The sequence below is a fragment of the Tumebacillus algifaecis genome (assembly GCF_002243515.1).
Lineage (GTDB): Bacteria > Bacillota > Bacilli > Tumebacillales > Tumebacillaceae > Tumebacillus_A > Tumebacillus_A algifaecis.
Genome location: NZ_CP022657.1, coordinates 1701029 through 1756504 on the forward strand (window position 1 = coordinate 1701029; position 55476 = coordinate 1756504).

A 55476-nucleotide genomic window follows, 5' to 3' on the forward strand; every position below is an offset into this window, starting at 1 on the left:
GCTGTGGTTGGTGTGCCGGATGCGAACTACGGCGAAAAAGTCCGCGCTTACGTGGCGTTGAAGCAAGAAGGCTCCACAGAGGAAGAACTGATCGAGCACTGCCAAGCGGCCCTCACCGCTTATAAAGTGCCGAAAGAAGTGATCGTCCTCGAAGAATTGCCGAAGAACACGACTGGAAAAATCCTGCGTCGTGAACTGAGGAAACATGAAAGCAACACCGTTTCCTAAACGCAAACAAAACAAACAAACCCCGGAGCGATCCGGGGTTTTTGCTGCTGTAAGTGGTGACAGCGCAGTGGAGAATTGCTTGGTGAAGCGCTGACGTTAGAAGAAAATTTTATACTCCGCATATCCGTAGTCACGCGTGTGCGTAATCGGGCGTGGCTTCAATCCCTCAGAGTTCTGAACATCCCTGATCAAGGTGGCGAGAAATTCGGTGGAGTCGGGGGAGGTGGCGATCTCTTCGGGGGTGAGCCAGTCGATAGTCAGGAGTTCACGTTCACAGCGGGTCTCGCTGCCTCCGATGAGATGCGCGCGGAAGACGAGCAGGGTGTCGTGTTTGCCCTGGCGCAACACACCTGTGCGGACGGCGACAACTGCTGACGGCTCGACGAGCAAGCCGGTCTCCTCTCGCACTTCCCGCACGACCGCCGCATCGACCGTCTCATCGGCATTGACGAAGCCGCTGGGCAGCGTCCAGAGCCCTTTGGTCGCGCTGTACGATTTTTTCACGACGAGGCATCTGCCTTCGTCATTGACGACCAAGCCCGATACGGCGAGCCAGATGTTGCCGCGTTTATCGGCCATACTTGATCACCCCTTCTTACGACCGTTCGGGATCGAGCAGGTCTACCAGCTCCTCTAAGCCTTGAAACAGGCGTTGCGAAGGCCGACAGTACAATCCTTCTTCCAGCACGTACACGCGGCCGTTCTGCACCGCTGGGATGGCGGTATAGCCTTCGCGCTCGGTGATCATCGTCGTTTTCACTTTGTCTGCGTGCACGCCGCACCAGACGGCGAACATGTAGTCAGGTGCGCGCTCGATCACTTCTTCGTGTTCCGCCGTGTACGAATCGCCCGGTTTGTCGCCAAACAAATTGATGCCGCCCGCAAGGTCGGAGATCGGGGTCAGCCAGTTGGCGTTTGCAGGCGTAAAGATCGGGCGTGGCCACCACTCCCAATAGAGCTTCGGCGCCGCCTGCTTGATCGAGCGCGCTTTTTCTTGGATGCGCTCGACTTTGCTCTGTAGCTCGGCTACGAGTTGCTGTGCTCGCTCTGGCACGCCGCACGCTGCGCCTAGCGTCCGAATATCGCCGTAGATGTCGTCGATCGTCTTCGGATTGAGTACCAGATACGGGATGTTCAGCTCTTGCAGCCGATCCACATTTTTCTCCATGCCAGGCACGGAGAGCGAAGCGATGACAAGGTCGGGTTGCAACTCTTGCAGCCGCTCCATGTTGATATTCAGGTCAGGTCCGAGCTTGGGCAGGTCTTTAACTTTTTCGGCCGGCCAGTCCGAATAGTCATCGACACCGACGACCTGATCGAACAGGCCGAGCGCGTCAAGCAATTCGGTGTTGCTGGGACAGATGGAAACGATGCGCAGTTTGGTCATGGCTGGTTGCTCCTCTCTTGACCAAATGATACAATGAGACTTGCAATCTGTGTAGATGAGGTGTGAATGTTATGGCGATGTTTGTCGTATTGATGCTCTTGTTTTTGATCGCGTCGTTTGGCATTTCCTTTATTATGGATATGTTTACGAAAAAATTTCCGTGGACATCGACCGTGATCGCAGTCGCCCTCGTTGGCTACTACCTGATCTCCCGCGGTTTTGATGTTGGCGGCGGTGAGATCCTGCTCTGCGTTGGTGTGATCGGCGGAGCGCTCGCAGCCTCGCTGACGATCCGCACGCTGGTCACCCGCGGCTTTAAAATGTTCGGCGCATAAGCAACAAAAATCCTGAGTGGTTGACCCACTCAGGATTTTTGTTTGGCTCGAACTACTTCGCGTAGCGTGCAGTAGATTCGTCGAGCAGACGCTGAGCGGTTTCAACGCCTTCCCAGCCGTCGATTTGTACTTGTTTGTTCTCGAGGTCTTTGTAGACTTGGAAGAAGTGCGAGATTTCCTTGAGTACGTGCGGAGCCACGTCGTCGAGGGTATGTACGTTTGCAAAGCGCGGGTCTTGAGTCGGAACTGCCAGCAGTTTCTCGTCTTTGCCTTTGTCGTCCGTCATGATCAGTACGCCGACTACGCGGGACTCGATAACGCAGCCCGGGAAAGTCGGGAAGCTGGTCACAACGAGAATGTCGAGCGGGTCGCCATCTTCTGCCAAGGTGTTGTCAATGTAGCCGTATTCGGTCGGGTAGTGCATCGGGGAAAACAGCACGCGGTCCAGCATAAAGCGGTTGTTTTCTTTGTCGTATTCATACTTATTCTGGGAACCGGTCGGGATTTCGATAAAAGCGTTGACGATCATTGCCATGCTTACGTACCTCCTGCTTTTCCATGTATTTTCAGGTTATGGTTATCGAATGACGAAACCATTCCAATTATAGCAAGTGCGGACGAACCTGACAACGTGACAAGCTTCTTAGAGTGATTATTCGTCATTTTTGCAGACGGATGGCGCATAAAGTGGGATTATGGAAGGTGGAAGAAAAGGCCAATCTGTGATATACTGAAGTTTGAAAAATTATAATCTGGGAGGTGGATTCCTGACGTACGTGTACGTATTGTCAGGAGCCTAACTTTGGAAGACCCTTTTAGCGGCAGTATTTCTTTGTTTGAGTTTCTGTTTATCATCTTTCTGGTGTTGCTGAACGGATTCTTTGTGGCGGCAGAGTTCGCGATGGTAAAGGTACGTTCAACCCGCCTAGAGCAGTTGGTAATGGAAGGAAACAAACGGGCGAAATTTGCACAACAGATCACCGACAAACTTGACGCTTACCTGTCAGCGACACAGCTTGGGATCACGATCGCTTCACTCGCCCTCGGGTGGGTGGGGGAACGCACCCTGTCGAAGCTGTTTGTGGTCTGGTTTGACAGCTTTGGCCTGAGCGATGCGATGCTGCATACCGTGTCAGCCATCATCTCTTTTTCGATCATCACCTTCTTGCACATCGTCCTCGGTGAATTGGCACCGAAGTCGCTGGCGATCCAGCGAGCGGAGGGGACTGCACTTTGGACATCAGGTCCGTTGATCTTCTTCTACAAGTTGATGTATCCGTTCATCTGGATGCTCAACGGTACAGCCAACGCCTTTTTGCGGGTGATCGGCATTCGTCCGGCTTCCGACGCAGAGCTAGCCCACAACGAAGAAGAACTGCGCATGCTCGTGACGCAAAGTCATGAGAGCGGTGTGATCGACGAAACAGAACGCACACTTTTTGACAATATATTTGATTTCTCCAATCGCGTCGCCCGCGAGATCATGGTGCCGCGAACAGACATGAGCTGTCTGTATATCAATCGTTCGTTCAAGGACAATTTGGAAAAAGCGGATTCGGAGAAGCACACGCGCTTCCCGCTCATTCTAGAAGATAAAGACAACATCGTAGGCATCGTGCACATCAAAGATCTCTACGCGGTGGCGCTGAGCGGACGCGATGATATCTCCTTGCAGACGATCGCCCGCAAGCCGGTCACCGTACCGGAGTCAATGCCGATCAAGGACGTGCTGAAAATCTTGCAGAAGAACCGCTCTGAGTTGGCGATCGTCATCGACGAATACGGCGGCACGGCGGGGATCGTGACCACCGAGGACATTCTCGAAGAGTTGGTCGGCGAGATCCAGGACGAATTTGACGAAGAACGACCGTTCATCGAAGAGCAGAACGACCACGTGTCGATCGATGCGCGCATGTTGATCGATGAGGTCAACGAGTATTTCCATCTGCACATCGAATCGGAAGAGGTGGATACGATCGGCGGTTTTATCTACGCGCAGTTCCAGACTCCGTTTGTCGGCGGGAAAGTCACGATCGACAACTTCCATTTCACGATCACGGAGATGGACTCCTTGCGGGTGACGCGACTTGCCGTCCGTCGCTTACAATCGGTGGATGAAGAGGATTTGCAGTTCGCGTAAACGGATGGTCACGAAGAAAAAGCCTGGGCGTATGCTCAGGCTTTTTCTGTAATACACTACAGGAAGTAATAGGTAGGTTTGGAGGAAAAGGACTTTCGTCGCCTTTGCTGTGCATAAAGTGAAAAAGCATATCTTTGCGTGTGCTGAAATCACGCAGGTGCTGGGGAAGATTGACGTGCTCGGTCAGGAAATCTATAATCCTTAGTAGTAGAATCAAGACGGTTCCTGTCACAGATTCGGAAATGAGGGGAGGGCTGCGCTATGATCAAGACCTATTATTATAACCATGATGAAGGTAAGATGTACCATGATGTCGATTTGACGCGCAAAGCCGAACTGTTGCAGGATACGAGAAATCTGTTGTGGATCGACCTGTATAACTGCACAGCAGAGGAACTCAAATATGTAGGCAACATCTTTGACTTCCATCCCTTGGCGATCGAGGACTGTCTGCATGACAGCCCCCGTTCGAAAGTTGACCGCTATGAAGATGATGAGGATCAATATTATTTCTTCGTTTTTCATGCGCTGCGCTACGATGAGGAAAAAGAAATTGAAATTACGACCGAAGAACTGAACATCTTTTTGGGCAAGAATTACTTGGTGACGATTCACAAAAAACCATTGCAAACGATCGGGCGCATCGCGGCCACGTCGCTGCGCAGCTATCATTATATGAACCGCGGACCTGACTTTTTGCTGTATTCGATGGTCGATGGGATCACCGACGAATATTTTCCGATTTTGGAACGCATCTCGGCGCGGATTGATGAACTGGAAGATGAGATTTATGTCGAGCCGGTGCATGAGATCACGGAGGAGTTCTTGGCTCTGAAACGCAATATCGTCCTGATCAGACGGGTGATCCAGCCGCAAAAGCGGATTTTTGCCAATGTGAACGGGCGCTACTCATTTGAGATTGACGAAGAGAACATTCCCTATTATATCGACTTGGTGGACCATCTGGAGCGCATTTCGGACGGTGTGGAGTCGTATCGCGACTTGATCTCCGGTGCGCTGGAAACCTATTATTCGCTCGTCTCTTCCCGCACCAATGACACGATCCGCATGCTGACGGTCATTTCGACGGTCATGCTGCCGCTGACCTTTATCACCGGATTTTTCGGGATGAATGTGCCGATGCCGTTTAGCGATTCGTACGTCGCCACGGTGACTATTTTCTTAGGCTTGATGGGGATGACCTATTGGATGTTAAAGCTGTTTCGCAAGCGTAGATGGATTTAGTGCAGACAATACGAAAGCCCCTGTTCCCGAGGTGATCATTGGGAACAGGGGCTTCTGTGTGCTTACTTGTTGTTCTTGTCGATCAGCAACTCGCCACCGAAACCGTATTCGTCTGCTTTCATGTCTTTGATGAAGACATGGACGCGGTCTTGCGGGATGCCTGCTACTTCGGCTACCGCATCGGAGATGCGCTTGGTGAGTTCGCGCTTTTGCTCCAGTGTGCGGCCTTCCATCCATTCGATATGTACAAACGGCATGAGGACGCCTCCTTTTGTCAATGTTATTTTGTCTATTATACACCTGTCAGGGAGGGCACGCACCCAATTTAGACGGGCTTGGGTGATTGTCCTGAGCAAAAGGTACAGGTGATGAGTAGGATGAAGTATCAACCGAAAAGGAGGAATTTCGATGTCTGGAAACGTTGCAACTGCAGGATACGGTATGTATAGCAGTTTCACTCGCTGGGCGATCGTGTTCCTGATTATTTTCGTGCTGTTTATTCTGATCGTACCAGGGATGTGCTAAGCTGGTTTTCATCAAATGGAAGAGCCGAGAGGGACGCCTCTCGGTTCTTTTGTTAGAAGGGAGGGGAGGGTGTGCAAAAGCGTGCTCGAAAGCAAGGGACGGTCAAGCAAAAGCCGATTCGAGCGGCGCGGTCGCCGAAGCTGAAGTCGTTGGTGCTGGACGAAGGTGTGCGGCAGATGATTCGCGAGGAAGCGGTGAAACTGAAGCTTTCCGAAGAGGAGTATCTACGGCTAATGCTTCATTTTTCTGAAGTGCTGCGTACGACGATGCTGCCTGCCGGGGTGCTGGACGGTGGATTTTTGACGATGATCTTGCAAAATCCGATGGTGCTGGATATGTTGAAGGGCATGATTGGCAACATGCTCAATGGGGTGATGAACAAGAGCAAGTCGGTCAGCACGGATGCAGGAAATACGTTACCTGATGGTGGGAACGTGCCTGGCGGACGGCGCGGGATCTATCCGGCACCGATGCCCCCGTATTCGCAGTCACCTGCACCCCCTTATGGACCACAGACCATGCGGTCACCACAAGCATTCAATGGCCCCGGATTCGGAGGTATGCCAGGGAGAGCTGGCGGCCCAGGCTTCGGAGGCCCACAAGGATATGGTGGCCCACAAGGGTACGGAGGTCCGCAAGGGTACGGAGGCCCACAAGGGTACGGAGGTCCGCAAGGGTACGGAGGCCCGCAGGGGTACGGAGGTCCGCAGGGGAACGGTGGCTTTCAGGGAAGTGGAGGCTTGCCAAGGAATCGAGGTCAGCAACGGAACGGAGTTCAACAAGGGCAAGGCACTCCACAAGGGGACGAATCGCCAGGGAATGAAGATTCGGAAGGTAACGGCAGTCCACCAGAGCAAGAAGGGCTGTCAGGTAATGGAAGCCAGCAAGGGCAGGATGCTACATCCGGGAACGAAAGTCCGCAAGGGCAGGATGGTACATCTGGGAACGGAAGTCCGCAAGAGCAGGGTGGCCCAACAGGGAAAGGAAGCCAGCAAGGGCAGGATGGCCCAACAGGGCAAGGAAGTCTACCAAGGCATGGTGGACCTCCAGGATATGGAGGGCCGCAGGGACCAAGCGGATTGGGCCGTGGAGGTGTGCCGAACTATGGTGGCGGTTCCGGGATGTGGGGGATGCCGCCGGGACGGTCGCAGGCTGTGGAAGGTCCGGAGCTGGAACGAGAGCCAGCTAAGGAGAGCAAACAGGACGATCAAGAATTGCTCGATTCTTTGGCCCGGATGGTCGGCCAGTATTTGCAAAAATAGAAGCAACGGCGGTCCGAGCGGGCCGCCGTTTTTTTAGATGCGGAAGATTGGACCCTTGGTGAGCTGTGGCAAGTTTACCGTTTGCGGGTTCACATCTGCCTGATGGGTAAGGCCGATCTGCAGAGCTCCGCTTAAGTTTTCGATTCTGATTCGGTCAAAATTAAACTCGATCTTATCAACCAGCAACGTTTTAGCAGCCAGCATCAAGCGAATTTGCTGATTCTCGCGCTCCAATTCCTCCACGCGCCGCCGCAGGTAAAAGTTTTCTTGGAGGAGTTGTTCCATTCACCGTGACCTCCTTTTGGTGCATCGTATGGCGAAGGGCGGCAAAGCGTGACAAGTGCCTATTTTTTAGGGTGAAAAAATTTGATTTGAGTATGTCATATATCGAATTCTGAGCGTATAATGTGATATACTTAATGCAGGGATGAACGAATTTAGTGGAGGGGATTTCTGGTATGCAGGAATATTGGTCTCGTAAACGTGATGAAATGATGTCATATGTGCAAGATTGTGAGCAACGTTTTGGAATGTCCAGTTCCGATTTTGTTAGCTACTATCGCGAACTTGAGTCCCATGGAACGGAAGAAGAGTATGACTGGTATGTGTGCTTGAATTTTTTGAATGCATAATGAAACCGATTTCACAGCGTTGAACATACAGGGCGTGCCATTTTGGCACGCCCCCTTTTTATACGAATGATTGGGCAGAACCTCATACACGCATGATCGTGTTGGGCATGGTGAAAAGCGATCACACGATCATTTCGCAACTGCTACTTTTTCGATGACTTCGGTAACGAATAAGGTGGAATGGTCGAGCAGATGGACCAGTTCGGCAGTGTCGAAAAGCTTGACGACTGGGCGAAGTGGCAGCCCTTTAGGGACGGCGATCACTTTGCCTTCTTGTCCGTTGTTCAGTCGTACGGATGTGCCGACCGGGTAAGGCGCGATATTGCGCACGAAGGCGGTGATGATCTTTTGGTCGTATGCAGTGTATTCCGACATGATTTTCTCCAGTGCATAATGCGGCAATATACGCGTGCCGTCTTCTTCATTGGTCAGATGGTCATAGAGGTTGGCGAGCGCGCAAATCTGAGCGTATTCGTGGACAGCGTCGCCTTTTAAATTGCGTGGGAAGCCAGCCCCGTCGATGCGCTCATGGTGCTGAACGGCGATGGAAGCTGACAGCGTGTGGATGATCGGGTAGCGGCGCAACAGGTTGAATCCTTCCATCGGGTGGTCGAGCGGATTTTTGGCGGTCGCATAGCCGATGTCGTGCAAAAGCGACCCGATGGCGATCTGTTTTACACGCAGCATATCATAGTCAAGCCCAAGCGCTGTCAAGGTGGCGAGGATGCAAACGTTGACCGAATGCGAGTAACGATAGGACCCGGTCGCGCGAACGTCGGTAAATTGCACCATGCAGCCGCGGTTGGCGATCAGGTCGTCGGTGATCTGATTGGCGACGCGGATCAGTTCGTCAATATTAAGCGGGCGACGATTCTCTGCTAAATCGAACGCCTTTTGCACGATGCGGGCCGCCCCTTGACGTACCACATCGGAAACAGGATCGATGTCTTCGATCGTGCCTAAAAATTCATCTTCTACATAGACGGACAGGATACCAAAAGATTCTAAGCGATTCTTGTAAGCCAATTTGACCGAGGCGCCACGGTTGAGCAGAATCGATTGGTCGGGTGCGTAGATCGGACGTGCAATCTTATGGACTTCAGAGAGTTCAAATAATGGAATTAGTTTCACGAGCAATATCCTCCGAAAGTAGTATCGCGGGAATCTAAGTTACAACTATTTTACTATACTTCGTAGGGATTTTGAACCATATATTTTAACTTTCATTATTTTCACTGACTTCAAATTTGTATTTTTTTATAGATAGGCATGGGTACGACCGGGTCAAAGTTGCCATAGTCTAGGAGAGAGTCGGAGAAAGGAGGGGGAGTCGGTGGACGGGTTGACGTTTCGCCAAGCGGACCGTGCAGATGTGTTAGAGCTGGCGGAACTGTTTACGAAGCGCAAGAGCAAGGAGCGCGTCTCACGGATGATCAACCGCTTTGAACAGGAACCGGACGGCTGGTACGTCGCGGAGCAGAATGGAAAGATTCTCGGTTGCTGTCAGGCGGTGTTTCCGCGTCCTAAGGACTGCTGGCTCCAGTGGATGCGCATTGCTCCGAAAGCGCAAGGCAGTGGGATCGGCGGGGCTTTTACCGATTATGTGGATCAGCAGGTCAAAGAGCTAGGGGCCGAGGTGGTGCGTTTAAACACACTGCCGAGCAACGGGCGCGTGCACGCGATGATGGGAGGCGCGCGCGGCTATACGGAGTGGGCACGATGGACGAGATGGTCCCACTTGCCTCGCAAGCCAGCCGCTCAGCTGACCCGCTTGCGTGCAGTTTCGCACACGGTTGACGTGTCACGGGTGTTACATTGGTTGGGGGGGCAGGTCGGCTATCGAGCATCGTTTGAAGCGGTGACCTGTCCTCATGATTTTCGGAAAACGGTCTCGCTCGATCGTGCCCTGCTCCAAGAGTTGCTCGGCAAACGAAGACGTGGAGGCTGTGTGATCGCAGAGCGGCACGGTCAGATCGAGGCGGTTGCCTTGTATGCGGTGCGAACGCAGGAACTGCGCGTGCTACAACTGGTCGCTTCGACAACCGCAGGCGGGCTGGCCGCCGCTGCCGGAGCTGTGCGGGAAGCGAAGCCTGTCGAACGCGTCTCCATCCAACTAGCCGGTGCTTCTGATGAACTGGTTCGAGCGATTCAACGATCGTTTACCGGACGAAATCGGAGGAAGCATCAGTTTTACGTATTTGGTAAGCATCTGTAGCAAACAAAAACCGCTTGGCGTGGGCCAGGCGGTTTTTAGTCATAGGGCTCTGGGAGGGAAAGGTCTTTGGCCGATTGGCGCAGTAAGACGTGTAAGATCCGCTTTTCGTCCTCCTTTTGAAAACAGGCCAGTTCGGTGTTAGTATAGCGACGGATACACAGATCCGCGTGGTGTTCCAGCGTTCCTTCTTGCAGCAGCGCCAATGTGAAAGCTGTATCGGCCAGCAGGAAGCCTTCGCCAGGATAGTCGGTCGGATAGCCGATCCGCTTTAAGAGTTTGGCTGGGAGCAACGGTGGGGCGAGGCGGTGCTCCCTTTTTAGATGGTTGAGCAAGCGGCGCATGGAGCGAGTCATGATGCTCGGGAGCGCTTTGGTGATTCGATCACCCTGTGGAGAGCTTTCCCACAGTTCCAAATTGCCAAAAACGGCAGCGGTATGTGGCGGTGCCAGGGCCAGCTTTTTCTCCATCAGAGCGATCTCATCTCGTTCGAAACGGTCTCCTGCTTGTAGCACGAGGACGTGACGGCTGGAAATGTGCGGCAGGGCAAGGTTGACGAGGCGGGATTTGCCGCAAGGGAAGTCCGGTTTGAGGTGTCGCAGAGCAAAGCGTTCGGGCCAATGTTTCAGCGGGAGTTGCCCCGGTTCATAGTGTGGGTCGTCGGTCAACAATATGCAATCGAGGGTAACATGTTGCTGACGCCTGATGCTTTGCAATGATTTTTTGAGCAGTGTATCGTCTTGTCCATAGAGTAAAACGGTCGTGGTCGGCAGGAGATCTTTGGCCCTGGAGCGAAGTGTGGATAGATCGGCAGTAGGGTTTCGTCTCATCGGAACCTCCTGTGCTGGTTCAATTGGTTATACTATATGTGGAAAAAGGGACAGACGGTAACCCTGTCAACCGCCTGAAGTTGATGGCGCTTTACACGAGATTGGAGTTTTGCAGATGACTCATGATCACCCGATGGAGTATTTGCTGTTTTTCAAATATGTGAACGAAGTGGATTATTTTGAAGCGCATGAAGTATTGGAAGGCTATTGGCACAGCGATCGGATCGATTTTTATAAGGGCTTGATCCAACTCGCAGTCGGGCTCTATCACTTGAATGCAGGCAACATCGCTGGCTTTCGGCAACTGTTCACTCGCGCAAGGGAACTCTTGACACCGTATGCGCCGGAGTATCGGGCGTTGAATGTGCAGCGCGTACTCGACTATTTGGATGATTGTTTGATCCATGTGCCGAATGTTGTCGAGATGGAACGGGAGGAGGTCCGAGCGCTCGCTGTCCAGCCGATTCAGCTGTGGTTGGAGGATGGGACGGCGATTCCTGAGCAGGTGCCGCCAGAGTTCTTGGAGCGAGATGAAGAGGATGAGTAAGGTAAAAGTTCTTCCGCACAACAAGACGGTGGAAGTGCGCGACGGAGTGCTTTTCCTAGCGGCTGTTCGAGCGGCGAAGGCCGCTTTGCCGAGCAAGTGCGGCGGACGCGGAGCCTGTGGAACGTGCAAGTTGCAGGTGGAGTCCGATGGGGCGCTCGATACGCTTAGCATCTCGGAGTCGCGGATGCTATCGGTTCAACAGGTCAAGGCGGGATACCGCCTCGGCTGTCAGGTCAAAGTCAAAGGCGATGCGGTGGTGACGCTGCCAGAAGACCCGTTGCGTCGGGTGATTCGATTGCAGTTGGAGGCGGCTCGCTCCGCTGCTGAACCGAGTGGGGAACAAGGGGAATGATGTAAAAAAGGCACTCCGAAAGCAGGAGTGCCTTTTTTATTCGGGCTGTTTTTCGGTGGTGGCTGCCACGGGGGAGACCGTTTCGCGGGTGCGCAAGAGGAGTCGCGCAGGCAGGCGCGAGATCAGTCGATTCATGATCAGATCGGCAAGTTTGACAACGCCCCATGCAAAAAGCATCCCAGCGATCACGTCGATGACCCAGTGAATTTTCAAATACATCGTGGAGAAGATGATCAGCGTGCAGTAGATGGTCATCGTCCAGCGGAAAAAGCGAGACGACTCGCGGCGGGCGAGCAAAAGCATCGCAAAGGCCATCGAGGTATGCATGCTAGGAAAGCAGTTTTGCACCCAGTTTAAGGTCTCCGCTTCGGTCGTGTAATGGCGGTACCACGGGTCGAGCATGTCAGGGATGCCATAGACGTACCAAACTTCCTGCAACAGAATCGTATTGTAGAACGGTAGGATCAGCGGGACTTGGAGGACAAATCCGGCAAAAGCGTAATGGAGCATCTTTTTGACATCTTTGGTGAAGAAACTACGGATCATACAGGCCCAGAAGGACAAGGTGAATCCATACCAGTAGATCCAGCCGATCAATTTGACCAGCCATTCGGGCTGATAGAACCAAAGGAAGCTCGCATCGTTAAACGGGATCGAGGCGAACAGGTCGTTCCATTTGAAATAGTGGTGGACATTACCCGTCTGCCAAGAGACGATGCTGTGCCAGAAGGAGCCAGCGTAGTTGTACATCACAAAGGGAAAGAGCAGAGCCAGAAAACCGATCGGCAGGAATTTTTGCCACGTGATGTCAGTTTGGTCTTTTTTCACGCCGTACAAGGTGAGTAAGATCAGCGCAACGCAGCCAGCGCCCCAGTTTTGAACGCTGATGATCCCGTAGAGGACAAGACCTGTCGCTGCGATCAGCAACGCCCAGAGCCATTTTTGCTTGGTCACGTGCAGGGCCTCCTAAAATCTGTTAAGTGATAACATGAGCTCGTAAGCAAGTACAAATTATAACATAGATTGATCGTAAAAGACCCGCCGTTTGTAGTCGATCTTGCGGCGGAGGACGCGGAGTGACTTGCACTGAGCGCTGTCATTCACGCCCTGACTCCAAGGGATGGCAAGGATATAAACACGCTTCTGGCGAGAGATAAGAAAGGGAAGCTGTCATTGAACAGCTTCCCTTAGCACCGAAGAAGTCGCGTCCGGGTGTCAGGCCTCAACGGGTGACAGTGCGGCGGCAGCTTCTTCTTGGAAATTTTCTTTGTATTGCAGTTGGTACAGGTTGTAGTACATGCCGCCTTGGGCGAGCAGAGCTTGGTGGTTGCCCATTTCGCGAATCGTGCCCTTGTGCATGACGATGATCTTATCGGCATTTTGGATCGTGGACAGGCGGTGGGCGACCACGATAGTCGTGCGGTCTTTGGTTAATTTTTGCAGAGCGTCTTGGATCAGGCTTTCCGTCTCGGTGTCGATGTTGGCCGTCGCTTCATCGAGGACGAGGATGGTCGGATCGAACGCCAAGGCGCGGGCAAAGGCGACCAGTTGGCGTTCCCCAGCGGAGAAGGTGGCGCCGCGTTCCAAGACCGGCTCATCTAATTTCCCGGGTAATTTGTTGATCAATTTGTCGGCGTTGACAAAGCGTACCGACTCTTCGATGCGCTGATCGGTGATCGATGGTTCTTGCAGGCGGATGTTGTCGCGAATCGTGCCTGTGAACAGAAAGACGTCTTGGAGCACGACGGAGATCGCGCGGCGCAGTTCCTCTTTTCGGACTTCTTTGATGTTCACGCCGTCGATCAGGATCTCGCCTTTTTGGATGTCGTAGAAGCGCGAGAGCAGATTGAGGATCGAGCTTTTACCAGCTCCGGTCGCACCGACGAAGGCGATCGTCTCGCCTGGCTCAATCGTGAAGGATACGTCGCGCAGTACCCAGTTTTCACCGCTGTACGCAAACCAGACGTTTTTGAATTCGACGCGGCCTTTGATGTTGACGAAAGGCTTGGGATGCGCTGGGTTTTTGATCGAGTCGTCCGTATCGAGCAATTGGAACAGACGCTCCGACGAGGCCATTGCCGATTGCAGGATGTTGTATTTCTCCGACAGATCGTTGATCGGCTGGAAGAATTGTTGGGTGTAGTTGATGAACATGTACAGCACACCGATCTGCAGGGCGTTGTCGAGCACTTTGCCGCCGCCATACCAGATCAGGATCGCCAGCGCTAACTGTGCGAACAGTTCCATCGACGGACGGAAAATCGCGAAGGTGCGCAATTCCTGCCAACTCGCTTTGAAGTAGTCGTTGTTGGTCTGTTCGAACTCTTTGTGCATCCGATTCTCGCGGCGGAAAATTTGGATGATCCGCATTCCGGAGATGTTTTCGGCCAGTGTCGCATTGATCTGTGCCAGTTTGACGCGCGTATCGCGGAAGGCGCGGCGGGCATAGTGGCGGTAGATTTGCGAGATGATGATCACAAATGGCACACAGGCCATCGAAATCATCGCCAGCTTCACGTTGGTCTGGAACATGATCACGATGATACCGAGCAGGATAAAGACGTCTTTGAACAGCGTGACCAACATGTTCGAGTACATCTCGTTCAACGCTTCGGTGTCGTTCATCACGCGGGTGACCAGCCGTCCGACCGGGTTGCGGTCAAAAAAGGCGAGGGACAGCTTCTGCAGATGGGAGAACAGTTGCTGACGGATGTTGAAGATGATCCGCTGCCCGGTCCATTGCAGGATGATTGTCTGCAGATAGTTGAGCACAAAAGAGCCAAGGATCAAGGCGAGATAGATCATGCCGATCGAGACCAGTGCGCTCACTTCAGTCTCTTGAAACACTTCGACTTCCGTTTGGGTCATCGGCAGTTGTTCAGTTGCCGCCCCAGGCTGATTTTCCACGATCATCACATACTGATCTTGATCGGTATTTTCGATGTGATAGCGCGCACGGTCTTGAGGAGGTGTTGCAAACGCGCTTTCCCGCACCAGCACTTGACCGCGGAAGGTATAGTGCTGATCTTTAGTGAGTTCCTCGTCTGACGCCGTGACGAACGTCGTGTTGAACACGTTCATATGGTCGTCGATCGCAACTTTGATTAAATAGGGACGGGCCAGATCGGATACGGTGATCAAAAGGAGCATGATGATCGAAAGCAGCATCCAGTATTTATACGGTTTTACATACCCGAGGAGGCGACGCATCAGCCGACCGTCATAGGATTTCTCTAACTTTTCTTCTTCATGGATGTTCGACATGCTGTCACCCCCTAGTCGTTCGCTGCGATTTGGTCTTCGAGTAGTTGCTTCTGATAGAGTTCATGGTAGAGGCCGCCAAGCTCCAACAAACTGTCATGCGAACCGCGTTCGATGATCTGCCCATCGTCGAGGACGAGAATTTCGTCCGCGTCTTTGATCGTCGAGATACGGTGAGCGATGATCAGCGAGGTGCGGGCTTGCATGATCTGTTTCAAACGCAGCAAAATTTCCTCTTCGGTATGCGTGTCAACAGCGGACAAGCTGTCGTCAAGAATCAGGATTTTCGGATTCTTGATCACGGCGCGGGCGATGGAGACGCGCTGTTTCTGACCGCCGGACAGCGTTACGCCGCGCTCGCCGAGCATCGTGTCATACCCTTCTTCAAAATCGACGATGTTGCCGTGCACTTGTGCAAGAGATGCGGCCGCCTCCACCTGCTCTTGGGTGTAGCCTTGCTCAGACCCGGAGAAGGCGATGTTGTCGCGGATCGTCTTGGAGAACAGGAAGTTCTCTTGCGGCACATAGCCGATGTTTTCGCGAATCGTCGCCAGTGGTACGCGGTTGATGTCCACACCGTCCAGATACAGGGCGCCTGGAGGCGTATTGTACAAGCGGAGCAGTAGATTCATAAGGGTCGATTTGCCAGATCCGGTGCGACCGATGATCGCGACCGTCTTGCCAGCTTCGACGCGGATGTTGATGTCTTTTAAGACTGGCTTTTCTGCGCCTGGGTAGGTGAAGGTGAGATTTTTGAACTCGATGTTGCCGGACAGATCGTCTTTGTCGGCCACCTCTTCACCGTCGAAGATCTCAGGCAGAGTGTGCAGGACTTCGTTGATGCGCTTCATCGATGCCGCCCCGCGCTGCCACATATTGATCACCCAGCCGATCGCCATCATCGGCCATGTCATCAGACCGAGGTAGGTGTTGAAGGCCACAAAGTCACCGAGCGAGATCGTGCCGCGAACGACGAGGATGCCGCCGTAGGAGAGCGCGATCAGAAAGGAGATCGCGGTGACCACCTGCACGACCGGGTTGTAGATGCCGTTGACTTTGATCAGGTTGAGGTTGGCTTTGAAGTTTTCCTGGTTCTCCGCCGTGAATTTGTTGATCTCCGCCTCTTCCTGCACGAACGATTTGACGACGCGCACGCCAGCGAAGTTTTCTTGCACGCGGTCGGTCAGCGATCCGAATGCGGCCTGAACTTGACCGAAACGGCGATGGATCACGCGTCCAAACAAAGTGACGATCAGCGCCAAAAATGGCATCGGGGCAAGCGCTGCCAAAGTCAGTTGCCAGCCGACGGTGTAGAGCATCATGATGATCGTAAACGTCAGGACGAAAAACGGATCGACCGCGGAGAGAAAGCCTGGTCCAAGCGCTTGCCGAATGGCACCTAAGTCGTTGGTTGCGTGCGCCATCAGGTCGCCCGTCTTGTGATGATTGAAGTAGTTCGGTGAGAGCGACTGCAAGTGTTGATAAAACTTGTCGCGCAGGTAGACTTCCGCTTTGCGGGAGTTGCCCATGATGTAGATGCGCCAGTAATAGCGGGCCACAGCTGAGAAGATCGCCGCGCCAAAGATGATCGCCGCATAGGTGAGGATGTCACTGCGGTCCAAGCCGCCGCCTCGCAAGTCATCGACGAACAGCCCGAGCACTTTCGGCGTGATCAAACCGATCGCGTCCACGAAGAAAACCCAGAAGATGCCGAGGAGAAAGGATCGTTTGTGCGCGATGAAAAACTCTTTGAGTGTAATAAATTCTTTCATCATCATCTTCCTTTATGCTAACATTTGGACAATTGAGAGTAAAAAGACAAAGTTCTGAGGTATTTTATGGTATACGTATATCTTTTAGAATGTGGGGACGGGTCGCTTTACACGGGGATCACTCCTAATCTGTGGCGGCGAATTGAACTTCATGAAAAAGGAAAAGGTGCAAAGTACACGCGCGGGCGCGGACCGCTCACACTGCGCTATGTGGAACTGCAACTGGATCTTGGCAGTGCACTGCGCCGCGAACGTGAGATCAAGCGGTTTCCTCGGGCGAAAAAAGAGCAATTGATCGCTAGCGTTTGTCTGTTACCAGCTCCGAAACATTCGTGAAGCGAAATAAAAGGCTGGAGAAAATGCGCTCTCAAACGCAGAGCGCATCCTGCTTGCATCGACGTGTTTATGCTTCTTGCTCATGATCGGTCTGAATCTTAAACACACAGCAACTGCCGCCTTCGGCGAGGCATTGAGAGCGATCGACTTCGGTGCCGAGCACGCGGCGAAACACGTTGGTTTCACAGGAGCAGGTCTGCGGGTAGACTTTGGATACTTGGGCGATCGGGCAATTGTACTCGACAATCTCAAAAGAGCCATCTTCCTTGCGCTCCCATTTGGCGAGATAGCCTTTGCTGTTTTGCATTTCGGCGAGCGCCTGCACCTTTTCTTCCAAAGACTTACCATCAAACAGTTCGTTGAGCTGTGCTGACAAGCGGTCTTCGCGTTGGTCGAAGATCGCTTGAATCTTATCTTGCCCGTCTATGTGAACAATGTCTTCTAAAATGTCCAGCATCAGGGAATGATAATTTTTAGGAAAAAGATTGTCCGCTTCCTCCGTCAATTGGTACACCTTGGCGGGACGTCCCATCGGCTGACGAATGGTGGTCGGGAAGATCAGGTTATCGCGTTCCAGCGTTGCGATGTGACGGCGGATTGCCATTTCGGTAATCCCGATGCGCTCGGCCAGATCGCCCGCGCTCATCGGGCCTTCGGTCCGCAGGATCGTGATGATCGTTTTGCGGGTGTTGGTCTCTTGGTTCGACATAAACGTCACCCTTCCGGAACTATTATGAACAGTATATACGTTTTTTGCCCCCAAGTAAATTTCTATATATAAAAGGTTAGAAACTGGGGCGAGGCGTTAGGGATGGAGAAATTTTTGATTTTAGGGGTGGATGAACGACTGTTTTGGCAGTTGAACGAGGGGGAGTCTTATCTATGCAAAGGCTGATGATGATCCTGCTTGTGATCACAGTTCCGCTCAGCGTGATCGGGAAGTACATGCATTGGAGCGAACTCGCCCTGTTTGCGATCGCATGTGCTGCCATCATTCCGCTGGCTGGCATCATGGGGCGGGCCACCGAAAGCATTGCGATCCACAGTGGGCCGAAGATTGGCGGTTTGTTGAACGCAACGTTCGGAAACGCGGTGGAGTTGATCATCGCTTTCTTCGCGTTGCGCGAGGGGTTGATCGGCGTCGTACAGGCATCGATCACCGGTTCGATCATCGGGAACTTGCTGCTGGTGAGTGGTCTTTCGATGCTGGTCGGCGGCATCCGCCACCCGCAGCAGAAGTTCAATCGCATCATCGCAGGCACCAATGCTGCCATGATGCTGCTCGGCGTTGTGATCGCACTGGTCATCCCGGCGATCTTCTCGCTGTCCCATCCGGATCGGATCGACATCAAACTGTCGATCGGCGTGTCGATTGTCGTCATGGTGTTGTATCTGCTCGGGCTGTTTTTCTCCCTTTATACGCACCGCAATCTATTCAACTACACCGAAGACATGCACCCAGAAGAAGCGGAGTGGAGCGTGGGCAAAGCGATCGGCGTTCTGGCCTTGGCGACGGTAGCCGTCGCGTTTGAATCGGAACTGCTCGTCCACACCATCGACGCTGTGTCCCAGCAACTCGGTTGGTCGGAAGTGTTCATCGGGGTGATCATCGTGGCGATCATCGGCAATGCGGCCGAGCACTCCTCAGCGGTCTTGATGGCATGGCGCAACAAGATGGACTTGGCGCTGGAGATCGCCGTCGGTTCGTCATTGCAGATCGCGATGTTCGTCACTCCTGTGCTGGTGTTTTTGTCGTTGCTCCTCGGCAATCCGATGTCGCTGGTCTTCACTTGGCCGGAATTGGCAGCGATGGTCTTGTCGGTGTTTCTCATCAATTTTCTCGCCCAAGATGGCGAGTCGAACTGGTTGGAAGGCGCGATGGCGCTCGGTGCTTATGTGATCATTGGCATCGGTTTTTATTTCCTGTAAGCGAATTGAACGACAAAAGAGGCGCGCACCGACTGTGCGCGCCTCTGTTTTGAAAATGACGGCGAGGACGATCGATTAGTAGGCGCCGTCGAAGCCGGGAACGAGCAGGAAGAACAAGACAAAGATGATCAGAAATACGACTGCCCAACGAGTATAACCACCAAATACACCAAAACCGTAACCTGCATGACCTGCATGATGACCTGACATGTTACATCCCTCCAATGAGTTTGTTTGTGTTGGTTGGCGTTTCTCGCTTACAGTGATAGTACATGCGAATGAAGGCGTTTTTGGCAGGGACAATCGTCTAAACTATGAGCCTATTTTCTAGACAAAAAAGCCGCATCCATCAGCGGATGCGGCTTTCCTCATTATACGCTTTGCAAACTGTTCAAAATGTTGCTGACATAACGCTTGGTTTCACCGAACGGTGGAATGCCGCCGTAACGGTCTACATTGCCGGGGCCAGCGTTATAGGCAGCCAAAGCGGTACCGACATCGCCTTGGTAGCGGTCGAGCATCTGTTTTAGATAACGGACGCCACCATCGAGGTTGGCAGCCGGGTCATACACGTTTTCCACACCAAGCCCTCTGGCGGTCGCGGGCATCAATTGCATCAACCCGCCTGCACCAGCCGAAGAGGTGGCAAAAGGATTGAAACCCGACTCCTGCCGTACCACGGCGCGGACAAGCTGCGGATCGACACCATAGCGACTGGCCGTCGCTTGAATCAGATCGTCATAGTTGGAAGAACCGAACGCGGAAGAAAAGGGGTTGAACTGCTGTGTGGAGCCGATCGAAAACGGCAGATTCATCACGCGTTGGTTGAGCGAAGAAGACGTCGCCGCTGTTTCGGTCGCGCCCGTGCTAGAGAGCAGTTCTGCTAACAGCATCGAAAAATCGCTACCGGTCGAATTGGAAATGGAAGAGTCAGTGCCGAGCGGTGACGCCATTTGCGACCGCATCAGGGCCGCGAGTAATTTTACGTCCATGAGACACCTCGTTTCACCTATTCTTTTTAGTTTACTCTAAAACTTTGCTTCGGTAAACTGGAAACAGTGGCAGTTCGGAGGGAGAGAGGGTTTTGAGAGTGTGGCGTAGTTTGTTAAAGTTTTTTATGAACGGGATTTTGACCATCGTACCGATCGGGCTGGTCGTGTATGTGGTGGTGCAGAGCTTTCGGTTCTTCGACAGCCTCTTAGGGAACTCATTGCATGAAAAACTCGGTGATGTTTATGTACCGGGCTTTGGCATTTTGCTGACCATCGTGCTGATCACGCTGGTTGGCTGGCTGACCACCTACTGGTTTAGCGCACAGTTGATCGGCATCGTCGAGTCGATCTTACAGCGCATTCCATTTGTTAAAACGCTCTATAAAGTCATCCGAGAAACGATCGAGTCGTTTGTCGGTGAGAAAAAATCGTTTTCGAAAGTTGCTTTGGTCACCATGCCGAACAACCCGATGAAAATGCTTGGCTTTATTACCACAGAAGACGTAGCCAAACTGGGCGATGAACTGAGCGACCACGTTGCCATCTATGTGCCACAGACGTTTCAAGTGGCGGGTCTGACTTTCCTCGTGCCCAAGGAGCATGTACAAATTCTCGATATTACGCCGGAAGAAGCGATGCGTTTCATCCTGTCGGGCGGTGTGTCCGGATCATGATCGACGAGCAGAAACGCAGTTTTTCCTTCGGTATCGCGGGACTTCCATTTCTTTGCAGCCTCACAGGGCTGTTGCTGTGCATCTATGTGTTTGAACTTCCGCTATATTTGGCGCTTTTCCTAGGGTGGGGTGTGGCGGTATTGATCGCTGTGCTCCACCGCTTTTCGTGGCGGGAGGTACTACGTGCGACCTATCAGGGGTTGAGCAGTACCTTTTTGGTGGTCGGCATCTTGCTCTTGATCGCCGGCTTGATTTCGGCGTGGCTGGTCGCGGGGACGGTGCCGGGGCTGATCTATTACGGGATGCAGTTTATCCAGCCCGAATATCTGGTCGTGATGGCCTTTTTGCTGACGGCTGGCACGTCGATCGTGCTCGGCTCATCGGTGGGGACACTGTCCACGATGGGAGCTGCCATCGCGGGTATGGGGCTTGTGTTTGGCATTTCGCCTGCGCTGATCGGCGGGGCTCTGATCTCGGGGGCGATGGTCGGGGACCGGATGTCCCCTGTGTCCGGTGCTTTTCATCTGCTATCTTCGATGACCGGGACGAAGGCGGAAGACAATTTTAAACCGCTGCTGAAGACCGGGTTGCCGATGTTTGTGATCTGTGCAGGGCTCTTTTTCTGGCTGGGGCATGGGGCAGCTTCGAGCACTTCGACCGATTCGGTCAACTCACCCCTAGTCGCCCTGTTGATCGAACAGTTTGCTATGCCGTGGATCGTGTTGGTACCGCCTGCGCTCGTCCTGACCTTGGCGGCATTTCGCGTACCGATCCGTTGGAACCTCGGTCTGGGTATCCTGACCGGAGCGGGCCTTGCGCTTTTCGTGCAGGGAGCTACCCTGTTGGAGGTGCTGCGGGCGATCTGGCTCGGCTATGATCTGACCTTGCAAGGGGAGACACTGTTGAGCGGGGGCGGCGTATGGCCGATTTTTAACCAAACGTTGCTGGTCTTTTGTGCCGGGATGCTCAACGGCGTGATGGAATCGACCGGTATGATGCAGACCCTCTTACAAAAGCTGCTCGGGCGTATTCAGCGTTATCTGGGGCTGATCTTTTCGACCATGTTGCTCTCCGTTTCGATGGCGTTGCTCGCTTGCAACCAAGCGCTGGCGATCATCGTGCCGGGCCGAGCGTTGCGACCGGTCTACGACCGCATGGCTGTTCCGGCACCGGAGTTGGTACGCACGATTGGCGACTCGGGGGTCGTAGCGTCGGCACTGATTCCGTGGAATTTGCACGGGATCTTGTGCTCAGCGGCGATGGGGATTGCAACGACGACCTTTTTTCCGTTTGCCTTCTATTTGTGGGGGTTACCAATTTTAACTCTATTATTGTCTATTTGGAATAATCGATTGAATAATAACAGGATTATGAACAATCTCAATTGACAATGGCTATCTGAGTTAGTAATATTTAAGGTAGGTGGGGTTATCTTTTGTAAAAGAATATTTTCTTGCAAGAGAGGAAATGGGGGGGTACAAATGAAAAGAAAAAGCTACACGCAGTCGCTCGCTGATCTGAAAAGCCGCGGTATTCGTCTAACACCTCAGAGACAAGTCATCTTACAGTACCTGAAGGAAACCGAGGAGCATCCGACAGCTGAGCAAGTCTACCAAAAAATTGGGGAGCAGTTCCCAGGCATCTCGCTTGCGACCGTGTACAACACTTTGAACATGCTTAAGGAACTTGGGGTAATCCGCGAATTGTCTTATGGAGATGTCTCCAGCCGTTTCGACGGTAACGATTCGGAGCATGCGCATCTGGTGTGTGAACACTGCGGCCAAGTGCTAGACATCGCCAGTCCGCCTGATGAGGCGCTGATCACCCAGAATGTACAACAAGCGGGATTTACTCTGTCTTCATATCGCCTGGAGTATTACGGAACTTGCGCATCGTGCCATGAGCACGCCACGTATCAGAACGAACATGCTTCTTAATACGTAGGGCCGCATCGAGGAAAGAGCCTGCACAGGGGTGTGCAGGCTCTTTTCTTGCGCCCACCGTTTCTGATACAATAGAATTATTATAAGAATTCACAAGTCTGGTGAGGTGAAGCGAGATGCAGAGGAGCTCGTTTACAGAATCCCTCGCTGATCTGAAGTCTCGCGGAGTGCGTTTAACTCCGCAGCGGCAGATGATTCTGCGTTATTTGAAAGAGACGCATGAACATCCAACTGCCGAACAGATTTTTCATCAGGTTAGTCTGGAGTTCTCGGGAATCAGTATGGCGACGGTGTACAATACGTTGCACCGTTTGAAGGAGCTTGGCGTGATCCGCGAGCTGTCCTACGGTGACATGTCGAGCCGCTATGACGGCAACGATTCGGAACATGCGCATCTGGTCTGTGAAACGTGTGGTAAGGTCGTCGATGTACCGTGTCCGCCTAAGGCGACTTTGGAGTCGCCGGAGCTGGACGCCTACGGGTATGCGGTCGGTTCGTATCGGTTGGAGTTTTACGGCATTTGCCCGAAGTGTCAAGCCGAAGAGATCGCGAAAGGAAATCCGGAACTGAACTAAGCGTCCCGTCTGCTGTGGCGGGGCATTTTTTATAGAGCATGAAAGGAGTCAGGCGAGATGGGGTACTTGTTTGTGATCGCGGCGATGCTGATCTGGGGCAGTGTGGGCATTTTCGGACGCTGGGCCGACCAGCCGGCCACCGTCATCGTGTTTTATCGCGTGGTGTCGGCGTTTTTCGTACTCGGTCTGTTTCAGGTCGTGCGCGGCGGCGGATTGCGTAGGGCTTGGCAAGAGGCGGCTGGACAGTATGGCTGGGTGGTGTTTGGCGGGATTGTGTTGGCGCTGAACTGGATTTTCTTTTTCCAAGCGGTGACGTTGACATCGATGGCCAATGCAGTGCTGTCCTATTATGTGGCACCCGTGTTGGTCATGTTGCTCGCTCCGCTGTTGTTAAAAGAGAAGTTGGAGAAGCGAACGCTGTTCTATGTGGGGCTGGCGTTTCTCGGGACGCTGATCATGAATCCGTTGGGCGATGATGTCGGCGGCGATCATCTGCTCGGGATCTTGTCGGGGCTTGCCGCGGCATTTTTCTATGCGATGGTGACGATCTCCGGGAAAAAGGTGACCGGGATGCAGGCGCACACGCTGGTGCTGTGGCAGACTGGTGCGGCGACGTTGGTACTGCTGCCCTATCTGCTCTGGCAGGGCATGGTGTTGCCGCCCACTTCGTCGATCGCGGTGATGGTCGCGATCGGGGTGGTGCATACGGCACTGGCGCTGACGCTATATTTCATCGGGTTAAGCCGTGTGAAAGTGCAACATGTCGGCGTGCTGGGTTATCTGGACCCGGTCAGTGCGATTCTCTTTGCCTACCTGGTCTTTGCGGAAGCGCCAAGTATGGGAACTTGGATTGGGGGAACCCTAATCTTGGTAAGTTCATACTTGATTTTGCGCACCAAGGAGACGGGAGGACGGCTCGATGGAGCGAAAGCGCAGGATGCGGCTACTTGAGAAAGGAATGCTGTATTTCATCTTGGCGAGCGGGTTGGCCGGCGTGTTGTTCATGTTTTATCTGAACGCCAAGGTGGAGGAGTGGAACGTGAAAATTGAGCCGCAAAAAGCCATTTCCCTCGATGTGAGGGAAATGGCTTTGTTATACCCACTGCATGATGATCAGATCGCCATGCTTGATCGGTGTCATGAAGGTGGCGGGCAGCGCGTTGACCGAAAGTTTCAGATCGAGCGCACCGGGAGGACGTTCGTCCTCAATCCGAATGTAGCGGAAGAGGTCGCTGACCACCGGCTGCCATTCGGGAGTGTCTGCTCCGTCAGACGTATGTGGTGATTGGGGCTTGAAGATCAGCGAATCTCCATCGCGCACCAGGTCGTCCATGCCGGCAGGTTTGCCATTGAGATAGATCGGCGGTCGCGGCCCTTCGAGGTTGATCGGGCGGTTGTTGCAGATCACTCCGATCGCCTGGCCTGGATGCAGACTGTCATCATAGAAGAAGCGCACGGTGTAGTGGGGATCGGGCGTCGCCCCAAAATGCAGGGTATCTCCGCTTTGCACCGCTGTATCAAGCGTTGCAGGCAGATCGTTCAGCATGATTTCGTAAGGCGTGTGTGGCATTGTCACCGACTCGCCATCAAGCGTGATCGCAAAGCTGTGCGGCAAGTCGAGCAGTTCCCGTTCATAAGCTTGCAGATCGGGCAGGGCTTGCAAGACATGATCGACAGTCGTCGGGCGCTCCACGCTGATTTTTGCTCGGTCGGTAAGATGCGTGTCGGTTGTCGCCAACTCTCCGTTCATCAACAGACGAGCAGGCAGCATGTGCGTCTCGCCGCGGAACAGAATGCTCAGCGGCTCCGGTAGCAGGTGCGGCGGCAACAGGTCGCCGATGACAGCCGATGCATCAACCCCAGATACGCCGCCGATCACTTCCAGTTCATCGCCGTGCTGGACGATGTCATCGAGTTTGGCTGGCTGGCCATTCAGCAAAAGTTGAGCGGGGGTGCCAAGCGTTCCGCGGATGACTTTTAGCTCACCCTGCACCTCCACGCTGAGTGCAAGACCGGGACGGCCATGCAGTTTGCGAATCTCCACGTCTGCTGCGATTAGGCAGTCGCCGACCGTGATCTGCCGGAACTCAAACAGGCGAAGCGATTTGCCGTTGACATGAATCGCTACAGAGGAAACCGGGTGTTGTAGCGCTGCCAAGGCGATTCCGATCGGTGTGACCGCCTGCGGACCGCTCAGCGCTTCGTGCTGTTCGGCGAGCTGTTTGATCGCATCGGTGCCACGAATGGCGACGCGCTCTTTGGGCAGTTTCAATTCGGCAGCCAGCAGGGGGCCGAGCATCGGCGTCTGCGAACCACCGCCGACCAGCATCACGGCTGCAGGCGCTTTTTGATTGAGTTTAAAGATTTCGTAGGAAATCTGAGTGGCGAGGCTGCGCACCTCTTCTTGAATCGATTCGATCACATCGCGTGCTGGCATGCTGTACCCCATGCCGAGCACGTCGTTGAACTCGACATGTTCTTCGGTCATCAGGCGGCGCTTGAGCTGTTCGGCGTCCGGGAAATCGAGCAGGTGGCGCTGGGAGAGCGCTTCGGTGATCTCGTCTCCGGCCACAGGCACCATCCCGTAGGCGACGACGGTGCCTTCTGCAGTCAAAGCGATGTCTGACGTACCCGCACCGATATCGACGAGCACGAGGTTCAACTTGCGCATCGAAGGTGGAATCAACGCATTGATCGCTGCAATCGGCTCGAGCGTCAATGCGGCCATCTCCAAATCGGCCCGTTCTAGCGCCATTTGCAACGAGTCGATGACGACGCGCGGCAGGAAGGTGGCGATGATCTCGACGCTGGCCTTCAAGCCGATTTGGTCTTCCAGCGATCCGATCACGCTATCGTCGAGCGAATAGTGGACGACAGTGTAGCCGACACAGTGGTAGCGCGACGCATCGGGCGTCAATTCCTGCAAGTGACGTTCAGCTTGCTGAACGGCGGTCAGTTCCAAGGCGAGGACCACGTCGCGAGTGACGCGTTCCCCTTGAATGTTGCGATCGACGCGGGCGCGAACCGTTTTCAACGAGCGTCCTGCCGCTGCCACCGCCACTTTGCGCAGCGGGCCGGTTTTGCTTTCCAGTCTGGTTTTCACTTTGCGAATCACATCGGCGACCAATGAGACATCGTGGATCTGCCCGTCGAGCATGGCTCGAGTGGCATGTTCCTCGGCGACGGTGGCGGCAATTTCGAGCTGCCCCTCCTGATTGAAGCGGGCGACGAGGCCGACAACCGATCGTGTGCCGATGTCGAGCGCAAAGATCTGTTCATCGTGCTGAGCCAAGCGAAGGTCCCCTCTTTCCAAAAAGATTATCGGGTGATGACCGCGAAGCCTTTTTCCTGTAAGCGCTTCAAAATCCGGTCTTGGTGAGCATGGTCGCGCGTCTCGATGTCGATTTCAACTTCCGCTTCCCCGAGCATGACGCGAGAGCCCATGCGGTGATGTTGGATGCCGATGATGTTGGCGCGTTCTTCGGCGAAAATGCCGAGGATGTCCTGAAGGACGCCCGGTTTGTCCGAGACGGTGGTGTTGATGCGCAGGTAGCGCCCAGCCTCGACCAGACCGCGCTCGATGATCCGCGACAGGAAGTTCACATCCACGTTGCCTCCAGAGATCAGCACCGCCACTTTTTTGTCGCGGAAGGGGAGTTTGTCGTAGAGGACGGCTGCTAAACCAGTCGCGCCTGCCCCTTCGACGACCATCTTGTTGCGCTCGACGGCGAGCAGCATGGCGCGGGCGATCTCTTCTTCTTCGACGGTGACGATGTGATCGACATATTGCTGCGTCAAGCGATAGGTGGAATCGCCAGGGCGGCGCACGCAAATCCCATCGGCGATCGTCGCCACCTTATCGAGTGTGCTGATCTCGCCCGCTTCAATCGAAGTCTTCATACAAGCGGCACCTGCCGCTTCCACACCGACGATTTGAATGTCTGGTTTGACCAGTTTGGCGGCCAGTGCGATACCAGCGATCAGCCCGCCGCCGCCGATCGGGGCGACGAGCGCGTCAACGTCGGGCAATTGTTCAAGGATTTCCAAAGCGATCGTGCCTTGACCTGCGATCACCGACGGGTCGTCAAAGGCATGGACGAACGTCAATCCGCGCTCCTGTTGCAGTTCCAAAGCTTTGGCATACGCTTCATCGTAGTTGCTACCGTGCAACACGACCTGTGCGCCGTAGCGTGCGGTCGCTTCCACTTTCGACAGCGCTGCTGCTTCCGGCATGACGATGATGCAGGGGATGCCTGCGTTGTTCGCGCCGTACGCCACACCCTGCGCATGGTTGCCAGCAGAGGCTGCGATCACTCCGCGCTCGCGCTCGGCGGTGGTCAGCGTGGCAATTTTGTGGAATGCCCCGCGAATCTTGAAGGAACCAGTCTTTTGCAGGTTCTCCAGCTTCATGTAAATCTCGTTGTGCGAAAGGTCGGAAAACGTTTTCGAATAGTCGAGCGGGGTATTGTGAATGACGCCTTTCAAATTGGCGCGGGCAGTGAGAAAATCATTTTTTGTGATCAAAACAAGCACACCTTTCTATGCAGACACTTCTATTGTCAATGGAGTTGTTATGTGCTATAATCGGGATTAAATTTTATGCTTTGCCGTGTTACAGTGAAGAAGCAATAGACAAATGGTGACAAGAATCTATTACATTCTACCATGAAAATCATGCATGAAAACAGCGTTCGGGAGGCATCGGTCCATGTCACAAGAAATTTTGATCAATGTGCGGAAAAATCTGTTTGAGATTACGCCTTATGCGCCGGGGAAACCGATTTCCGATGTGAAGCGGGAGTTCGGGTTGACCGATGTCACCAAGCTTGCGTCGAACGAAAATCCGCTGGGGCCGTCGAAGCGGGCTCAGCAAGCGATCTTAGAAGCTTTGCAAGAGGTGAACCGCTATCCGGATGGCGGCGCCGTTTTGTTAAAAGAAGCGCTGAGCGATGCCGTTGGGATTCCGACCCAGCAGATCCTGATCGGCAATGGATCGGATGACTTGATCAAGCTGACGTCAGAAACGTTTTTGAATCCAGGCGATGAGATCGTCGTTCCGTCACCCTCTTTTTCACAGTATTGGTTTGGTGCGAAATTGATGGATGCGAAAACGGTAGCTGTACCGCTCACCTCCAATTTTGAATATGACTTGGACGCGATGCTGGCAGCGGTGACCACGAAGACAAAGATCCTCTTCCTTTGCTCGCCGAACAATCCGACCGGTACGTATATTCGTGAAGAGGCGTTGCAGAGGTTTCTCGACCTTGTGCCGTCCCACGTCTTGGTGATTCTCGACGAGGCGTACAATGAGTACGTGACCGAGGCCGATTATGCACAAGGAATTGATTTCCTGAAGCGCGGGTACAATGTACTTGTCATGCGCACGTTTTCGAAGATGTACGGGCTGGCCGGACTGCGTTTGGGATATGTGTTCGGACCGATGGAAGTGCTCGATGCGATCAACCGCGCTCGCGAACCGTTTAATGCGAACATGCTGGCACAAGTCGGTGCTGTTGCAGCATTGACCGATCTTGAGCATGTGGAGGCGTCGCGGATTCAGAATCGTGCGGGCTTTGACCAACTGCAATCCGGGCTTTCGAAATTAGGATATACGGTTGTGCCGTCACAGGGGAATTTCCTGATCTTTGATACAGGTCTGGATGATCGAGCGTTGTTTGACGCTCTGTTGCGCGAAGGAGTGATCGTGCGCGGCGGGACGGCTCTCGGAATTCCGGGGTACCTGCGTGTCTCGATCGGACTGGCCGAGGAAAATGAACGCTTTTTGGGTGCCTTTGAAAAGGTGGTTTCCAGCATAGGCCAAAAGGTGTAAAATAGACTTGATTCAATTATGAGCTGAGAGGAGTAAGATGAGCATGAGCAAAGAGAGATTTGAGGAATTGCGCAGCCAACTTGATGAGGTGAACCTTGAGATTCTGGAGGTCTTAAATCGTCGGGCCGAACTGGTGTCCGAGATTGGCTTGCTCAAGAGCGGCAAGGGGACGGAGCGATTCGACCCGATCCGCGAGAAGGAAATGCTAGATAAATTGATCCCGGCCAACAAAGGGCCGTTCCCAGATGATACGATTCGTCATCTGTTCAAACAGATCTTCCAGGCATCGCTCGGATTGCTGGAAGAAGAGAAGAAATCGCTGTTGATCTCTCGCAAGAACCAGTCGCAGGACACGATCGTACAGGTGGGGCCGTTGGCAATTGGCGGCGGTGATCCTGTGATCATTTCCGGTCCGTGCTCCGTCGAGTCGGCAGGGCAGATGGAAGCGGTCGCCTCGCATCTGAAAAACGAGGGCATCATGTTGCTTCGCGGCGGAGCGTACAAGCCGCGGACCTCTCCTTATGACTTCCAAGGTCTCGGTAAAGAGGGCTTGAAAATTTTGAGCGAGACGGCGAAGCGCCACGGCATGGTCTGCGTGTCGGAGATCGTGGCACCTGAAGATGTCGAGATGGCGTGTGAGTACCTCGATGTGATCCAGATCGGGGCGCGCAACATGCAGAACTTCGAGCTGTTAAAAGCGGCAGGCTCGGTGCGCAAGCCGATCTTGCTCAAGCGCGGTTTGTCTGCCACCATCGAGGAACTGCTCTATGCGGCCGAATATATCGCATCGCGGGGCAATGATCAGATCATTCTGTGTGAGCGCGGAATTCGCACGTATGAGAAGGCGACGCGCAACACGCTCGATATTTCGGCTGTCCCGATTTTGAAGCAGGAATCGCACTTGCCAGTTGTCGTGGACATCGCACACTCGACCGGACGCAAAGACATCATCCTCCCGATTGCCAAAGCGGCGATCGCTGTTGGTGCAGACGGCTTGATCGTGGAGACGCACAACGAGCCTGCGGTCGCGCTGTCCGATGCCAAACAACAGCTGGACTTGCCGCAGTTCAGCACTTTGATGAACCAACTTCGCCAAAGCGGCTTTTTGAAAGACGCTGTGCAGGCGAACTCCTAATAGCAGACAAAAGCCCTGACCATCATTGGTCAGGGCTTTTTTAGCATTATTACTAGGAACAGCAATGAGCGGCTGTTAAACGAGAAGAGCCCTGCCGTTACGGTCAGGGCTCTTCGTTGCATCTCGGTATGGATTAACGTTTGCGGAACAGGGAGATCAGCGAGAGAAGCAGGGCGCCGCCCGACAGGACGAGGGGCCAGGTGTTGCTGGAGGTGGTTGCTTCTTCAGCTTTGTCGCCATGGTCCGTTTGATCAGCATGCTCGTGTTCTGTACTGCCCGTGCCGCCGTGGTGGTCTTCGCCAGCAGCCGCAGCGGTCAAGGTGGTGACAGATGCGGGGGTGTTGGAATCGGGAGCGCCTGTCCATTCGACGACAGAGTTGTCCGCGTAGGTCTGGAACGCCTTGAAGACCAGCGTGCCTTCGCCTACCTCTTTCGGATTGGCGCCGACAAATTCGAACTCGGTAAACTCATGCTGTTTGATCCCACTGTCGCTCGGGGCCGTCCAGGTGATCGCTTTGTTCACGCCTTCTGAATCTTTTTCAAATTCATAACTCCAGTTGGGAATCGGCTTCACGGTGGAGACTTTCATGCCGGTCGGAAATTCGACGCGAACTTTCACGGTGTTGATTTCTTTTTCAACGGGCACGCGGACCGTGTATTTTTCATAAGCGCCTGTCTTCGTCTCTTTCGGCCAGACGGTGACATGAGCGGAAGCAGTTCCGGCAAACAGGGTGAGGGCAGCGGTAGCGATGACAGCAATAGCGATTGGTTTCATTTTCATAGTAGGTTCCTCCTCAAGATTAGGGGTACGCGATCATGCTCATCCAGATGCCTGCCAGGATCACCAGCAGGCCGATCAGCCATTCGACGCGCAGCAGAGACTGCGACAACGCGTTTGCGTCTTTGCGCCAGCGTAGCGATTGAATCACAGCGAAGACCAGCATCACAGCCATCAGGCCAATTTTGCTGAACAACAGACCACTCCACCAAGCATTTGCGGCCAGTACCAAGCTCCAGTCGGTCTGGATGCTGACCAGCACTACGCCGCTCAGGGCCACCATGGCGGAAGCGGCAAGAAATACGCGCAGGAAGAAGGAGCGGAAGCGGCTTCGATCAAGCGGTCGCCGCCAAATCAGCAACAGGTAGAGCAAGCCGCCAAGCCACAGCGCGATCGACAGCAGATGCAACATGCGCAGGACGAGCGCCAACCACATCGGTTCGCTGGAAAAAGCATGTCCGCTCAGCGCAAGGTTGATTGTCAACAGCCCAAAGAGCAGCGTTGGCCAGCTGCTCGCCATGCCCGGCACAGCGAACAACAGCAGCAAGAGCAGTTGTATGAGAATCATCACCAGAAACGGCGTCTCGATCAGAATCTCGAACCGTCCCTCTGTGAAGACGGCAGAAAGCGCATCGCTTTGCAACAGGGTCAGGTTGGTGATCCCTTCGCCAAGCGTCAACAAAAGTAGCAAGGCCCAGCCAAATTTTTTCCAGCGCCCGAGCAGTTCGGACGCTTGTGGCAATCCGATTCGCTTGGCGTACCAAGAGAGCAGATACAGTCCACCCGCCATCAGCAGTACGCATTCGGCAACGTCGCGCAGGATCATGTGCAGCGTGGTGTTGAGCTCCTGATCGATCGCGGCGTCTGTGTTGATCGGCGCGATCTGTTCGGACACCTGATGAAGTGAAAAGGAGACTTGACCGTTTATTTTATGGCCGTCCTCTGAGATGACACTCCACAATATTCGATAACTTCCCGCTTCCAAATCGGCGGGCAACTCTGTGTACGCTTCGGAGGCGTTACCTTTGGTTAGCTGGGGTGGCGGCAAGTTGAGGCGCTCAGCGTCCCAGTTATAAAGGTGAAGTTCGATCAGTTCTGGCTCCAGCGGTTCGCTGAACAACAGCCGTATCTCGCCTGAATGATGTAGCAAATCGCCATCTGCCGGCGTGCTTTGCAACAGTGTCGCATGGGCAAAGGCCGGAGTGGTTAACAGGCAGAGAAACAGCAGGCACAGCCCGAGCAGAGCACTTTTTTTCATGCGTTTCACCTGATTTCGTCAGCTTGTTTGAATCTGCTCTAACTATACGTGGAGAGATGGGCAGTCTATATGGCTCAACTGGGCTATTTTTGTGAACGCCTGCCCCGACTTTGTGAACATTTAGGTTGACGGAAAGGGCGGTTCGATGGAAAATGAAACCGAAAGAGGTGAGTAGATGGAAATAGGAATGCTGTCAGTTCTCGCATTTGGTTTTTTGCTCGGGATGAAGCATGCGATCGAACCGGATCATGTGATCGCCGTTTCGACCATCGCCTCGCAAAGCAAGAAACTGTGGCGGGCATCGCTTGCCGGAGTGTTCTGGGGCATTGGGCACACGGCGACCTTGTTTGTGGTCGGCCTGCTCCTGATGCTTGTCAAAAATGAAATTCCGGAAACGTTGGCGATGTCACTTGAGTTTTGTGTCGGCATCATGCTGGTATATTTGGGATTGAACGCCCTGTTCAAGTTTGGCAAAAAGAAGGTACATGCCCATACGCATGTGCACGGAGACGAGGAACACAATCATTTTCATGCACATCAACACATGGCAACTCATGACCACCAACATCCTCGCATTTCCTATCTGAAATCGGTCGTCATCGGTTTTATCCATGGTCTTGCTGGCAGTGCTGCGATGATGTTGCTGACGCTTGAAACGGTGGATTCGATCTGGCAAGCGATGTCGTTCATCTTGGTCTTCGGCTTGGGTACCGTGCTGAGTATGTTGCTGTTCACATCGGTGATCTCGATCCCGTTTATCGCCTCACAAAGCAAACCGCGTTTTCATACGCTGTTGATTCGCGTGACCGGAGGGGTTTCTACCGTGTTTGGCGTGTATTACATGTACGGTGTCGGTGTGAGCGACGGTTTGTTTCAACTTTTACTATCGTAATTCTCAATCTAGAGTGAACAGATGCAGTATAGACAAAAAAGCCATGATCTTTTCATCGATCATGGCTTTTCTCGTTGAAATCCGTGTCTCACCGCATAAGCGGCAAGTTGTACGCGATTGTCGAGGTTTAATTTGTCGAGGATGTTCTTGATATGGTTCTTCACCGTATTTTCTGCGATCACCAGCCGTTCGGCGACCTGTTTGTTCGTGTCGCCGCCCGCCACACAGGCCAGAATTTCCCGCTCGCGACCTGTCAGCAGGGCAGGAGATGGGTCATCAGGCGCTTTTTCAGTACGGAAGCCGTGCATGAGTCGGCCAGCAATTTCCCGGGGAATCTCGCCAGTTTCGTCGAGCAGTGCGTGCAGGTAGTGCATCCAGTCGTCGGGGTCAAGGTTTTTCAACAGATAGCCCTGTGCCCCGTATTGAATGGCTGTGAACAGGTCGGCCACATCGTCTGACACGGTCAGCATGACGATCTTGACGGAGCTGTTCGACTTTTTGATCAGGCGCGTCGCTTCCAAACCGTTCAACTTCGGCATATGGATGTCCATCAACACCAGGTCGGGGGCAAGCGTTGCACAAAGCTCGACCGCTTCTAGTCCGTTTTTGGCTTCTCCGATCAGTTCAAAAGGGTCTTCGCCGTCGAGCAAGGTGCGCACGGCATCGCGGGACAACGGATGATCGTCAGCGATCAGCACACGGTATTTGTTCATCGCCTCGGCCTCCTCTCGCAAGACGTAAACGTAAGTTGTGTTCCGCCGTCTTCAGGCCGGGAAATGTCAAACGCAGCCCCGAGCTTCTGGGCCCGTTCTTCCATCATCGTCAGACCGTACGATTTGCGGGCTTCGTCGAGCACTTCGATCCCGCATCCGTCATCTTTGATTAGCAGTTGCCAGCCGTCCTGATCGGTCTCCTGCAAGGTGAGCAGGACGTGTCTAGCGCGAGAGTGTTTGCGGATGTTGGCAAACGCCTCCTGAATGATGCCAAACAGCTGCACCTGTTCTGCCGCCGAAAAATATTCGTCAGGCAAGTCGAGCTGTGCAGTGACGTCGATACCGGTCAGCGTTGTAAACTCGTCGAGCCATCTTTGTAAACGCAGGCGCAGCGAGGCCCCTTCTTCGGGCAGGGAGCGCAAGTTGAAAATCGCTTGGCGCACCTGCTGGTCGATCGTGGAGACGGCTGCACTCGCCTCGTCCAGCTTCCCTTTTTTCAACTTGACGTTCAGGAAAAAAAGGGTCTGGGCGATGCCGTCGTGCAATTCTTGGGCCAAGCGCTCCCGTTCTTCGTAGACGGCTCGTTTGGCCTGTTCTTCCGCGAGACGGGCGGTGATGTGTTCCAGTTTGCGGAACATCCAAGTGGCGAAGAGAAACGATAACAGCAAGGTGAGGACCGTGATATAAAAGTTGCCCCGCTCCATCGACAACACATGGAGCAGGCATTCATGCCGGATGTACTCGAAGCCGCCGATCAAAAAAGTTGGGACGAGCACACTGAACATTTTGAGGGTGCGGTACGTCATCAGCATCGTCCTTTATGTCAGAATCGCTTCTAACGTACCACTCTGATCAATGCTTGGCAATGGCTCAGACGAGCTAGCGCACGAGCACCGCGTCTGCTCCGTGATCTTGAAAGAGCTGCTCGACAGTCTGTAGATGCTCCTCGCTCACTTCGGCGGTGAGCAGTATTTTACCGTTGGCTACTTGATCGTGGTAATGCTCAGCATGGGGCGGGGAGATGCCGAGATCGACGAGGCCGCCGACCACCCCGCCGCTCCACGAGCCGTAAAAGGCGCCTGCCAACGGACCGAGCGTGATCAGCAGGTTGCCAGCCGCTGGATACATCGCGCTGGCAAATCCGGCGGTGAGGCCAAGGACCGCTCCGATCCCCGCTCCGATCAACGTCCCATCGACCACATTGTCCGTCTCATATTGCTTTTCCACATAGTCGGGCAACTGGTCCGATTTGGTGATTGCTGAGACTTTGTCCTGCGACACAAAGGGGGACAGCGCACCGATCACCGACCGTGCGGCTTCTTGCGTTTCGAACAAACCGAACACGTGCTGTGCCATCCCGTTCACCTCACTTTAACGTTTTGATGTAGAGAAAGAGCGACTCCACCTGTTTGTCGTCCAAGCCAAGACTTGGTGGTGCAGGCATCCCTTTGTCCGGGCGACCATTGTGCAACACCTCTTTGAGCCCATCATCACCAAGTCGTTCATACGCTCCGGCAAGACCTGGCCCGATTTTGCGCTCCGCAGTGGTGTTGTGGCAGGCGGCACAGGAGGTGGCGAACGCGTCGGCACCAACTTCTACTGACGGTTCCGTGGCAGGAGCGGCCTGCATCTGATCTTCGATCGGCTTGGCGAACAACGCATAGTACAAGGCCCAGACAGCAAGTATGGCATAGACGAACTTTAAAAACGTAGGGACTTTGGCATGTCCCACTTTGATATCGGAGACGACCTCATAGTGTCCATTGTCTTTGTGCGTCTCGACCTCTTCCTCGCTCAGGAAGTCTTGCGCCTGCGGGGTAGGCGCGGGCGTTTGGGGAGTTTGTCTGTCTGGGTCCTCCGCAAATTTTCCAGTCTGATCTTTTGGATCGCGCGAGTCTGCCATCTGCGTGCTCCTCCTTTCTCAAGATCAATACTCGTCTTGCACGACGTCTTCTTGTAACATCCGGTATTTGATGCCTTCCACATCGTCAAATTGCCCGTCCCGATAGGACCACCAGATCAAAAGTCCTGCCCCGCCTGTCATCGACAGGCAGACAGCAGTCAAGAGCCAGGCAGCGCTGTTCATCTCAACGGTTCCCTCCTTTTCGATAGGCTCAGTCTTTCGTTTCTGGCGCGCGCTTTAAGCTGAGCAGATAGGCGACCAGGTCGTCGCGGTCCTGTTGGCTCAAATAGTTGTATTTGGGCATGATCGATCCCGGTCCCCCAATCTGCTGCGGGTTGAGCAGATGGGCATGTTGCCAGTCGGCAGAGTAGCGCTGGCCAACCCACATCAGATCGGGACCAAAGCGCTGTGTGGAGGTGACGACGGGGGCGTCGTAATAGTAATCTCCTGGCAGCGAAGGCGGTCCGAGCTTGGAGTCTGCACGCACCGGGCGCACCTGTTGGGAGTGGCAGTAGAGACAGCCTTCGCGAACATAGACGTGACGTCCGCGGGCTTCGGCCGAATCGGACGGGTAGTTGCGCAGCTTGGCCGTTTGGGTCGGGGTCACGATCCCTTCATCAAAATAGGGGAGGACAAGCGTGCCGATGACCCCCATCAACACCAGTCCGGCAGCTCCGAACAGCAAAATGGCGGGATTCTTCTCCGCATCGTTTGCCATGTGGGCTCACCTCGATTTCTTAGGATGTCTTCATGAAGATCTCATCGTCAGCCGTCACTTGACGACCTGCCGTCACCGAACGGTACACGTTCCATACAAAGATGATCTGACCGAGGAACATCAAGGTTCCGCCGACAGCTCGCGAGATCAGGAAGATGTGCAGCGACTCCATCAACTCGACAAACGATGCGCCCATCTGCTTGCCGTCCATCCACTCAAAGCCCTGAATGATGCCAGCTGTCCACATCGCAAATCCAAAGATGATAAACCCGAGCACCGACAGCCAATAGTGCCAATTCATCATGGCCCGCGAGTAGATGTGGCGATAGGTGACGCGGGGCAGGATGTAGTAAAAGGCGGCAAACTGAATCAGCGAGAAGCCACCGAACAAGGGCATGTGCGCATGGCCGATCGTCCAGTAGGTAAAGTGCAGAATCGCGTGCGGACCCATCAGCGCTTGAAACGGCCCTTGAATGCAGGCCAGCCCGTAAAACAGGGCGCCTGTCATCAGCAATTTCAAAGGTACATTGTGTGAAACTTTGTACCAGACGCCCTTCATCGTCCCGATCACGTTGGCGAGCACCGACCAAACGGGGATCAACAGCAACAGCGAGGGGATGATGCCCGCTTTCATCAGCCACATGGGAATCGGCCCGTTGATCAGATGATGCGGCCCGTTCCAGACATAAAACGCAGCGATCGTCCAGAAGCCGATCAAGGACAATTTGTGCGAGTAGATCGGGCGCTGGGTCAGTTTCGGCAACAGGTAGTACAAGGTGCCGACGCCGACAACAGTGACCCACAACCCGATGATGTTGTGCATGTAAAAATAGTAATAGGACATCTGGGCGGTGCCGGAGCCGACCCAACCCGCTGGGATGTTGCCAACGATGTAGACGATGGCGAGGAACATCACAGACGCAATCCAATACCAGATCGAAACGTACAGCATGCGCTCCTTACGGCGCACGACGGTCTGAAAGAGATTCCAGAACATACATGCGACACAGATGACGACACCGATGTCAAAGAGCAGCGGCATTTCCCCATACTCGACACCTGTCTGGTAACCTGCGAGGATCGAGCCTGCTCCAAACAAGTAGTTCAGGTTCCAGTAGGTTGCTGTGAACAGGCCGAGTTTTTCACTGTAGAGCTGCGTTTTGCAGAGCACCGGAACACCGTACAGCATGATGCCAAAAAAGGCGGTGGTCTGCCAGCCGATCACGGCGGTGTTGACGTGTGTTGGGCGCATACGGCCATACTGGAGGAATTCTTGAAGAAAGCGGGAGCCGGTCAGAAAGTCTGGATTGACCGATTTGATCGCGACAATCAAGCCCATCACCATGCTGGCCAGCAAGTAAAACAGAGCGCTGTAGAAGAAAAATTTCACCGTTGCGCTGCCTTTGGGAGTGGGGGTAGAAGCGGTAAGGGTGGCGCTTTGTGCCATGGTTGAATCTCCTTTCACTTGCAGGTATGCCGCATACTGGGTTCCTTTAAAATGTTCCCTATGCCGGAAGGAGTATGCATGACTGGCATGAGGTGCTGAGGCTGGGCATAGTGTAGTACGGAGTTGAGTAGCGACAACCAAAGGGGGAGAATCAGATGATCTACGCGTCGCGGTCTTTGCGGCTCGTCAGCCCCTATATGCGCGGCCCGGATGTGCTGTTTTTGCAGGAGCGGCTCGTGGAACTCGGGCTGACGTATGACGCGCCCGACGGCGTATATGGACCGATGACGCTCGATGCGGTGCGCCGCTTTCAGGAGTTGCAAAACTTGCATCAGGATGGAGTGGTCGGACCTGAGACGTGGTCGGCGCTCGGTGGCAGTGAGTCGGGCGTTCCGTTGAAAGTAGCATCGATAGGGGAGTATCGCATACAGATTGACACGGAGCGCTTCGTGCTTTACTTATACAAATCGGCCCACCTGATCAAAACGTACTCGGTCGCCGTCGGCACGATCACCACGCCGACTCCGCTTGGCGATTGGAAGATCACGCAAAAGGTGCTCAATCCCGGCGGGCCGTTTGGCACGCGCTGGATGCGACTGTCCATCCCATTTGGGGGCTATGGCATCCATGGCACGGACAATCCTTATTCGATCGGCAAAGCGGTGTCTCACGGCTGTGTGCGAATGTATAACAAAGATGTGGAGGAGTTGTACGAGATGGTGCCGCTCGGCACGCTGGTCAAGATCACGGGCAAAGTCGAGACCTCCCGCATCCTGCGCATCGGCGTACCGTATGGCAACGATGTGATCGAAGTGCAGCGCATGTTGCAGGCGCTGGGTTACTACAAAGGGGATCTCGACGGGCTGTACGGCCCGAACACAGCTGCGGCGATCCGTTCGTTCCAAGCGGACAAAGACCTCGTCGTCGATGGGATCGTCGGTCCCAACACGCTGGAAAGCTTGTTACAGAACTTTGATGAAGCGCTTGGCGTGCGCAATCCGTGACGAGTGGCAAACGAATAAGAAAAATGCACCTGACAACGAAGGTCAGGTGCATTTTTACGATTCCTTTGCGGTACGGGTCGGAGCGGCTTCCATCAGGGCTTCCTGCCCCAGCGTTTTCAAAAAAGCTTTTACCGCCGGAGTCCAAAACTGCGTGTCACACCCTTCGACGAGGATGCTGGCCGCTTTTTCGATCGGCATGGCACTGCGGTAAGCCCGGTTGCTCGTCATCGCATCGAACGCGTCAGCTACGGCCGTCAGCTTGGCGAATAGCGGAATTTCCGCCCCGACCAGCCCGTGCGGATAACCGCGTCCATCGGGGCGTTCGTGATGGGAGAGCACAATCTCCAACATCTTCTCGCGTTCTTCCGCGTTAAGGTCATCGAGTGTCGCTCCACGCAGGAGTTCTTCGCCGATCACCGGATGCTGTTTCATCACGTCATATTCTTCGGCTGTCAGTTTCCCCGGTTTGATCAACACGGAGTCTGGGATGCCGATTTTGCCGATGTCGTGCAGGAGTCCGCCCAGGCGGATGATGCCGAGGTCTTTCTCCGACAATCCGAGTTCACGGCCGATCTGCACAGCATAAGTTGCTACGCGCTCCGAGTGTCCGGCCGTGTACGGGTCACGCTTCTCCAAAGCTGAGGCGAAGGCGAGCAGCACCTGCTGGTTGGCTTGCGTGATCTGCAGGTTGAGCGCCTCAACTTCGAGGATTTTGGCTTGCACCCGCTGTGTCTGCAAAATGCCGACGGTGCGCCAGTAATAGAGCCCAAGCAAAGCACACATGATCGTTCCGTTCATCAAGAGGCTTTGCATGGTGTCGATCTCAAGCGTTTCGATATAAGCGGAAGAGACAAAATAAAGGCTCAAGTACAACGAGTCGATCAGATTGAATTTTAACAATTTCCGTTTCCAGCCGCCGACGCGCAATGAAACGCGAAACAGCCAGGACGAGATCGCGACGGTGACTAACTGGGTGATGCAAAGCGTCAGAAACATCGCGGGAAAGATCCCCAGCGGATTGTACAAGGAAAACACATCTTCGGTCAGCAGATGTGACACTTCATAGATCGTCACCGCCTGAATGACGAACAAGAGTAAATTTTGCGGTTTGTACGGCAGGCCGTTTTTCAGCATTTCTACCGTGTACAAAATCAACAAGATGGCGACGGAAAACAGCAACACTGGCCATCCGCCGACCAGAGAAGCGGCAATCCAACAGATGGTATGCCCGTCCTCGCGAAAATTGCCGCGATCGCCAACCGGTACATAGTAATACATGTTGTAGGCAGCATACGTAAGAATGGCAAATAATAAATAATCAAGCAACACTTGCAAGACCCCCCAATCGCTTGCATAAAGCCCATTTCGATAACAGTGTAAAATATCCTGCAAACAAAAACGGCCTTCTGATAAGATTACGAAATTAATCATCAGCAGGCCGTTAATTTCGGGGTGTCAATATAAGAAAGGAGTGCCATTCAGTACGCGTCGCACCATGATTTCATTTTTTTCTTCAATCTCGGCCCGGCGTGGGATCGCCTCGAAACTGCCTGGTGGATCGAGAAAAAACTCGGGCAGGGCGGTTGACGCTTCCAACTGCCAACGTTCCAGCCAAGCTTTAGGCAGGCGCTCCGGCAATTCATTGCCGTTCAGTTCGGCCCAGAGCATCGTCCATGCCCGCGGTACGACGCGCCAGATGTCATAACCGCCTCCGCCGACGGCGACAAGGCGTCCGTCGCACATTTCCTCGGCTAGTAGGCGCGTGATTTTCGGCATCTCGCGGTAGATGTGTGTGCTCGCAGACAGATGGGTCAGCGGGTCATACGTGTGCGCGTCACAACCGTTCTGATGGAAGATGATGTCAGGGGCGAATTTTTGAATCGTCGGGATGATCACCGAGCGCACCGCATTCATCCACGAGTCGTCCTCTGTAAACGCTTCCAACGGTACGTTGACCGCATAGCCGTAGCCGCGTCCTTCCCCGCGCTCGATAATCTCTCCCGTGCCTGGGTAGAGGTATTTCCCCGTCTCGTGCAGCGAGATGGTCAGCACGTCCGGGTCTTCATAGAAGATCCACTGGACGCCATCTCCGTGATGCGCATCGGTGTCTATGTAAGCGACGCGGGCTCCATACTTTTCACGCACGTGGGCGATGGCGACGGCGATGTCGTTGTAGACGCAGAAGCCGGATGCCTCCGCCCGCCGTGCGTGATGGAGTCCGCCTGCCATGTTCAGGGCGTATCGGTACTGCCCGGACATAACGAGATCGGCGGCGAGCAGGGTACCGCCTGCGATCAGCGACGTGGCCTCATGCATTCCGGCGAAGATCGGCGTATCTTCCGTGCCAAGGCCCCACGTGGCAAAATCGTCCGGGTTGGCTTGAGGTTGCGAAGCGGCCTGCACCGCATCGAGATAGCGCGTATCGTGGACGCGAGCCAGTTCTTCTTGCGTCGCCATGCGAGGTGTGATGATCTGATCGGCATCTAGGAAGCCGATCGTCTTGATCAGATCGAGCGTCATCTCCAAACGCTTCGGGTTGAAGGGATGTTCCTCTGCAAATTTGTATTTGGTAAACGCGTCGCTGTAGATAAACGCGCTTTTTCCATTCGCAACCATGGCTACACCTCGCCGTCTGTCATCATGCTCGGGTGTCCGACAACACGATAACCGGCCGCTTCGATGTCTTGGATGAAGCGGCGCGGGTCCATCGTGCGGATGCGGAAGACGATCGTCCTGTAGCCTTCTTTCGCACTGGGAAAGACCATCACAGCGGAGGTGTTGATCCGGCGGGCGCGCAGCAGATCGGAGATGTTGGCGAGCATCCCCGTTTTGTCGGGCACTTCCACTTCGATGCGGGAGGTCGGAGCGTTGACTCCCATCATCTCCACCAAGTTGCGCAGAATGTCGCGCTCGGTGACGATGCCAGTCAATTTGCCCTGCGAAACGACGGGCAGACAGCCGACGGAGTGCTTGTAAATTTGCGCGGCCGCATCTTCCACAAAATCGAGCGGATGGGCGGTGATCACGTCTTTGATCATCAACTGTTCGACCCGGATATCGTGCAAGATCTGGTCGCTTTCCGCTTGTTCCAGCGTGGAAGGCGCGGCGGCGCGCAGATCGCGGTCGGAGATCAAGCCGACCAGTAAGCCATCTTGGACCACCGGCAGATGGCGAAGACGGTGGTGGTGTGAAAGGTCGAGCGCTTCCTGCAGTGTGTTGTCTGGCGAAAGTGTCACCACTTCGCGTGTCATGATCTGTTCGACGAGCATAGCTGCATCCCCCTCGTTTAGTAGAAGAAGCGGTTCCGAAAGCGAACCTCGTTAAATTTTTCGATCGAATCGAGATCGACCCGCGACCCGATCCGAGCCATCAGCATGTTGGCAGGATGTGAGGTGATCTCCGGGTCGTCGGTGGCGAACATCTCCATGCCGACAGAGCCCATTATCTTTTTCATCACTTCTTTATACGCCCAGACCGAAAGCCCTGTGCTCTCCAAGTCCCAGTGCCAGTAATACTCGGTCGAAATCACCAGATAATCGTTCATCGCGTCATCGCGAAAAGAGATGTCGAGCAGCGTTTTGGCGACGCTGCCGCTGCGGTAAGGTGCAGCCACTTCAATCGCGCCCAACTCGATCAAATTATCCATCTGCGCCTCCGCCCAGCGCTCCATCGGATCGGGATATAGGTAGGTGACATACCCTACGATCGTCCGATCATGCCGGGCGATGATGATTCGCCCTTCCGGCAGTCCGGCGATCTCCACCAGCGCCTGCTTTTGTTTATCGGGGATGCGAAAGGCGGTCAGTCCTTCGTGAAACTCGTAGGCGGACAGCAGTTCGGGAGCCACAGGACCTTCGATGATCAGGTCGCCGCCTGCTGTGGACAGTTCGGTTACAAAATAGGATTTGGGATGTTCCATGGACGGATTCACCTCCATTGATGTTTACATTATACAAAGAAACAGGGAGCTTCAGTTCTGATAATTTTTTGTCGAAACGAACATAGAATCTACTAGAAAGAGGAAAACTATTCGTTGTGGCACTTAGTTAAGCTGTGCTACAATGTGGAGTGGGTAGAATTTAGAATATTTCGGATACTAAGGAGGCACCGGAGTATGTCTGACGCGCAAACCAATGAGCTGATTGAAGTGTTGGCGAAAGAATACAATTTGCAGGATTATGAGGAAGCGTACGCGTCGTTCGATTGGCAAGAGGTGGAGAAGGAATTTAGCTGGTATACGACCGGGAAAGTCAACGCTGCCTATGAAGCGATTGACCGCCATGTCGAGAATGGTCGCGGCGATGACATCGCCTTGTATTACAGCGATCCTGTCCGTGATGAGCGTTATACATTTGCAGACTTGAAAGCGTTGTCGAACAAATTTGGCAACGTGTTGAAAAAATATGGTGTGAACAAAGGGGATCGCGTCTTTATATTCATGCCGCGCTCGCCAGAACTGTATGCGGCACTGCTTGGTGCTGTGAAGATCGGGGCAATTGTTGGCCCGCTGTTTGAAGCGTTCATGGAAGCGGCGGTCAAAGACCGTCTCGAAGATGCGGAAGCGGTGGCGATCATCACCACGCCGAAGTTGAAAGATCGCGTGCGCGTGCAGGAACTGCCCGCTTTGAAGCACGTGTTTTTGGTCGGTGCGGAAGGGGAGCAAGCCGATCATGAGATCGATTTTCACCAAGAGATGCAGGAAGCTTCCGATCAGTTGGAGATCGAGTGGATGGACCGCGAGGATGGACTCGTCCTGCACTATACGTCAGGTTCGACTGGGAAGCCCAAAGGTGTGCTGCATGTACATAATGCGATGATTCAGCATTTCCAGACCGCAAAATGGGTGCTCGATCTGAGACGTGGTGACGTGTATTGGTGTACCGCCGACCCTGGCTGGGTCACAGGTACCGCATATGGCATCTGGGGACCGTGGCTGCACGGCGTGACCAATGTGATTCGCGGTGGGCGCTTTTCGCCTGACGACTGGTACGGTACGCTCCAGCGCTATCAGGTCTCGGTCTGGTACTCGGCTCCGACCGCGTTTCGCATGTTGATGGGCGCGGGCGATGAGTTGGTGAAAAAATATGACCTGTCTGCTGTCCGCCATATCCTCTCTGTCGGCGAGCCGCTGAATGCGGAAGTGGTGCGCTGGGGCTTAAAAGTATACGGCAAACGGATTCATGACAACTGGTGGATGACGGAGACGGGCGGCCAGATGATCTCCAACTACCCGTCTCTGCCGATGAAACCAGGTTCGATGGGCAAACCGTTCCCAGGCATCTATGCGGCGATCGTCGATGATTCAGGGAACGAGCTGCCAGCCAACACGATGGGCAACTTGGCGATTCGAGCGCCGTGGCCGTCGATGATGCGTCGAATTTGGAACAACCCGGCGAAATATGAAGAGTATTTCCGCTTGCAGCCGTGGTATATCTCCGGCGATTCGGCTTATCGGGATGAGGACGGTTACTTTTGGTTCCAAGGCCGCATCGACGATGTGATCAACACATCAGGTGAGCGCGTCGGGCCGTTTGAAGTCGAATCGAAGCTGGTGGAGCACCCGGCGATCGCCGAAGCGGGCGTGATCGGGAAGCCCGATCCGCTGCGCGGTGAGATCATCAAAGCGTTTATCGCACTGCGCGAAGGCTATGAGCCGTCTGAGCAGTTGATCGAAGAGATCCGCGATTTTGTGAAAAAAGGATTGGCTGCACATGCTGCTCCTCGCGAAATCGAATTCCGTGATAAACTTCCGAAGACTCGCTCCGGCAAGATCATGCGCCGTGTGCTGAAAGCGTGGGAACTGGGCTTGCCTACGGGCGACCTGTCCACCTTAGAAGATTGAGCCAACGAATGAAAAGCATCTCTGCGATCGTGCAGAGATGCTTTTTTCGCTCAGGCATGGCCGTTGCAAGTGAAAAATATTGTAAGAAGAGTGAAACCAAGTGTGCTGTTCACACGTACTACTATGCAAATGCTGTGATCCACACTCTTAGGAGGTAGAAATAGATGGCCCTTTTTAAACGACTGCGTGATTTGACTTTGGCTAACATCAACTCGCTGTTAGACAAAGCGGAAGATCCGGTAAAGATGCTCGATCAATATCTGCGTGACATGGAAGAAGACATTCAAGATGCAGAATCTGCGGTGGCGAAGCAGATCGCTTTAGAGAAGAAACTTCAGCAACAATATCAAGAAGCGAAAGAACTGGCCGAGAAGCGTGAAGCACAAGCTTTGCAAGCGTTGGAAGCGGGCAACGAAGACTTGGCGCGCCGTGCGCTGATCGACAAAAAAGCGATGTCAGAAAAAGCGGCCGACTTCAAAGTGCAATACGATGGTGCCAAGTTGACGGCCGACAATCTGCGCGGCAAACTCGGCGAGATGAAAGATCAACTGGGCGAGATGAAGAACAAGCGCGACACATTGAAAGCGCGCGCCGAAGCGGCCAAAGCGCAAAAGCAGATCAACCAGACCCTTTCTGGCCTTGGCAGCAACAATGCAGCGAGCGGCTTCTCGCGGATGGAAGACAGAGTCCTCCAACTGGAAGCGGAAGCCGAAGCGTCGACTGAGATGTCGGGCAGCAAATCGCTCGATCGCGAATTTGCGGAGTTGGAGAAAAAGAATACGTCCGACATCGACGCTGAGCTGGAAGCACTCAAAGCAAAACTGAAAAAATAACATATGCACGCAAAAAGCTCTGTCAGGCTGACAGAGCTTTTTGCGTGCATAGATGCTGTTTTTTGAAAGCCCAATTCTGTGAGGAAGAGCTGGGCTTTTCCTAAGTTACAGATCGGGGAGTTCGGCGCTTTCGGGATGGGCGAGCGTGTCGCTAAAGGCTGGATTTTCATCAACATAGCGATTGTTGGTGTGCTGACCAGGTTCCCAAGGGCTGGATTTTCCTAACGGTTGGTCGTTGTAAACGGTAGCCCCATATGGACCTTCCGGAAATTCCTCTGGCACCAACGTGTTCTGGATCGATTGCACATACTCCAACTCTTTGTTGCTGCGGAACCAATTGCGTATGCCTTTCTTTTCCATCATCTGCACCTCCAATTTCGTAATGTAGCATTTCCATGTTTGAACCACTTCATCCAAGGTTCATACTGGCTGGTATTGGAAGGTTGAAAAAGGAGGTGCGACCTGTGCTTGACATAGTCGAAGCTTCACCAAAGCGCGCCGTCAGCGCCGATCTTCAGCAAAATATTGCGATTTTGAACCAAGAGCTCGGCGTGAAAAAAAGTTTCGATATGCTCTGCCGCGAGTTGGAGTACGGCGGAAAGAAATTTGCTTTGTATTTTGTGGACGGTTTTGCCAAAGACGACATCATGAATCGGATCATGGAACATCTGGCCTTGCTCGACAAAGAAATGCTGACCAGCGACACGATCAAAAAACTGCTGGAAACACAGGTCGGTTATCTCGAAGTTGAAATTGTAGAAGACCTCGAAGCGGTCAAAACGGCCGTCCTGTCAGGTCCGCTCGTCTTTCTGATCGATGGAGAAACCAAAGCGATCTCGATCGATGCTCGAACCTATCCGGCCCGCGGCCCGGCCGAACCCGATCTGGAGCGTGTCGTGCGCGGCTCCCGCGATGGTTTTGTCGAGACGATGATCTTCAATACCTCCTTGACTCGCCGCCGCGTTCGTGACCCTGGTCTGCGCATGGAATATGTTCAGGTCGGCAAGCGTTCGAAAACGGATATCGTCGTCTCCTATATCGAAGATGTTGCCAATCCTGATCTCGTCACGCTGATCAAAAACAAACTGCAAGAGATCAAGATTGACGGTCTGCCGATGGCCGAAAAAACGGTCGAAGAGCTGATGTTCGGGAAGAATTGGAACCCATACCCGATGGTGCGCTATACGGAGCGTCCAGACGTGGCGGCGGTGCACCTTTTGGAAGGCCACGTGCTGATCTATGTGGACACTTCTCCTAGTGTCATGATCACCCCGACCACTTTTTTCCACCATGTACAACATGCCGAGGAGTTCCGTCAAAAGCCGATCAGCGGCGTCTATGTGCGCTGGCTGCGCTTTCTGGCCATCCTCTGTTCGATCCTGCTGACCCCGCTGTGGATGGCGTTGGTGATGAACAAATCGTTTATGCCGAGTTTCTTTATGTTTACGATTCCTGAGAAGAGCCTAGCGATCACGATCTTTTGGCAGATGATGTTTGCCGAAATTGGTCTCGCCCTGTTGCGCATGGCTGCCATCCACACGCCCAATCCGCTCGGCTCTGCACTCGGGCTGGTCGCCGCATTGATGGTCGGTCAGGTGGCGATTGAGATCGGATTTTTCACAAGAGAAGTGATCCTGTTCACCTCGATTGCGGCGATTGGCACGTTTGCCACTCCGAGTTACGAACTGTCGCTCGCCAACCAGCTGGTTCGCCTCGGGCTGCTCGTGCTCACCGGGATCTTCGGCTTCTACGGGTTTCTGGTGGGCGTGGTGCTCTGGCTGGTTCTGCTCGTGCGAACTAAGTCTTTAGACACGCCTTATTTTTGGCCGCTCCTGCCCTTTAATTGGAACGCGCTCGTGCATGTGCTGTTTCGCTCTCCGGTCGAATGGAACAGCAAACGTCCGAAAATATTACATCCGCAGGATGACACTCGCAAATAAATGGAGGGAAACGGATGAACGATCGTGTGATCGAACAGTACGAACAATTTATCAATCCCGGTCTGGCTCGTCTGCTGCGCGTGATGGGTCTTGCCCATGTGGAAGATGAGGCGCACGGCTCTCGCGTGCGCACTACGGACGGCACCACCTATATTGACTGTGTCGGTGGGTATGGTACATTTTCCTTTGGGCATCGTAACCAAAGAATTCTTGAAGCGGTGACCGCACAACTTCATCGCATGCCGCTTGCGAGCAAAGTGCTGCTCTCAAAACCGATGGCCGATCTGGCTGAAAAGTTAGCGAAGATCACGCCGGGTGATCTGCAGTACAGCTTCTTTTGCAACTCAGGGGCCGAGGCTGTCGAAGCGGCGCTGAAATTGGCACGCCTCGCAACGGGGCGTACCAAAATAGTCGCGGCGCTGGGCGGATTTCATGGCAAGACGTTCGGTGCATTGTCCGCTTCGGGCAACGAGATGTACCGTGACCCGTTTCAGCCGCTCCTCGATGGTTTTTTACACGTGCCGTTTGGCGATGCTGACCTGCTTGGGCAACTGGTCGACCAAGAGACGGCCGCGGTGATCCTGGAGCCGGTGCAAGGGGAAGCGGGCGTCGTGCTTCCTCCGCCAGGCTATCTCCAGCAGGTGCGGGACGTCTGCGACGCGACAGGTGCCCTTTTGATCGCAGATGAAGTGCAGACCGGCTTGGGGCGCACTGGGAAACGGTTTGCCGTGCAGCATGAAGGGGTCGTCCCCGACATCCTGTGTTTAGCCAAAGCGCTGGGCGGAGGGGTGATGCCGATCGGGGCGGTAGTCGCAAGGCCACATCTCTATGCGAAGTACGAATCGGCGCCGCTTTTGCATACCTCCACATTTGGTGGCAATCCGCTTGCTTGTGCGGCGGCGAATGCGGCGATCGATGTGCTCGTGTCCGACAGATTGGAAGAACAGGCGGCTTGGAAAGGCGAGTTCCTCTTGACCAAGCTACGCAGTTTGCAAGAGCGCTATCCGGGCACGATTCAAGAGGTGCGCGGCATCGGCCTTTTGATCGGATTGGAATTTACGTCAGATGCGCTGGGCGGGCTGATTTTGAGCGAAATGATCGGGGGTGGCGTCCTGACCGCCTTCGCCTTGAACAACTTGAGCGTCACGCGGATCGAGCCTCCGCTGACGATTGAACAGCACGAGCTTGAGCGCGTGGTGAGCGTATTGGAAGCGGCGTTGCAAGCAGGACAGCAACAGTTGCACATCTCGTAAGAATGGGGTGAGTAGACATGCCAAGTGTGGAAGTGACCGCACTGATCACAGGGGATCGGAACCGCGTGTACGGACTGATCTCCGACATGGAATCCTATCCGCGCTTCATGCCTTCGTTGAACCGGTTGGAAGTCGTTGATAAAGGCGAGGGGTGGACGATGACCTCGTGGGATACATCGATTTCCGGAATGAATTTTCGCTGGTTGGAGCGCGATGAGTTTGATCAAAGCAATTACCGCATCACCTACCGTCAAGTGACGGGTGATTTGAAGCAGTTCGAAGGTGAATGGCGCGTCGAGGAAGCGGACGGGCAATGCAAAGTGACGCTGACGGTCGATTTTGATTTTGGCGTACCGATGCTCTCCACGTTGCTCAACCCGGTGGCTTCGCTCAAATTGCGGCAAAATGGGGAAGCGATGCTTCGCGCCATCAAGTCGCGCTGTGAAACGGGGTTTCACTAAATGGGAAAGTTCGGTTTCGTCATTCACCCTTTTGACACGAGTGATTTAGCGCGCAAGTTTCCGCTGGTCGATCGCATGTCGAGCGAATGGGTGGAATCGTTTATGAAACATGCGCCGCCGATCAGCGCTCAGCACATGCAAAACATCGACACCGGGCGCGCGAGTACCGAAGGCTGGCTGGTGGCAACCACGCTCACCTCCCGCCAACTGCTCGACCTGCCGTTGCCCTTTGTGCTTCGAAAAATCATCGCCGCCTGCAAAAAGGCGGAGCGTCAAGGGGCGCAGATCATCGGCCTTGGCGCGCTGACCGCGGTGGTCGGGGATGCGGGCATCTCGGTGGCACGCCAGCTGTCGATCCCGGTGACAACAGGCAACTCGTATACGGTGGCCACAGCGATCCAAGCGACCTGCCAAGCTGCCTCGCTGATGGGGATTGATCTTGGCCGTGCCAACCTTTGTGTGGTGGGAGCGACTGGGTCGATCGGCGCCGTCTGTGCGCGGATGATGGCTGCATCTGTAGGACGTTTGATCTTGTCGGCGCGTGATGAGGAGAAGTTGGAAGACTTGGCCGGATATATTTTTTCAGAATCTGCTGTGCTTGCTGACATTCAGACCGATTTGCGCGAGGCGGTGCGGGAAGCGGACATCATCCTCGCCGTCTCTTCAGCGGCGGAAGAGTTGATCCATCCAGAAGATTTGAAGCCTGGGGCGGTGGTCTGCGATGTGGCGCGTCCTCGCGATGTTTCCAGACGGGTCGCAGTGGAGCGCGACGATGTGCTGGTCATCGAAGGCGGCCTTGTCGAAGTGCCAGGCGGATGGGGAGGCAAACCGTTTTCGTTCGGCCTTCCGCACGGCATCGTCTACGCCTGCATGGCCGAGACGATGCTGCTCGCCTTAGAAAATCGCTTTGAGTGCTTCACGCTTGGGCGTACCATTCAGATCGAGCAGGTGCGGGAAATCGATGCGCTCGCTCGCAAGCACGGTTTTCAACTGGCGGCGTTCCGCTCGTTTGAACGGCTGATCACACCTGACGATGTGTTACAGATCAAACGGCGGGCTGAACAGAAGGTGAAGAAAAAAATCCTTGCCCCTTAATCGTGGGCAGGGATTTTTCGTTCGCTGCCAGAAGTGGTATGATGATGTACGACTACATATAGTCAGGTATCAGCAGATTTTGCAAAGATGGGGGAATCCTCATGGCGATTCAAAATGCCACCGACTCGAACTTTAACGAATTCATCGCACGAGGAACGGTATTAGTGGATTTTTGGGCGCCTTGGTGCGGCCCGTGTCGGATGCTGGCACCCGTTCTCGATGAACTAGGCCGGGAATTGAAAGGGAAGCTTTCGATCATAAAAGTCAATGTGGAAGAGTATGGACAGCTCGCCAGCCGATTCCAAGTGATGAGCATTCCGATGCTCGTGCTCTTTAAAAATGGCAAGCCGGTCGAGAAGATCCACGGCTTCCAATCGAAAAAAGCGTTGCTTGACACGATCAAGCCTCATCTGTAAGCATCGCGCGCAGGCGGTGCTTTTTTTGTGGTATCATGAAAAGATGAAAGAAGGGGGAGGTCCATGGAAACTCGCGAGCAGATTCGTGAAAAATTGAAACTTCTGCCAGATAAACCGGGCGTGTATCTGATGAAACATGCAAACGGCGACATCATCTACGTCGGGAAAGCCAAAGTGTTGAAAAACCGCGTTCGCTCTTACTTTAACGGAGCGCATTCCGGCAAGACACAACTGCTTGTCTCGAACATCGCCGATTTTGAATATATTGTCACCAACACCGAGGTCGAAGCGCTGGTGTTGGAAGGCACTTTGATCAAAAAGCATCTGCCGATCTACAACATCAACTTAAAAGATGACAAGACGTATCCGTATCTCAAGATCACAGGCGGCGAACATCCACGCTTGGAGATCACACGGCGCGTTGAAAAGGACAAAGGGAAATATTTTGGTCCGTACCCGAATGCGAGTGCCGCGACCGAGACGAAAAAGTTGCTTGACCGCCTCTATCCACTGCGCAAATGCAAAACGCTAAAAGACAAAGTATGCCTGTATTATCATATCAACCAATGCGTTGCCCCATGTGAATTTCCTGTTGAGCAAGCGACATATGCGGGCATGATCAAAGAGATCACCAAATTTCTAAACGGCGGCCACGAAGAGATCAAAAAGAATCTGCAAGAAAAGATGATGCAGGAAGCAGAAGCTCTCAACTTTGAGCGCGCCAAAGAACTACGTGACCAGATATCCCAGATCGATCGGGTGATGGAGAAGCAAAAGGTCGAGTTGCACGACAAGGAAGACCGCGATGTATTTGGTTTTTACGCGAACAAAGAGTACATGTGCGTGCAGGTTTTTTATATGCGCGCTGGCAAACTGATCGAGCGCGGGACAGAAATTTTCCACTATCACGGCGAAGAGTTGGAAGACTTCCTGACTTATGTCACCCAGTTCTACCTCGACAACAACGACCTGCCCAAAGAGATTCTGTTGCCGCATGAAGGGGAAGCGGCAGAGCTGATCGGCCAGTGGCTGACATCGGTCAAAGTCCGCTTCCCGCAGCGCGGTCCGAAAAAGCAATTGGTGGACATGGCGAACGAAAACGCCAAAATCGCGTTGGAAGAACGCTTTAAACTGATGGAGCGCGATACGAGCCGTACCGTCAAAGCGATCGAAGAGCTGGGCGAACTGATGATGATCCCGACTCCGCGCAGGATCGAAGCGTTTGACAACTCGAATATCCAAGGTACCGATGCGGTGGCGGCGATGATCGTGTTTGATGATGGCCGTCCGAATAAAAAGGAGTACCGCAAATATAAGATCAAGACGGTGGAAGGTCCGAACGACTATGCATCGATGCAAGAAGTGGTGCGCCGCCGCTATACTCGACTGCTCAAAGAAAGCGCTCCACTGCCCGATCTGATCGTCATCGACGGCGGTAAAGGGCATATTAATGCCGCACTGGAAGTGCTCGAAGATGAACTCGGCCTCGACATTCCAGTCTGCGGACTGGCTAAAGATGAAAAGCACCGCACCTCACAGCTGTTCCTTGGCAGTGATCCGACTCCTGTGGCGATCGATCGCAGTTCGCAGGCGTTCTATCTGCTGACCCGCGTGCAGGAGGAAGTGCATCGCTTTGCGATCTCGTTCCACCGACAACAGCATGGGAAAAATGCGATCCGCTCCATCCTCGACGACATTCCAGGCGTCGGAGAAAAGCGGCGCAAAGAACTGCTCAAGCATTTCGGATCGCTTCCGGCGATCAAAGCAGCTCCCGTCGAGGAATTCCGCAAAATTGGGATCGGAGATAAACTGGCCAAAGAGATTTTGGCCTATCTTGCGCAAGTGTAAACGCTGTGTTAGAATAATCGGCAGTTCAATATCACCATCTCATCTCTTATGAGGTGAGTAGAGGCGCGTTGCATCATCAGTACCGCGGGGAGAGCCCGAAAGCTCTGGGAACCGATTGGGAAAGGGATCATCGCCGAAGCTTGGGCCGCTTTTCGGGTTGCTCACGGCTGGGTCTGCATCGAACAGGTGCAGGACTGTCACACAGGAGGGGCCCACCACCTGTGTGGAGGACTATCTCACATTTGGGGAGAGAGGGGATCGCCACGACTATGCGCAGCCATAGAAGCTCATCCTTCTACTGGCTGTTTTTTATTTTCGTGACCCTCCGTCATGTGAGACTGAAGTGCTCGAAAATTTAAGATGGGAGTGGAGAAACAGTGGCATTGATCGTACAAAAATTTGGTGGCTCTTCGGTCGCCAATCCCGAGCGCATCAAGCGCGTGGCGAGCCGCGTGGCAGAAACGGCGCAATCGGGACAGGGAGTGGTAGTCGTCGTCTCCGCGATGGGCGATACCACCGATGAACTGATCGAACTGGCTGGTAAGCTGTCGGATAACCCGTCAGCACGCGAGATGGATATGTTGCTCACCACAGGTGAGCAGATTTCGTCCGCACTGCTTGCGATGGCAGTACAGAACTTAGGTCTTCACAGCGTCTCGCTGACCGGAGGCATGGCTGGCATTCGCACCGAAGGAGTGCATAGCAAGGCGCGGATCACGGGGATCGATCCGGCGCGCATTCGCCGTGAAGTTGAACAAGGTCGCGTGGTGATCGTTGCAGGCTTCCAAGGCATGAGCGATCAGGGCGACATCACGACGCTCGGGCGAGGTGGCTCAGATACGACGGCTGTGGCGCTGGCAGCAGCGCTCGGCGCTGATCTGTGTGAAATTTACACCGACGTGGACGGCGTATATACGACCGACCCGCGCACGGTGCCAGCGGCGAAGAAACTGGATCGCATCTCGTACGATGAAATGCTGGAACTTGCCAACCTCGGCGCAGGTGTGCTACACCCGCGCGCAGTAGAATTTGCGAAACAATATCACGTGCCGCTGATGGTGCGTTCAAGCTTTACGAAAAACATCGGGACGCTGGTCGAGGAGGAAGCTCAGATGGAACAGGGAATGATCGTCCGTGGGATCGCCCACGACATGAATGTGGTAAAGGTTTCGCTCGTAGGGGTGAAAAGTCGTCTTGGCAACATGCATAGAATTTTTCAATCGCTAGCCGAGTCGTCTGTCAACGTGGACATCATCGTCACTTCGGTCGCACATGAAGGCGTTTCGGACATCTCCTTTACGATCGATCACGATGATCTGAGCAGAGCGCTCCCGGTGTTAAAAGCGTTGGGACCAGAGTTTGGCGGCGCAGATTTTGAACTGGAAGAAGATCTGGCCAAGGTGTCGATCGTCGGGGCAGGAATGATCTCCAACCCAGGCGTCGCGGCTCAGATGTTCGGCGCGTTGGCCGACGCGGGCATCGAAATCAAGATGGTCTCGACTTCGGAGATCAAAGTCTCTTGCGTCATCGAGAAAGCGCGGGCGCATGACGCAGTGCGCGTCTTGCATACCTCTTTTGGGATGGACGGTGCGGAATCGGTCGTCGTCTCCGGATTGAACGCAGCCGAATAAAAGAGAAAATTGACAACGAACGATTCGCATAGTACGATATAGAAAATCTTTTTCTAACCGAATAGTTTATCTCTTATCGAGAGTGGCGGAGGGACTGGCCCTTTGAAGCCCGGCAACCTCGCTTGTGTACCGACACAAGCGGTATGGTGCTAAATCCAGCAGACTGTGATGGTCTGACAGATAAGAGGTGTGGAGCTATAAATGCTACCCCCTCTTCAATTAGAAGCGGGGGTTTTTGTTGTGTCCTGATCGGATCGCTCAAGGCCCCTGTAAAACGAAACGGAGTGAGAGCAACATGGCAGGGAGCAACCAGAATTTCGCTCGCAACACACGAGTTGGACAACGGATAGGGGAGGCCGCTTTGTACGAGCAAATGAGGACACAAGGAGGAGAAATAGAGGTCACTGTCGTATCAGCGAGAGTAAAGACTACAGTAGATCTACTTAAATCAGTGAAACGGAACGATCGATCTTGCGCTCGCGATCTTGTGCGGGTAGGGGCAGGGCACGTTTTGCCGATGCGGATGCGCGCGACCATCCACGATGACCGACACACTTGGGTCGGGGTCGGAAAGGAGGGCGCGTGACGATGCAAACGGCAGCGATTGGGGAGATCGGCCTCGAATGCGGCGTGTCACTTCCTGCTGTGGAGATCGCCTATGAAGCGTACGGAACGTTAAATGAGCGTGGCGACAATGCGATTCTGATCTGTCACCCGCTGACATTGGATGCGCAGGCAGACGTGTGGTGGCAGCCGCTGATCGGGCCGGGCAAGGTGTTGGATACGAGGCGCTACTATGTGATTTGCTCCAATGTGCTTGGCGGCTGTGCGGGCTCGACCGGGCCACAGGCGCACCGTCCATTTCCACTGATCACGATTCGTGACATGGTGCGCGCGCAAAAGCAGTTGCTCGACCGACTCGGTGTGAAGCTGTTGCAGTTGGTGCTCGGCGGTTCGATGGGCGGCCTGCAGACGATCGAGTGGGCGGTGACCTATCCGTCTTTTGTCAAACGCTGTGCCCCGATGGCCACTTCAGGTCAGTTGTCTGCACTCGCTATCGGCTACAACCATGTGATGCGCTCGGCGATCGAGAACGACCCGGTGCACGGACTTGCGCTCGCCAGAAAAATTGGCATGATCACCTACCGATCCTTTGAGCTTTTCGAAGCTCGTTTCGGACGCGAGATCAAGCAGGAGGACGCATCCCTTCAGGATACATGGTTCCAGATCGAAAGTTACCTTGAACACATGGGTGACAAGTTGAACGGACGCTTTGATGTAAACTCCTATCTCTGTTTGCTA

Annotated in this window: 59 protein-coding genes and 2 riboswitches (2 of these 61 only partly in view); of the genes, 30 read left to right on the top strand and 29 right to left on the bottom strand. The window is 53.9% G+C overall.

Annotated features, from left to right (window positions below; genetic code table 11):
• On the top strand, positions 1–228 hold the final stretch of the coding sequence (locus tag CIG75_RS07445) for a long-chain-fatty-acid--CoA ligase (RefSeq protein WP_094236079.1). The gene continues 1293 nt to the left of window position 1, outside the view; 228 of the gene's 1521 nt are visible here — the last part of the coding sequence; the start codon falls outside the window, past its left edge; the stop codon is at positions 226–228.
• A gap of 96 nt (positions 229–324) precedes the next feature.
• On the opposite strand, the gene CIG75_RS07450 is transcribed toward CIG75_RS07445, so the two are convergent.
• Positions 325–807, bottom strand: coding sequence for an NUDIX domain-containing protein (locus CIG75_RS07450; RefSeq protein ID WP_094236080.1), 483 nt, complete (start codon positions 805–807; stop codon positions 325–327).
• Positions 808–823: 16 nt separating this feature from the next.
• Positions 824–1615 carry an ABC transporter substrate-binding protein gene (locus CIG75_RS07455; protein ID WP_322348607.1) on the bottom strand — a complete coding sequence of 264 codons (792 nt, stop codon included), beginning with the start codon at positions 1613–1615 and terminating at the stop codon, positions 824–826.
• Between the two features lie 71 nt (positions 1616–1686).
• Here CIG75_RS07455 and CIG75_RS07460 point away from each other — a divergent pair, with 71 nt between their 5' ends.
• The gene (locus CIG75_RS07460; protein ID WP_094236081.1) at positions 1687–1950 is read left to right on the top strand and encodes a hypothetical protein; all 264 of its coding nucleotides are present in this window, start codon (positions 1687–1689) and stop codon (positions 1948–1950) included.
• A gap of 52 nt (positions 1951–2002) precedes the next feature.
• Here CIG75_RS07460 and CIG75_RS07465 read toward each other — a convergent pair whose 3' ends face one another.
• Positions 2003–2485: an inorganic diphosphatase gene (locus CIG75_RS07465; protein WP_094236082.1), complete on the bottom strand. Its 483-nt coding sequence runs from the start codon at positions 2483–2485 to the stop codon at positions 2003–2005.
• Positions 2486–2752: 267 nt separating this feature from the next.
• Here CIG75_RS07465 and CIG75_RS07470 point away from each other — a divergent pair, with 267 nt between their 5' ends.
• On the top strand, positions 2753–4090 hold the full coding sequence (locus CIG75_RS07470) for a hemolysin family protein (protein ID WP_227874380.1): 1338 nt from the start codon (positions 2753–2755) through the stop codon (positions 4088–4090).
• 261 nt (positions 4091–4351) lie between these two features.
• Positions 4352–5335 carry a magnesium/cobalt transporter CorA gene (gene corA / locus CIG75_RS07475; RefSeq protein WP_094236083.1) on the top strand — a complete coding sequence of 328 codons (984 nt, stop codon included), beginning with the start codon at positions 4352–4354 and terminating at the stop codon, positions 5333–5335.
• A 62-nt stretch (positions 5336–5397) separates the two neighbouring features.
• Here the strand turns inward: corA and CIG75_RS07480 are convergent, their stop codons facing one another.
• Positions 5398–5592: a 2-hydroxymuconate tautomerase gene (locus CIG75_RS07480; RefSeq protein WP_094236084.1), complete on the bottom strand. Its 195-nt coding sequence runs from the start codon at positions 5590–5592 to the stop codon at positions 5398–5400.
• A gap of 339 nt (positions 5593–5931) precedes the next feature.
• Here CIG75_RS07480 and CIG75_RS07485 point away from each other — a divergent pair, with 339 nt between their 5' ends.
• Positions 5932–7122: a collagen-like domain-containing protein gene (locus tag CIG75_RS07485; RefSeq protein ID WP_094236085.1), complete on the top strand. Its 1191-nt coding sequence runs from the start codon at positions 5932–5934 to the stop codon at positions 7120–7122.
• Positions 7123–7155: 33 nt separating this feature from the next.
• On the opposite strand, the gene gerPC is transcribed toward CIG75_RS07485, so the two are convergent.
• Complete coding sequence (gerPC, locus tag CIG75_RS07490; RefSeq protein WP_094236086.1) at positions 7156–7407, bottom strand: spore germination protein GerPC; 252 nt, start codon at positions 7405–7407, stop codon at positions 7156–7158.
• Positions 7408–7580: 173 nt separating this feature from the next.
• Here gerPC and CIG75_RS20660 point away from each other — a divergent pair, with 173 nt between their 5' ends.
• The gene (locus CIG75_RS20660) at positions 7581–7754 is read left to right on the top strand and encodes a hypothetical protein (protein ID WP_157729440.1); all 174 of its coding nucleotides are present in this window, start codon (positions 7581–7583) and stop codon (positions 7752–7754) included.
• Positions 7755–7883: 129 nt separating this feature from the next.
• On the opposite strand, the gene CIG75_RS07495 is transcribed toward CIG75_RS20660, so the two are convergent.
• The gene (locus CIG75_RS07495) at positions 7884–8885 is read right to left on the bottom strand and encodes an HD-GYP domain-containing protein (protein ID WP_094236087.1); all 1002 of its coding nucleotides are present in this window, start codon (positions 8883–8885) and stop codon (positions 7884–7886) included.
• A gap of 202 nt (positions 8886–9087) precedes the next feature.
• On the opposite strand from CIG75_RS07495, the gene CIG75_RS07500 reads away from it, so the two are divergent.
• Positions 9088–9969, top strand: coding sequence for a GNAT family N-acetyltransferase (locus CIG75_RS07500; RefSeq protein WP_094236088.1), 882 nt, complete (start codon positions 9088–9090; stop codon positions 9967–9969).
• Between the two features lie 35 nt (positions 9970–10004).
• Here the strand turns inward: CIG75_RS07500 and CIG75_RS07505 are convergent, their stop codons facing one another.
• Positions 10005–10796, bottom strand: coding sequence for a glycosyltransferase family protein (locus tag CIG75_RS07505; protein WP_094236089.1), 792 nt, complete (start codon positions 10794–10796; stop codon positions 10005–10007).
• A 115-nt stretch (positions 10797–10911) separates the two neighbouring features.
• Here CIG75_RS07505 and CIG75_RS07510 point away from each other — a divergent pair, with 115 nt between their 5' ends.
• Together CIG75_RS07510 and CIG75_RS07515 are read left to right on the top strand one after the other, a co-directional pair.
• Positions 10912–11343 (top strand): DUF309 domain-containing protein, encoded by a 432-nt coding sequence (locus tag CIG75_RS07510; protein ID WP_094236090.1) that lies wholly within the window; start codon positions 10912–10914, stop codon positions 11341–11343.
• Positions 11336–11695, top strand: a complete 360-nt coding sequence (locus CIG75_RS07515) for a 2Fe-2S iron-sulfur cluster-binding protein (RefSeq protein WP_157729441.1) — start codon at positions 11336–11338, stop codon at positions 11693–11695. The genes CIG75_RS07510 and CIG75_RS07515 overlap by 8 nt, the downstream gene beginning before the upstream one ends.
• 36 nt (positions 11696–11731) lie before the next feature.
• Here the strand turns inward: CIG75_RS07515 and CIG75_RS07520 are convergent, their stop codons facing one another.
• From CIG75_RS07520 to CIG75_RS07530, 3 genes are all read right to left on the bottom strand, one after another.
• The gene (locus tag CIG75_RS07520; protein ID WP_094236091.1) at positions 11732–12649 is read right to left on the bottom strand and encodes a phosphatase PAP2 family protein; all 918 of its coding nucleotides are present in this window, start codon (positions 12647–12649) and stop codon (positions 11732–11734) included.
• A gap of 261 nt (positions 12650–12910) precedes the next feature.
• Positions 12911–14959 carry an ABC transporter ATP-binding protein gene (locus CIG75_RS07525; protein WP_094236092.1) on the bottom strand — a complete coding sequence of 683 codons (2049 nt, stop codon included), beginning with the start codon at positions 14957–14959 and terminating at the stop codon, positions 12911–12913.
• 11 nt (positions 14960–14970) lie between these two features.
• Positions 14971–16734: an ABC transporter ATP-binding protein gene (locus tag CIG75_RS07530; protein ID WP_227874381.1), complete on the bottom strand. Its 1764-nt coding sequence runs from the start codon at positions 16732–16734 to the stop codon at positions 14971–14973.
• A gap of 60 nt (positions 16735–16794) precedes the next feature.
• Here CIG75_RS07530 and CIG75_RS07535 point away from each other — a divergent pair, with 60 nt between their 5' ends.
• On the top strand, positions 16795–17064 hold the full coding sequence (locus CIG75_RS07535) for a GIY-YIG nuclease family protein (protein WP_094236094.1): 270 nt from the start codon (positions 16795–16797) through the stop codon (positions 17062–17064).
• Positions 17065–17131: 67 nt separating this feature from the next.
• On the opposite strand, the gene CIG75_RS07540 is transcribed toward CIG75_RS07535, so the two are convergent.
• A complete protein-coding gene (locus CIG75_RS07540; RefSeq protein ID WP_094236095.1) occupies positions 17132–17773 on the bottom strand; it encodes a helix-turn-helix transcriptional regulator in 642 nt (213 codons plus the stop codon).
• A 173-nt stretch (positions 17774–17946) separates the two neighbouring features.
• Between CIG75_RS07540 and cax the strand changes: the two genes are divergently transcribed.
• On the top strand, positions 17947–18993 hold the full coding sequence (gene cax, locus CIG75_RS07545; RefSeq protein ID WP_094236096.1) for a calcium/proton exchanger: 1047 nt from the start codon (positions 17947–17949) through the stop codon (positions 18991–18993).
• 75 nt (positions 18994–19068) lie between these two features.
• Here cax and CIG75_RS21405 read toward each other — a convergent pair whose 3' ends face one another.
• Both CIG75_RS21405 and CIG75_RS21410 read right to left on the bottom strand, forming a co-directional pair.
• Positions 19069–19203, bottom strand: coding sequence for a hypothetical protein (locus CIG75_RS21405; protein WP_265415088.1), 135 nt, complete (start codon positions 19201–19203; stop codon positions 19069–19071).
• Between the two features lie 161 nt (positions 19204–19364).
• Positions 19365–19985, bottom strand: a complete 621-nt coding sequence (locus tag CIG75_RS21410) for a lytic transglycosylase domain-containing protein (protein WP_265415067.1) — start codon at positions 19983–19985, stop codon at positions 19365–19367.
• 125 nt (positions 19986–20110) lie between these two features.
• Here CIG75_RS21410 and CIG75_RS07555 point away from each other — a divergent pair, with 125 nt between their 5' ends.
• The 5 genes from CIG75_RS07555 to CIG75_RS07575 all read left to right on the top strand — a co-directional run bounded on the left by CIG75_RS07555 (position 20111) and on the right by CIG75_RS07575 (position 24128).
• Positions 20111–20659: a DUF502 domain-containing protein gene (locus tag CIG75_RS07555; RefSeq protein ID WP_094238371.1), complete on the top strand. Its 549-nt coding sequence runs from the start codon at positions 20111–20113 to the stop codon at positions 20657–20659.
• Positions 20656–22047 carry a Na+/H+ antiporter NhaC family protein gene (locus tag CIG75_RS07560; RefSeq protein WP_094236097.1) on the top strand — a complete coding sequence of 464 codons (1392 nt, stop codon included), beginning with the start codon at positions 20656–20658 and terminating at the stop codon, positions 22045–22047. The genes CIG75_RS07555 and CIG75_RS07560 overlap by 4 nt, the downstream gene beginning before the upstream one ends.
• Positions 22048–22140: 93 nt before the next feature.
• Positions 22141–22596, top strand: a complete 456-nt coding sequence (locus CIG75_RS07565) for a Fur family transcriptional regulator (RefSeq protein ID WP_094236098.1) — start codon at positions 22141–22143, stop codon at positions 22594–22596.
• 122 nt (positions 22597–22718) lie between these two features.
• Positions 22719–23177, top strand: a complete 459-nt coding sequence (locus CIG75_RS07570; RefSeq protein WP_094236099.1) for a Fur family transcriptional regulator — start codon at positions 22719–22721, stop codon at positions 23175–23177.
• Positions 23178–23234: 57 nt separating this feature from the next.
• Positions 23235–24128, top strand: coding sequence for a DMT family transporter (locus CIG75_RS07575; protein WP_094236100.1), 894 nt, complete (start codon positions 23235–23237; stop codon positions 24126–24128).
• Positions 24129–24270: 142 nt separating this feature from the next.
• Here the strand turns inward: CIG75_RS07575 and CIG75_RS07580 are convergent, their stop codons facing one another.
• The gene (locus CIG75_RS07580; RefSeq protein ID WP_157729442.1) at positions 24271–26469 is read right to left on the bottom strand and encodes a cell division protein FtsA; all 2199 of its coding nucleotides are present in this window, start codon (positions 26467–26469) and stop codon (positions 24271–24273) included.
• Positions 26470–26495: 26 nt separating this feature from the next.
• Positions 26496–27701: a threonine ammonia-lyase gene (gene ilvA / locus CIG75_RS07585; protein ID WP_094236102.1), complete on the bottom strand. Its 1206-nt coding sequence runs from the start codon at positions 27699–27701 to the stop codon at positions 26496–26498.
• A gap of 184 nt (positions 27702–27885) precedes the next feature.
• Between ilvA and hisC the strand changes: the two genes are divergently transcribed.
• Both hisC and CIG75_RS07595 read left to right on the top strand, forming a co-directional pair.
• Positions 27886–29007: a histidinol-phosphate transaminase gene (gene hisC, locus CIG75_RS07590; protein WP_094236103.1), complete on the top strand. Its 1122-nt coding sequence runs from the start codon at positions 27886–27888 to the stop codon at positions 29005–29007.
• A gap of 43 nt (positions 29008–29050) precedes the next feature.
• Positions 29051–30142, top strand: a complete 1092-nt coding sequence (locus tag CIG75_RS07595) for a bifunctional 3-deoxy-7-phosphoheptulonate synthase/chorismate mutase (protein ID WP_094236104.1) — start codon at positions 29051–29053, stop codon at positions 30140–30142.
• 133 nt (positions 30143–30275) lie between these two features.
• On the opposite strand, the gene CIG75_RS07600 is transcribed toward CIG75_RS07595, so the two are convergent.
• Both CIG75_RS07600 and CIG75_RS07605 read right to left on the bottom strand, forming a co-directional pair.
• Complete coding sequence (locus tag CIG75_RS07600; RefSeq protein WP_094236105.1) at positions 30276–30923, bottom strand: YcnI family copper-binding membrane protein; 648 nt, start codon at positions 30921–30923, stop codon at positions 30276–30278.
• A 19-nt stretch (positions 30924–30942) separates the two neighbouring features.
• A complete protein-coding gene (locus CIG75_RS07605) occupies positions 30943–32178 on the bottom strand; it encodes a copper resistance CopC/CopD family protein (RefSeq protein WP_094236106.1) in 1236 nt (411 codons plus the stop codon).
• Between the two features lie 175 nt (positions 32179–32353).
• Here CIG75_RS07605 and CIG75_RS07610 point away from each other — a divergent pair, with 175 nt between their 5' ends.
• Complete coding sequence (locus CIG75_RS07610; RefSeq protein WP_094236107.1) at positions 32354–33070, top strand: urease accessory protein UreH domain-containing protein; 717 nt, start codon at positions 32354–32356, stop codon at positions 33068–33070.
• 59 nt (positions 33071–33129) lie between these two features.
• Here CIG75_RS07610 and CIG75_RS07615 read toward each other — a convergent pair whose 3' ends face one another.
• The 7 genes from CIG75_RS07615 to CIG75_RS07645 form a co-directional block, all read right to left on the bottom strand.
• Positions 33130–33783, bottom strand: coding sequence for a response regulator (locus tag CIG75_RS07615; protein ID WP_094236108.1), 654 nt, complete (start codon positions 33781–33783; stop codon positions 33130–33132).
• Complete coding sequence (locus tag CIG75_RS07620; protein ID WP_094236109.1) at positions 33780–34589, bottom strand: sensor histidine kinase; 810 nt, start codon at positions 34587–34589, stop codon at positions 33780–33782. Before CIG75_RS07620 ends, CIG75_RS07615 begins: the two co-directional genes overlap by 4 nt.
• Positions 34590–34662: 73 nt before the next feature.
• On the bottom strand, positions 34663–35139 hold the full coding sequence (locus CIG75_RS07625; protein ID WP_094236110.1) for a hypothetical protein: 477 nt from the start codon (positions 35137–35139) through the stop codon (positions 34663–34665).
• Between the two features lie 10 nt (positions 35140–35149).
• Positions 35150–35686 carry a c-type cytochrome gene (locus CIG75_RS07630; protein ID WP_094236111.1) on the bottom strand — a complete coding sequence of 179 codons (537 nt, stop codon included), beginning with the start codon at positions 35684–35686 and terminating at the stop codon, positions 35150–35152.
• 24 nt (positions 35687–35710) lie between these two features.
• Complete coding sequence (gene ccoS, locus CIG75_RS07635; protein WP_094236112.1) at positions 35711–35869, bottom strand: cbb3-type cytochrome oxidase assembly protein CcoS; 159 nt, start codon at positions 35867–35869, stop codon at positions 35711–35713.
• A gap of 28 nt (positions 35870–35897) precedes the next feature.
• Positions 35898–36404 (bottom strand): cbb3-type cytochrome c oxidase subunit II, encoded by a 507-nt coding sequence (locus CIG75_RS07640; RefSeq protein WP_094236113.1) that lies wholly within the window; start codon positions 36402–36404, stop codon positions 35898–35900.
• A gap of 19 nt (positions 36405–36423) precedes the next feature.
• Positions 36424–37851 (bottom strand): cbb3-type cytochrome c oxidase subunit I, encoded by a 1428-nt coding sequence (locus CIG75_RS07645; protein WP_094236114.1) that lies wholly within the window; start codon positions 37849–37851, stop codon positions 36424–36426.
• 155 nt (positions 37852–38006) lie between these two features.
• Here CIG75_RS07645 and CIG75_RS07650 point away from each other — a divergent pair, with 155 nt between their 5' ends.
• Entirely contained in the window at positions 38007–38855 is an 849-nt protein-coding gene (locus CIG75_RS07650; protein WP_094236115.1) for a L,D-transpeptidase family protein, read from the top strand.
• A gap of 54 nt (positions 38856–38909) precedes the next feature.
• On the opposite strand, the gene CIG75_RS07655 is transcribed toward CIG75_RS07650, so the two are convergent.
• From CIG75_RS07655 to CIG75_RS07670, 4 genes are all read right to left on the bottom strand, one after another.
• On the bottom strand, positions 38910–40184 hold the full coding sequence (locus tag CIG75_RS07655) for an HD-GYP domain-containing protein (RefSeq protein WP_157729443.1): 1275 nt from the start codon (positions 40182–40184) through the stop codon (positions 38910–38912).
• 126 nt (positions 40185–40310) lie between these two features.
• Positions 40311–41471 carry an acetoin utilization protein AcuC gene (locus tag CIG75_RS07660; RefSeq protein ID WP_094236117.1) on the bottom strand — a complete coding sequence of 387 codons (1161 nt, stop codon included), beginning with the start codon at positions 41469–41471 and terminating at the stop codon, positions 40311–40313.
• Between the two features lie 2 nt (positions 41472–41473).
• Complete coding sequence (locus tag CIG75_RS07665) at positions 41474–42124, bottom strand: CBS and ACT domain-containing protein (protein ID WP_094236118.1); 651 nt, start codon at positions 42122–42124, stop codon at positions 41474–41476.
• Between the two features lie 17 nt (positions 42125–42141).
• On the bottom strand, positions 42142–42774 hold the full coding sequence (locus tag CIG75_RS07670) for a GNAT family N-acetyltransferase (RefSeq protein ID WP_094236119.1): 633 nt from the start codon (positions 42772–42774) through the stop codon (positions 42142–42144).
• Between the two features lie 195 nt (positions 42775–42969).
• Between CIG75_RS07670 and acsA the strand changes: the two genes are divergently transcribed.
• Both acsA and CIG75_RS07680 read left to right on the top strand, forming a co-directional pair.
• Positions 42970–44697 (top strand): acetate--CoA ligase, encoded by a 1728-nt coding sequence (acsA, locus tag CIG75_RS07675; RefSeq protein ID WP_094236120.1) that lies wholly within the window; start codon positions 42970–42972, stop codon positions 44695–44697.
• A gap of 164 nt (positions 44698–44861) precedes the next feature.
• Positions 44862–45530, top strand: a complete 669-nt coding sequence (locus CIG75_RS07680) for a PspA/IM30 family protein (protein ID WP_094236121.1) — start codon at positions 44862–44864, stop codon at positions 45528–45530.
• Between the two features lie 105 nt (positions 45531–45635).
• On the opposite strand, the gene CIG75_RS07685 is transcribed toward CIG75_RS07680, so the two are convergent.
• Positions 45636–45893: a hypothetical protein gene (locus tag CIG75_RS07685; RefSeq protein WP_157729444.1), complete on the bottom strand. Its 258-nt coding sequence runs from the start codon at positions 45891–45893 to the stop codon at positions 45636–45638.
• A 101-nt stretch (positions 45894–45994) separates the two neighbouring features.
• Here CIG75_RS07685 and CIG75_RS07690 point away from each other — a divergent pair, with 101 nt between their 5' ends.
• The 8 genes from CIG75_RS07690 to metX all read left to right on the top strand — a co-directional run.
• Entirely contained in the window at positions 45995–47470 is a 1476-nt protein-coding gene (locus tag CIG75_RS07690; protein ID WP_407701275.1) for a spore germination protein, read from the top strand.
• 14 nt (positions 47471–47484) lie between these two features.
• Positions 47485–48723, top strand: coding sequence for an aminotransferase class III-fold pyridoxal phosphate-dependent enzyme (locus tag CIG75_RS07695; protein ID WP_094236124.1), 1239 nt, complete (start codon positions 47485–47487; stop codon positions 48721–48723).
• A 17-nt stretch (positions 48724–48740) separates the two neighbouring features.
• A complete protein-coding gene (locus tag CIG75_RS07700; protein ID WP_094236125.1) occupies positions 48741–49184 on the top strand; it encodes a type II toxin-antitoxin system RatA family toxin in 444 nt (147 codons plus the stop codon).
• Positions 49185–50279, top strand: coding sequence for a shikimate dehydrogenase (locus tag CIG75_RS07705; protein ID WP_094236126.1), 1095 nt, complete (start codon positions 49185–49187; stop codon positions 50277–50279).
• Positions 50280–50380: 101 nt separating this feature from the next.
• Positions 50381–50695 (top strand): thioredoxin, encoded by a 315-nt coding sequence (gene trxA, locus CIG75_RS07710; RefSeq protein ID WP_094236127.1) that lies wholly within the window; start codon positions 50381–50383, stop codon positions 50693–50695.
• A 63-nt stretch (positions 50696–50758) separates the two neighbouring features.
• Positions 50759–52543, top strand: a complete 1785-nt coding sequence (uvrC, locus tag CIG75_RS07715) for an excinuclease ABC subunit UvrC (RefSeq protein ID WP_094236128.1) — start codon at positions 50759–50761, stop codon at positions 52541–52543.
• Between the two features lie 50 nt (positions 52544–52593).
• A riboswitch (Lysine riboswitch) is annotated at positions 52594–52785 on the top strand.
• Between the two features lie 135 nt (positions 52786–52920).
• Complete coding sequence (locus tag CIG75_RS07720; protein WP_094236129.1) at positions 52921–54174, top strand: aspartate kinase; 1254 nt, start codon at positions 52921–52923, stop codon at positions 54172–54174.
• Positions 54175–54244: 70 nt separating this feature from the next.
• Positions 54245–54361: riboswitch (SAM riboswitch) on the top strand.
• A gap of 401 nt (positions 54362–54762) precedes the next feature.
• A protein-coding gene (metX, locus tag CIG75_RS07730) for a homoserine O-acetyltransferase MetX (RefSeq protein ID WP_094236131.1) crosses the window boundary here: on the top strand, positions 54763–55476 show its 5' portion. The gene runs 276 nt beyond the window's last position; the window shows 714 of its 990 coding nt (coding positions 1–714); its start codon is at positions 54763–54765; its stop codon lies off the right edge, out of view.

Excerpts from the sequence above, each read along its gene's own strand:
- CIG75_RS20660 (WP_157729440.1), top strand. The coding sequence starts at position 7,581 with ATGCAGGAATATTGGTCTCGTAAACGTGATGAAATGATGTCATATGTG.
- CIG75_RS07625 (WP_094236110.1), bottom strand. The coding sequence starts at position 35,139 with ATGGCACAGCACGTGTTCGGTTTGTTCGAAACGCAAGAAGCCGCACGG.
- CIG75_RS07610 (WP_094236107.1), top strand. The coding sequence starts at position 32,354 with ATGGAAATAGGAATGCTGTCAGTTCTCGCATTTGGTTTTTTGCTCGGG.
- CIG75_RS07555 (WP_094238371.1), top strand. The coding sequence starts at position 20,111 with ATGAACGGGATTTTGACCATCGTACCGATCGGGCTGGTCGTGTATGTG.
- uvrC (WP_094236128.1), top strand. The coding sequence starts at position 50,759 with ATGGAAACTCGCGAGCAGATTCGTGAAAAATTGAAACTTCTGCCAGAT.
- CIG75_RS07640 (WP_094236113.1), bottom strand. The coding sequence starts at position 36,404 with ATGGCAAACGATGCGGAGAAGAATCCCGCCATTTTGCTGTTCGGAGCT.
- CIG75_RS07705 (WP_094236126.1), top strand. The coding sequence starts at position 49,185 with ATGGGAAAGTTCGGTTTCGTCATTCACCCTTTTGACACGAGTGATTTA.
- CIG75_RS07455 (WP_322348607.1), bottom strand. The coding sequence starts at position 1,615 with ATGACCAAACTGCGCATCGTTTCCATCTGTCCCAGCAACACCGAATTG.
- CIG75_RS07510 (WP_094236090.1), top strand. The coding sequence starts at position 10,912 with ATGACTCATGATCACCCGATGGAGTATTTGCTGTTTTTCAAATATGTG.
- CIG75_RS07600 (WP_094236105.1), bottom strand. The coding sequence starts at position 30,923 with ATGAAAATGAAACCAATCGCTATTGCTGTCATCGCTACCGCTGCCCTC.
- CIG75_RS07460 (WP_094236081.1), top strand. The coding sequence starts at position 1,687 with ATGGCGATGTTTGTCGTATTGATGCTCTTGTTTTTGATCGCGTCGTTT.
- CIG75_RS07695 (WP_094236124.1), top strand. The coding sequence starts at position 47,485 with ATGAACGATCGTGTGATCGAACAGTACGAACAATTTATCAATCCCGGT.
- CIG75_RS07615 (WP_094236108.1), bottom strand. The coding sequence starts at position 33,783 with ATGAACAAATACCGTGTGCTGATCGCTGACGATCATCCGTTGTCCCGC.
- CIG75_RS07645 (WP_094236114.1), bottom strand. The coding sequence starts at position 37,851 with ATGGCACAAAGCGCCACCCTTACCGCTTCTACCCCCACTCCCAAAGGC.
- CIG75_RS07595 (WP_094236104.1), top strand. The coding sequence starts at position 29,051 with ATGAGCAAAGAGAGATTTGAGGAATTGCGCAGCCAACTTGATGAGGTG.
- CIG75_RS07480 (WP_094236084.1), bottom strand. The coding sequence starts at position 5,592 with ATGCCGTTTGTACATATCGAATGGATGGAAGGCCGCACACTGGAGCAA.
- CIG75_RS07530 (WP_227874381.1), bottom strand. The coding sequence starts at position 16,734 with ATGATGATGAAAGAATTTATTACACTCAAAGAGTTTTTCATCGCGCAC.
- CIG75_RS07515 (WP_157729441.1), top strand. The coding sequence starts at position 11,336 with ATGAGTAAGGTAAAAGTTCTTCCGCACAACAAGACGGTGGAAGTGCGC.
- CIG75_RS07535 (WP_094236094.1), top strand. The coding sequence starts at position 16,795 with ATGGTATACGTATATCTTTTAGAATGTGGGGACGGGTCGCTTTACACG.
- CIG75_RS07505 (WP_094236089.1), bottom strand. The coding sequence starts at position 10,796 with ATGAGACGAAACCCTACTGCCGATCTATCCACACTTCGCTCCAGGGCC.
- CIG75_RS07700 (WP_094236125.1), top strand. The coding sequence starts at position 48,741 with ATGCCAAGTGTGGAAGTGACCGCACTGATCACAGGGGATCGGAACCGC.
- CIG75_RS21410 (WP_265415067.1), bottom strand. The coding sequence starts at position 19,985 with ATGGACGTAAAATTACTCGCGGCCCTGATGCGGTCGCAAATGGCGTCA.
- CIG75_RS07660 (WP_094236117.1), bottom strand. The coding sequence starts at position 41,471 with ATGGTTGCGAATGGAAAAAGCGCGTTTATCTACAGCGACGCGTTTACC.
- acsA (WP_094236120.1), top strand. The coding sequence starts at position 42,970 with ATGTCTGACGCGCAAACCAATGAGCTGATTGAAGTGTTGGCGAAAGAA.
- ccoS (WP_094236112.1), bottom strand. The coding sequence starts at position 35,869 with ATGAACAGCGCTGCCTGGCTCTTGACTGCTGTCTGCCTGTCGATGACA.
- CIG75_RS07670 (WP_094236119.1), bottom strand. The coding sequence starts at position 42,774 with ATGGAACATCCCAAATCCTATTTTGTAACCGAACTGTCCACAGCAGGC.
- CIG75_RS07665 (WP_094236118.1), bottom strand. The coding sequence starts at position 42,124 with ATGCTCGTCGAACAGATCATGACACGCGAAGTGGTGACACTTTCGCCA.
- corA (WP_094236083.1), top strand. The coding sequence starts at position 4,352 with ATGATCAAGACCTATTATTATAACCATGATGAAGGTAAGATGTACCAT.
- hisC (WP_094236103.1), top strand. The coding sequence starts at position 27,886 with ATGTCACAAGAAATTTTGATCAATGTGCGGAAAAATCTGTTTGAGATT.
- CIG75_RS07525 (WP_094236092.1), bottom strand. The coding sequence starts at position 14,959 with ATGTCGAACATCCATGAAGAAGAAAAGTTAGAGAAATCCTATGACGGT.
- CIG75_RS07650 (WP_094236115.1), top strand. The coding sequence starts at position 38,007 with ATGATCTACGCGTCGCGGTCTTTGCGGCTCGTCAGCCCCTATATGCGC.
- trxA (WP_094236127.1), top strand. The coding sequence starts at position 50,381 with ATGGCGATTCAAAATGCCACCGACTCGAACTTTAACGAATTCATCGCA.
- CIG75_RS07575 (WP_094236100.1), top strand. The coding sequence starts at position 23,235 with ATGGGGTACTTGTTTGTGATCGCGGCGATGCTGATCTGGGGCAGTGTG.
- CIG75_RS07565 (WP_094236098.1), top strand. The coding sequence starts at position 22,141 with ATGAAAAGAAAAAGCTACACGCAGTCGCTCGCTGATCTGAAAAGCCGC.
- CIG75_RS07630 (WP_094236111.1), bottom strand. The coding sequence starts at position 35,686 with ATGGCAGACTCGCGCGATCCAAAAGATCAGACTGGAAAATTTGCGGAG.
- CIG75_RS07450 (WP_094236080.1), bottom strand. The coding sequence starts at position 807 with ATGGCCGATAAACGCGGCAACATCTGGCTCGCCGTATCGGGCTTGGTC.
- CIG75_RS07680 (WP_094236121.1), top strand. The coding sequence starts at position 44,862 with ATGGCCCTTTTTAAACGACTGCGTGATTTGACTTTGGCTAACATCAAC.
- CIG75_RS07560 (WP_094236097.1), top strand. The coding sequence starts at position 20,656 with ATGATCGACGAGCAGAAACGCAGTTTTTCCTTCGGTATCGCGGGACTT.
- CIG75_RS07540 (WP_094236095.1), bottom strand. The coding sequence starts at position 17,773 with ATGTCGAACCAAGAGACCAACACCCGCAAAACGATCATCACGATCCTG.
- CIG75_RS07465 (WP_094236082.1), bottom strand. The coding sequence starts at position 2,485 with ATGGCAATGATCGTCAACGCTTTTATCGAAATCCCGACCGGTTCCCAG.
- cax (WP_094236096.1), top strand. The coding sequence starts at position 17,947 with ATGCAAAGGCTGATGATGATCCTGCTTGTGATCACAGTTCCGCTCAGC.
- CIG75_RS07570 (WP_094236099.1), top strand. The coding sequence starts at position 22,719 with ATGCAGAGGAGCTCGTTTACAGAATCCCTCGCTGATCTGAAGTCTCGC.
- CIG75_RS07605 (WP_094236106.1), bottom strand. The coding sequence starts at position 32,178 with ATGAAAAAAAGTGCTCTGCTCGGGCTGTGCCTGCTGTTTCTCTGCCTG.
- CIG75_RS21405 (WP_265415088.1), bottom strand. The coding sequence starts at position 19,203 with ATGTCAGGTCATCATGCAGGTCATGCAGGTTACGGTTTTGGTGTATTT.
- gerPC (WP_094236086.1), bottom strand. The coding sequence starts at position 7,407 with ATGGAACAACTCCTCCAAGAAAACTTTTACCTGCGGCGGCGCGTGGAG.
- CIG75_RS07685 (WP_157729444.1), bottom strand. The coding sequence starts at position 45,893 with ATGATGGAAAAGAAAGGCATACGCAATTGGTTCCGCAGCAACAAAGAG.
- CIG75_RS07620 (WP_094236109.1), bottom strand. The coding sequence starts at position 34,589 with ATGACGTACCGCACCCTCAAAATGTTCAGTGTGCTCGTCCCAACTTTT.